Below are 54,451 nucleotides of genomic sequence, written 5' to 3' on the forward strand. Positions count from 1 at the left end.
TCGGGGCGGTAGCCGTCCGGCACGGCCACGATCATGCCGCGCGCCGTGCCGTCCAGTGCCACATGGTCGGGCACCGTTGCCGGGGCCGGCGTTCCGCAGCCGCGCGATAATTGCTGCGGCGCCACATTATTAACCAATTCCGCCGATAAGCCCTGAAAGGCCCACAGAATCAGCATGGTCGCAGCGCAAAATGCGCAAAATTGTTTCGCCATTCACAGCCCAGACGATCGCCTTCCTCCATAAACAGCCTGCTGCGAAGGACGTTGCACTTTCGGACAGGCTTCGCGTTAACCATCACGCAAGCATTTCCCGGCACCCTCCTTCCCAGAGCAAGGAGGTTTCGATGCCGGTTCGCGCGACTGCACGCATGATGGTTCTGGGGCTGCTGCTGGCCGTCGGCTCGTCTGGGGCTGCGACCGCCGACAGCCTGTCGGTGAACCGTCCGAACCCGGTGCCGCCCCCTGTCGCCTCCGACTTTCCCGACGCCACGCTGGTCCGCGTCGATCAGGTGGACTCAACCACGCTGCGGCTGGACGGCATCATCACCCCGGCCGTGGAGCAGCGCTTCTCCGACGCGCTGCGCAGCGTTCCAGCCGGCCAGCCGGTGGTGGTCGAACTGTCGAGCCCCGGCGGCTTCACCACCGCGGGCTACCGCATGATCGATCTGATGCTGGCGGAACGGCAGGCGGGGCGTGCCGTCGCCACCCGCGTGGCCGGCGGGCAGTCCTGCGAGAGCATGTGCGTCGGCCTCTATCTGGCCGGCTACCCGCGCTACGCCGCGCCAACCGCCGAGTTCATGGTGCACGCCCCGCGTCTGGCCGAGAACGGACGCATGACGCTGCGCTCCACCGACCAGATGGTGAAGCGTCTGGTCGCGCTGGGCGCCGCCCCCGCCTGGATCGAACGGGTGCGGGCCGCCGGCGGTTTCTCCGGCAGCCTCGATTACCGCGACAACGCCGATCATCTGGCGGCGGTGGGCGCCAACATCGTCACCCACCTGATCCGCTGACGTTCGTTACGCTTCACTTTCCACGAGGCGCCGGGCGATCTCCGGCATGACCGCCGCGTCGACGTTGGCGAAGGCGAAGCGCAGGTAATCGTCCTGGCCCGGACCGAACATGGAGCCGGGCAGGCACAGGATGTTGTGATCGCGGGCCAGCCCCTCGGCCACGTCGTGGGCGCGCTTGCCGGCGAAGGGATGCCGGACATAGGCGAAATAGGCCCCGATGCTGGCGATGCGGTAGCCGGTGCCGCTGGCCTCCATCGCCGACTGGAAGGCGTGGACGCGGGCCAGGATGTCGCCCCGCTTCTCCGCCACCCAGCCGTCCAGTTTCTCCAGCCCGAACAGCGCCGCCTTCTGGCCGACATGCGGGGCGCAGATGGCCAGGCAATCCATGACCTTGCGCGCCTGGGACAGCAGACCGGCGTCGGCGATCACCGCGCCGACCCGATAGCCGGCGAGGCTGTAGACCTTGGAGAAGCTGTAGAGCTGGACCAGCGTGCGCTGCCAACCGGGCCGCTGGAACAGCCCATGCGGCGTGCGCCCATCCCAATCCGGAAAGTCGCGGTAGGTCTCGTCGAGCAGCAGCTTGACGCCGCGCCGCTCGCACAGTTCGTACAGCGCCGCTATGGCGTCGGGCGAGGCGATGGCGCCGGTCGGGTTGTTGGGGGAGATCAGCACCAGCGCGCGGGTCCCGGCGTCGATCAGCCGCTCGGCCGCCGCCGGGTCGGGGATCAGCCCGTTCTCCTCGCGCAGCGCCAGCGGCCGGGCCTCGATGCCCAGCATGTCCAGCGTCATCTTGTGATTGAAGTACCAGGGGGCGGGCAGGATCACGTTGTCGCCGGCCCGCGCCAGCCCCATCACCGCCACCGCGAAGGCCTGGTTGCAGCCGGCGGTGATCAGCACCTCGTTCGCCGCGACCTCGCCGCCATAGAGCGATCCGGTGCGCCGGGCCAGCGCGGCGGTCAGCGGCGGGATGCCGTCGATGGCGGTGTAGCGCGCCGTGTCCGGGGCCCGCACCTGCTCGGCCAGATGGGCGGTCAGCGCGTCGGCGGGCGGATAGCCGGGCACCGCCTGACAGAGGTCGATCAGCGGCTTGTCCGCCGGAAAGCTGCGACCCTCGACCCAGCGCCACGCCTCGGCGATGGGCGGGGCCTCGGTGGCGGCGACGAGCGGGTTGACGTCTCTGCGGTCCATTCCCTGATGTCCAGTCTGCGGGGTCCGATTTTTATGGGGCGCCATGGTGGACCGGGCCGCCGGGCTCGCGCAAGGGACCAGAACAGGGGAACGCGCATGGCAGGCCAAGCGGAGACAAAGCAGGCGTCAGGCGCCGCCCAGCACCGCGTCCGGCTTACGGCCCACCAGGGACTCATAGACCTCGGGGTCGGTCGCCCCTTCCGATCCGAAGACCAGAACGCGGGCATCCGGGGCGAGGCCCAGGCTGGCGCGGGTCGCCGGGTCCGCCGCGGCGCAGAGCAGGCCGGCCAGACCGGCGACGCCGGATTCCCCGCCCACGATGGGCCGCCCGCCGTGCCGCCCCTCGGCCAACAGGCGCATGGTCGCCACCGCCGCGTCGTCGGGGATGGTCAGGAAATCGTCGGCCCCGCGCTCCAGGATCGCCCAGGCCAGCAGGGACACCTCCCCGCAGGCGAGCCCGGCCATCAGCGTTTCCAGATCGCCCTTGGACGGCGTCGGGCGGCCGTTGACGGCGCTCTGGTACAGGCAGTCGGCGGCGTGCGGCTCCACCACCACGAAGCGCGGGCGCTGGCGGCCCCAGCTTTCCCACAGATGGCCGCAGACGGCGGCGGGCAAGGCCCCCACCCCGCCCTGCACGAAGACGTGGGTCGGGCGCTCGCTGGCCGGAAGCTGGCTGATCGCCTCCTCCACCATCACGGTGTAGCCCTGCATCACGTCGCGGGGGATGTCCATGTAGCCGGTGTAGGAGGTGTCGGAAACGACGTGCCGGCCATGCTCCCGTGCGTCCGCCGCAGCCTGCCGCACCGCGTCGTCGTAGTTGCCGGCCACGCGGACGACGCGGGCGTCGAAAGATTCGATCGCCTGCTGCCGCCCCTGCGAGCAGTTGCCGGGAATGTAGATGACGCAGCCGCAGCCGAACACCTGAGCGCCCCAGGCGACGGAGCGACCGTGGTTGCCGTCGGTCGCCGTGGTCACCGTGATGCCGCGGGTCACCTTGGCGTAGCGCCCGACCACCAGATCCAGCGCGGTCACCGGCACGCCGGGCACGCGGGCCTGCACCTCGCGCACCAGCAGGCGCAGCACGGCGTAGGCGCCGCCCAGCGCCTTGAAGCTGTGCAGGTTGAAGCGGCTGCTCTCGTCCTTGTACCAGATGCGGTCGATGCCGGCGGCGCGGGCCAGCCCGCCCAGCGAGCGCAGCGGGGTCGGGGCGTAGCCGGGCCAGGCGCCGATCTCGGTCATCGCGTCCTGGAAGGCGGCGCGGCTCAGGATCGCCCGTTCGGCGGGCCCGTAGGGCTGGTCCGTGTCGGCGCGCGGATTCGAGAAGAGACGCGGGGTGCCAAGCGGCGGCAGGTCGGACATCGTGTTCGCTCTCCAGCGCCGCAAGGACGGCCGCAGCCACGAAAGCATTGCCGGCCACGCCGCGTCAAGCCACGCGCGTTGTCCCCGGACAAAGCGCCGCGAGCTGTGCTAACAGCGCCTCCCCCCGCGGTCCGGCCGGCGCGCCGAAGGCGGCGGGGTCCCCGTTCCTCAAGGAGATGGTTCCGTCGTGACGACCGGTTTCAACACCACCGCCGCCGACCAATTGAAGCAGTTCGCCGACCGCATGGAGCGGTTGATGGACGAGATCGACGGCCTGAAGGCCGACCTGAAGGACCTGCGCAGCGAGGTCAAATCCGCCGGCTTCAACATCAAGGCGCTCGACAAGCTGGTCGCCATCCGCCGCAAGGACGCCGGCGAGCAGGAGGCCGAGCTGCTGAACGACCTGATGCTCTACGCCCACGCCACCGGCACGCCGTTGGACATCGTGGTCCCCGAGCCGGCCGAGTGACGATTTAAATAAAGGATCGTTGCGAAGCCGCATCATGATTGTTCCGGGGGCGCAACATGACGTTTCGCTTCCGGAACATGTCGTTGCGTAAGCGCATCAAAGCGCTGATAGCTTAGCGCTTCCACTCGCGGCTGGATTTCACGAAGTCGGTCAGGGTGACGCCGATCTTGTCATCCACGATGACCACCTCGCCGCGGGCAACGAGGACGCCCTCCACATAGACGTCGGTCGGGTCCTTCAAGTGCCGGTCCAGTTCCACGACGGCGCCGCGGCCGAGCTTCAGAAGGTCGCGGACGCGCAGCATGGCGGTGCCGATGACCACCTTGATCTCGACCGGCGCGTCGCCGATGGCGAAGGCGTCGCTGCTCATGTCGTCGGACGAGCCGGCGCCCAGCAGATCGTCGATGTTGGCCATGCCGCACTCCTTCACCCCGGGTCACCGGACCCTTCCAACCGACTAGAGTTACCGCACCAGGGGCGCCGGAGCAACGGCGACCGTCGCAACAGCCTGCGACAAGGATGGGAAACAACAGCGCAGATTTGGTTTTCCTGCGCCAGCTTGTGTTGATACCCTGCCCGTCCGACGTGAAACCAGCCGCGAAGGCAGAGCCATGACGACCGATTCTCAACGCCCGCTGGTGGACAGCGCCTGGCTGAAGGGCGCCCTCGACCTTCCCGACCTCGTGGTTCTGGACGTGCGCACGCCGCCGGCGGGCGGCTTCATCCCCGGTTCGATCCATTCCGACTACGCCAAGGCCGGCTGGCGGGCGACGGTGGACGGCGTTCCGGGCCTGCTGCCCGACACCGCCGTTCTGGAAAGGCTGATCGGCGGATTGGGGATTCGGAACGGCGACCAAGTCGTTCTGGTTGCCAGCGGCCTGAGCGCCGCCGACATGGGGAACGCGACACGCGTCTATTGGACGTTCAAGACGCTGGGCCATGACCGCGTGTCGGTGCTGGACGGCGGCTTCGCCGCCTGGAGCGACGCCGGCCATCCCGTTGCCACGACCGCCACCACCCGCCCCGCCGCCACCTTCACTGCGGCCCCCCGCGAGGACTTGCGCGCCCCCCTGCCCGTGGTCGCGGCGGCGGTGGCCGGCGGCTCCGTCCCGCTGTTGGACGCCCGCTCCGCCGAGCAGTTCGAAGGCAAGGCCAAGAGCCCGCAGGCCCGTGTTCCGGGCACGCTGCCGGGGGCGGTGCTGATCGAGAACGGCGCCTTCTACTCCGCCGCCGAGAAGCGCTTCCTCCACGCCGACGCGGTGAAGGCTCTGGCGGATCAGGCCGGGACGGGCGAGTCGACGATCACCTTCTGCAACACCGGCCACCTCGCCTCGGTGTCCTGGTTCGCGCTGAGCGAGGTGGCAGGAGTCGACGGGGTCCGCCTCTATGACGGGTCGATGTCGGAATGGACCGCCGACCCGTCTCGTCCCGTCAAGAACGGGCCGGCGGCTTAAGCGTTAAACGCTCTTGCGGCGCCGGCGGAACCGCCCGAGGTCCGACCGGCGCAGCAGGCCCAGCGCGACCGCCAGCACCGCGTAGACCAGCAGGCCGGCAAGGCCCAGCAGCACCAGCCCGCCCAACCGCTCGAACAGGCTGTGGGCGGTCAGCCAGGACGACAGCTGGGTCTGCACCAGCCACAGCGTGCCGCCCATGGCGAGCGCCGCGATGGCCATGCGCGGCAGGTTGCGCAGCAGCCGGGCATCGGCCTTGAACAGCCCGCGCTGGGTCAGCAGCCACGCCAGCAGCCCGGCGTTGACCCAGGCGGCGACGGAAGTCGCCACCGCCAGGCCGACCTGGGCCAGCGGCCCCATCAGCGCCAGCTTCAACGCCACGTTGACCGCCGTCGCGGCCAGCGCCACCCGCACCGGGGTCGCCGTGTCGTGCCGGGCGTAGAAGCCGTTGACCAGGCTGCGGATCACCACGAAGGCCGGCAGACCCAGCGCGTAGGCCTGCAGGGTCGCGGCGGACTGCGCGGCGTCGGTCGGGCCGAAGGCGCCGTGCTGGAACAGCACCGACACGATGGGCAGGCCGGCGACCAGGAAGGCGGCGGCGGCCGGCAGGGTCAGCACCAGCGACAGCTCCACCGCCCGGTTCTGGCTCTCCACCGCGCCGGGCTCGTCCCCGCCCTTGATGCGCCGGGCCATTTCCGGAAGCAGAACGGTGCCCACCGCGATCCCGATGACGCCCAGCGGCAACTGGTTCAGCCGGTCCGCATAATAGAGGTAGGACACCGCCCCGGTGGGCAGCAGCGAGGCGATCAGCGTGTCGACGAACAGGTTGATCTGCGTCAGGCCAGACCCCAGCGCCGCCGGTCCCAGCACGGTCAGGAACCGCTTCACGTCGGGCGTCAGGCGCGGCAGGGCCAGACGCAGCCCCATCCCGGCCCGGCTGGCCTCCCAATACAGGTAGAGGAACTGCGCCAGCCCGGCGGCGAAGACACCCCAGGACAGGGCGTGGCCGACGGTGGGCAACAGCGGCGCGGCCAGCACCATCGCTGCGATCAGGCAGAGGTTGAGCAGGATCGGCGCCGCCGCCGCCGCCCCGAACCGCCCCATGCTGTTGAGCACGCCGGCGAGCAGCGATTCCAGCGAGATGAACAGCAGGTACGGGAAGGTGATGCTGGTGAACAGAACGGCCAGCCGGAACTTCTCCGGCTCGTCCGAGAAGCCCGGCGCGAAGACCGTCATGAACTGCGGCATGATCGCCAGGATGCCGGCCAGGAACAGAAGCTGCACCGCCAGCAGCAGGCTCATCACCTCCTCGGCGAAGCGCTTGGCGGCGGCCTGCCCGTCCTGCACCAGCTTGGCGGAGAACAGCGGCACGAAGGCGGAGTTGAAGGCCCCCTCGGCGAACAGGGCGCGGAAATGGTTGGGCAGCCGGAACGCCACGAAGAAGGCGTCGGCCACCGGCCCGGCGCCGAGCAGCGCTGCGGTCAGAACGTCGCGCAGGAAGCCAAGGACGCGGCTGACCAGCGTCAGCCCGCCGACGGACAGGATGTTGCGGAGCACAGTGGTACGGGTCCTCTGATGGGCGGCGCCATCCTAGCGTTTTCCCCGCCCGCGTCACGCCTTTCGGCATGCCGGCCCGTGTGGAATTTGAAGGCGGTGGGCGGAAATGGTCTGCTAGGATCGGCGCCCACCCATTGCCCCATCCTCCATCTTCAGACAAGCGGAACGTCCATGGCCCAGGGTCTTCCCCTCACCTATCTGGAAGCCGGCGAAGCGAACGGCGGCACCCCCCTGCTGGTCCTGCACGGCCTGTTCGGGTCGGCGCGCAACTGGCAGACCCTGGCGAAGCGCTTCGCGGAGCGGCACCGGGTCTACGCGCTGGACCTGCGCAACCACGGCGGCGCCCCCTGGTCGGACGAGATGACCTACCCGGCGATGGCCGCGGACGTGCTGCGCTTCCTCGACGACCGCGGCTTCGCGCGGGCGTCGGTGGTCGGCCACTCCATGGGCGGCAAGGTGGCGATGACGCTGGCGCTGACCCATCCCGACCGGGTGGAGCGTCTCGCCGTGGCCGACATCGCGCCGGTCGCCTACACCCACACCCACGCCCCCTTCGTGGCGGCCATGAAACAGGCGAAGCTGGAAGGCTGCACCCGCCGCTCGGAGGTCGAGGCGCAGCTAGCGGACGCGGTGCCAGAAGCCCCCCTGCGTTCCTTCCTGCTGCAGAATCTCGTTCTGGAGCAGGGGTCGTTTCACTGGCGGATCAACCTCGACGCCATCGGCGCCCGCATGAGCGACCTGATCGGCTTCCCGGATCTGGGCGACGCCCGGTACGACGGCCCCACCCTGTTCATCGGCGGCACACGGTCCGACTACATCGTGCCGGAAAACCACGCCGCCATCCGCCGCCACTTCCCCAAGGCCGCCATCGAGATGATCGAGGGCGCCGGCCACTGGCTGCACGCCGAACGCCCGCAGGAGTTCGCCGCGCTGGTCGAAGCCTTCGCGTAACGTCTTCAGCCGCGAAAAAAGAAACGGGGGCCGCGAAGGCCCCCGTTTCCACATGCTGGCGATGCGCAGTCCTGTCAGAGCGCGCCCTGACGGCGATTCTCTTAGAGAGCGCCCTGACGGGCGCCGGTCTTGGCGGCCGGGCCGGCGGACTGGTTGAAGGCGTCGCGCAGGTATGGCGACAGCGCCTGCCGCATCGTGCGCAGCCACTCGTGGATGATGATCAGCGAGCGGGAGGCGACCGGCGGGGTCATGCCCAGCTTCACCAGATCCTCGCGGGTCATCTGCGCCACCTCGTCGATGCGGTGGCCGGTCAGGCGCGCCCAGGCCGGGGCCGTGCAGGGCGCCATGGAGATGACCTCCACGCCTTCGCGCTCGACCATCTCCGCCTTGCGGCGGGCGTACTGGCTGTCGTCGAGCTGCGAGAAGGGACCGGAGAAGCCGTTCTCGACCAGGACGCGCTTGGCCTTCGGGGCGATGGTGGCGATGCGCTCCAGCGTGTTCATGCCGGTGGACAGCGAGGCCAGATCGACGGTGACCGGCACCATGAAGGTCAGCCGCTCGCCCTCGCCGACATAGTAGTCGAAGCCCGACACCTCGGCCCAGTTGAAGAACCACTGGGAGATGTTGCCGCCGAAGTCGAAGAGGCGGCCGCCGCGCTGCAGTTCCGGACCGATCTGGTCCCAGAACTCGTAGAAGCCGTCGCCCGAGCCCATCATGTTCATGAAGTCCTGGGTGATGCGGCGGTGCTCCACCACCTCCGGACCAAACAGGCGGTTCAGCCGCTCGTTGACCTCATATTCGACGACCTTGAGCTGAAGGCCTTCAAGCATGGCGGTCGCCATCAGGTGATGGGACAGCAGCGTCTTGCCGACGCCACCGCGGTCGTTGAGAACGAAGATGGTGCCCAGCATGCGATCGCCTTTCCAGGGTCTGTTCGATGTCGAATCTTGAGGTGTTGAAACGTGAGCGGCCGGGGCCTTGAGAGTCGGCGCCGGGGAAAGCGGAGCCTGGGTGGGAGAGGCCTCCGGAACCGGGGCCGGAGTCGATTCCTCCGGAGGATCGGCAGGCACCACGGCGGCCGGTTCCGGAACGGGGGCCGGCTCCGGAGCGGGTTCCGGTTCCGGCACGGCGGCTTCCGGCGGACCATCGGTCGCGCCATCTGCCATGTCCGGCATGTCCGGCTCAGCCGTTTCCGGTTCGGGCATCTCCGGTTCAGACATCTCCGGTTCGGGCGCCGCATCCTCGGCATCGTCCGGCTGTCCCGCGGCGAGGGCGGCGCGGTGCACCGCATCCAGCGTTTCGCGCGGAGTCGTGCCGCCCTCCTCCTCCCCATCCGCGCCGCCGTCACGTTCCTCGTTCCCCACGAGGAAGAAGGCTGAGCGCAGGGTGACGGGTGAGATCGGCTGGTTGTCGCGGGCGGTGACGCCCAGCTTCGCCAGCACATCGGAGATTTCCGCCCAGGACAGGCCGCGCTCGCGCATCAGGCCGATGTCGGCGTAGCTTTCGCGGACGGCCTGCATGGCCGAGCGGTTTCCAGTCGGACGATCGGCAAGGAGCCGTTCCAGTTCCGCGCGATCAATCGACACCGTGAGTACCCGGCATGCGTGGTTCTGGGGAGGGGTGGGTAGGATTTGTGATACCGCAGGATTCCGTTCCCCCCGGTGCGGAAAAAATAGTACAAGCGATTGGGGTGCGCAAACGGTTTCCAACCATGTTCAACCGCATTAAACCTGTGACACGGCAACCTTCCTTGGTCTCCATCAGGATTGCAGGATAGGGCCCGGCGTTTGGCGAAGATGCCCTATGATTTTCGATCGCAGGATCAGCGGACCGCCGACTCCGGGCGGACGCCGGGGACTCCCATCGGCTTCCACGAGTTGCGCCAAGCCTGCGAGATCTCGGCCCTTCGGGAGGATCTGGAGCGCGTCCTCCAGGACACCGGCGCCCTGCGCGACAGCATCGAGGACGCGGTTGAGCAGGTGCGCCAGCGCTTCGCCGCCCTGACGGCGGAGGAGCTGGCGAACTCCGAAACGATGGCGCCGCTGCTCCAGTTCGCCGTCTCCACCCTGCTGACCATCCGCGACGAGGCCCGGCGCATCAACACGCAGACCGGCCCGGTCGACGACGACGACCGCCCCACGCGGACCGTCGCCGATCCGCGCCCCCTGCCCTCCGCCGGGACTCCGGCAGCACCGCCGTCCGTCCCGCCGCCCCCCGCCCCCCAGACCGCGCCGCAAACCTACGCGCCGCCGCCGTCCGACGAGCCGGCCCCGTCCTTCGCCTCGGAACCGGAACGCGAGGAGACGCCCCCGCCGCCGACTCCGGCGCCCGTTCTGTCGCCGTTCGTGCCGCGCGCCCCGGCGCCGGCGCCGCAGCGTCCGGCGGCACCGGACCCCGCTCCCGACGCGCCTCCGGCTCCCTCCTGGCTCTCGCCCCTGTCCGGGCGCAAGGGCAGCCCCGGAGTCAACGGCAGCGCTCCGCGCAACGGCAACGTGGACTGGCTGAGCCGTCCCAAACGCTGACCTCCGCCGTTGCCCCCCTTTCGTCCCGTTGTTGCGGGAAGGTCGCACCTCGTCCGAACGCACCCACGTCACACCGATTTTCCTTGAACTCCGAAATGGGTGCGGCTACCACTTTATTTGGTAAATGAATCTTTACCAACAACACCTGCGGCGACGCATGGGGGTGGTCATGGCACGGGATGATGTGGACACGCTGGCACGACCGTCGCCCCGCCTGGAATGGCGGCACCGCTGTGGCCCGGCCGCCCAGGCTGACCGGAGAGATTCCCACCGGCACGACACTCCGGCAGCGATCCGGCCCCTGCGGCTGCTGATCGTGGAGGACGAATCCCTGGCCGCAGAGGCGGTGGGGATGGCCGCCATGGACCTTGGCCATATCGTCTGCGGCACCGCCCGCACCGAAGAGGAGGCGGTGGCCATCGCCGGGCGCGAGCGGCCCGATGTGGCGCTGATGGACGTGCGGCTGGCCGGCGGCGACGGGATCGAGGCGGCGCGGCGCCTGCGCGCCAACTATGGCATCCGCTCCATTTTCCTGTCCGGCTACGCCAACCACGCCATCATGGCCCGCATCACCGAGACCTACCCGCTGGGCGTGGTCAACAAGCCCTATTCGCTGGCCCAGTTGAAGCTGGCCCTCGACCTCGCGGCGCGGCGCCTGCACGGCCCGCGCGGCTGACAACGTTCCGCTTCGCCAAACAAGAAAGGGCGGCTTCCCCCGTGGGAAGCCGCCCTTTTCTTTCAACCGTCGTGGAGCGTGATGCTCCCTATCCCTGCCCTCACTCCTGGATGAAGGCCTTCACGTAGGAGTGCGACAGCGGCTGCACCAGATAGTCGAGCGGGGTGCGGGCGGAAAGCAGGATGCGCGCCTCCACCGGCATGCCCGGCTTGATCGTCAGGTTGTGGACCTGATGGGAGTCGCTGTCCTTCAGCTTGATCCGCGCGATGTAGGATTCCTGGCGGGTGATCGGGTCCATCACGCGGTCGGCCGAGACGTAGGTCACCGTGCCGTCCAGCGAGCCGACGACGCGGCTGTCATAGGCGGTCAGCTGAACCTTCACCGGCAGATCGACGGTCAGCGACTTGATGTCCTTCGGCTGGACCTTCACCTCGGCCAGCAGGGCGCGGCCGTCTGGGATGATGTCCAGGATCGGCTCGTTCGCGGTGATCGTACCGCCGGCCGCCCAATGGCTGTGCATCACGACGGTCCCGGCGTCCGGAGCCTTGATCGCGCGGGTCTCCAGCCGGTTGGCGGCGTCGCGCATCTGCTCGGCGAGGCGGATGACGTCGCCGCGGGACTTCTCCAGATCGACCAGCACCTTTTCGCGGAAGTCGTTGCGGCGGCGCAGAAGGTCGCCCTCGGCGTCCACGGCGGCCTGGTTGGCCTGGGCGATGCGGGCCTCAAGCTCGCGGTCACGGCCCTTGAGCTGCGCCTCCTCCTTCTGCTGCTCGACCAGCTTGGTCCGGGTGGCGTTGCCGCGGGACAGCAGGCCCTGGGTGATGCGCAGATCGTCCTCGATCAGCTGGATCTCGCGGGCCAGGAACCTGCGCTGCTCCTGAAGGCTCTTGCCTTCCTCGCGCAGCGTGATGACGCGCTCCTTGGTCAGCTTGGCCTCGGTGTCGAGCTGGTTGCGGCGGACCTGGAACAGGGTCTCCTGGTTGCCCATCAGCTTCTCGACCGTGCGGTCGCTGCCGCGGCGGCGCAGCAGTTCCTCCGGCCACTCGATGGCGGGCTGCTCGAACAGCTCGGCGGTCAGCCGCGCTTCCAGCGCCTGGGTTTCCAGCCAGGAGGTGCTGAGCACCTGGAGCCGGGTCGCCGCCTCCGTGCTGTCCAGCCGCATCAGGACCTGACCGGCCTTCACCGTGTCGCCTTCCTTGACGAGGATCTCTTCGATCTGGGCGGTCTCGGTGTGCTTCACGATCTTGCGGCCGGTCTCCGGGGCCAGCGCGCCGGAGGCCATGACGGCGCTGTGAAGCGGGGCGAGCGCGGCCCAGGCGGTCATCCCGCCGAAGCCCACCGCCAGCACCATGAAGCCGCCGGCCAGAAGCCCGCTGACCCGGGTGTCGGGAACCAGCGCGCGCAGCGCGCCGATCGACGTCATGGTCTTCGTCTTGTAGGTGTTCATGGTGGTGTCGGTCATAACAATCGGTCCTTAATCGCCGGAAGGGCTGGGTGCTGGTCTGGAGTTTCCGGCGTCAGCCGGCGGCGCTCTGCACCGGCGCCGGGCCGATGTTGCGCAGGCGGCTCCAGTTCGGACCCTGCTGCTCCTGCTGGCGTTGCGGCAGTTCCACCGCCATGCCGTTCTTCAGAACGAAGGTCTTGTCGGAGATGTCGACGAAGGCCGGGGAATGGGTCAGCACGATGGTGGTGACGCCGCTGTTCTTGGCCTCGACGATGAACTCGCGCACCGCTTTGTGGCCGATCTCGTCCATGCCGGCCGACGGCTCGTCGAGAACCAGCAGCGAGGGACGGCCGTAGCCGGCGCGGGCAAGGGCGATCAGACGGGCCGAGGCGCCGGTGATCGGGAACAGCGGGTCGGTCACCTCGGTCTCATAACCGCCGGGCAGGCTCTCGACCCAGGCATGGATGCCGGCGCGCTTGGCGGCGTCCTCGACCTTCTCCCGCGTCGTCTCGGTGAAGCGGGCGATGTTCTCGGCGATGGTGCCGGGCAGCAGGTCGGCGCCCTGGGCCATGTAGCCGATGCCCTGCTCCGGGGTTTCCGGGTTCAGCGAGGCGACGGCCAGGCCGCCCAGCCGCACCGTGCCCGCCGACGGCATCGCCACACCGGCCAGCAGACGGGCCAGGACCGACTTGCCGGAGCGGTTGGGACCGGCGATGCACACCGTCTGGCCCGGCTCCACGGCCAGCGTGACGCTGCGCAGGATCGGCTTCTGGTCGCGGGGAGAGACGAACAGCAGGTTCTCGACGGTCAGGCGCTCGCGCTCCACCGGGATGATCGGACGCTCCGGCTCGAGGGACAGGCGCTTCAGCAGCGGGAACAGGCGGCGGAAGGCCTGGTAGGACTTCTGGATCTGGCCCCAGGCGCCGGCGGTCTGCTCGACCGGGGCGAGGGCGCGGCCGACCAGCATGGAGGTGGCGATCATGCCGCCGAAGGACAGGTGCTGCTCGATCACCAGCAGGGCGCCGACGCCGGTCACCGCGATCTGGATGACCATGCGCACCCACTTGGTGAAGGCGCCGATGGCGGCGGCGCGCTCGGTCGAGCGGCCCTGCAGGGCGGAGGTGGTCATGGCGTCGCGGGCCACGGCGTCCAGCGCGCTCGGCCCCATGCGCAGGCCGCGCACCGTCTCCGACCGCGACAGCAGGGAGTCGAACAGGCGCTGCGAGCGGCTGGCCGGGGCCTTGCTGTCCTCGGCGAAGTGACGGACCGCCCAGTTGCTCAGATAGCCCAGCGCCGTCATGATGACCATCGCGGCCACCAGGATCACGGCGAGCAGCGGGTGGATCAGGTAGATGCCGATGACGTACAGGGGCACCCAGGGCAGGTCCATCAGAGCCGGCAGCGACGGGCGGCTCATCGCGCCCTTGACCTCCATGAGGTCGCTGACCGGGGCGGTGTCCGGACGGCCGCGGCCCGAGGCGTCCAGCACGTCGGCGGTCAGCCGGCGGCGCCAGGTGACCTCCAGCGCGTTGCCCGCGCGGGCCAGGATGCGCGCCCGCACCGTTTCCATGGCGGCGCTCAGCGTCAGGGCCAGGACGACGATGACGGTCAGCATGACCAGCGTATCGATGTTGCCGGACGGAATGGCCCGGCTGAAGACTTGAAGGGAATAAAGTGGCATCGCCAACATCAGGAGATTGATGGTGGCGCTGAAGACAAATGCACCAACGAGTACCCGGGTGAAATAACGTCCCCCGTGAGCCATGTCTTTATTGGTCTTTTCAGACCCGCGAGAAAACAGGCGAGGCATTTACAGCCCTCCAATTGTCACCGTTTGCGGCAGTGCCCACTGGATGCAGGCGAGGTCAGTTGGCGCGTTTTTGGTAAATGAAATCTGAAGATTGAGGGACATCACAGGAATGCCACTGAAAACCACCCCCTTTGCGCAGACGACAACGACGCCTCATGTGAAGGACTGCCCTGTCCGCCCCGTTTCAAGGAACGCCGCATGACCGACACGCTGACCTTCGACCCCGGCCATCTCGCCCTGCCCGACCTGCGCCGCATCCTGCGCGACCCGCCCGTTCTGGCCCTGGCGCCCGGCTGCCGCGCCGCCATCGAGGCCTCGGCCCGCACGGTGGCGGAGGCGGCGGGCGGGGAGCGCGCGGTCTATGGTGTGAACACCGGCTTCGGCCTGCTGGCGAAGAAGCGCATCCCCCCGGATCAGGTGCGCGAGTTGCAGCGGCGGCTGGTCCTGTCGCACAGCGCCGGCACCGGGCCGGACCTGCCGCCGGGTGTGGTGCGGCTGATCCTGGCGCTGAAGGTCAACGCGCTGGCGCGCGGCCATTCGGGCGTGCGCATGGCGGTGATCGAGGCGCTGCTGGCGCTCTACAACCGCGGCGTCCTGCCGGTGGTGCCGGCCAAGGGTTCGGTGGGGGCGTCCGGCGACCTGGCGCCGCTGGCCCACCTGACCGGCGTCCTGATCGGCGAGGGCGAAGCCGATGTGGACGGCGAGCGGCTGCCCGCTGCCGAAGCGCTGGCCCGCGCCGGGCTGGTGCCGCTGGCGCTGGAGGCCAAGGAGGGGCTGGCCCTGCTGAACGGCACGCAGGTGTCCACCGCGCTGGGTCTGGCCGGGCTGGTCGCTGCGGAGGACGGCTTCGCCGCCGCCCTGGTCGCCGGCGCGCTCAGCGTCGATGCCGCTCTCGGCAGCGACGGCCCCTTCGACGCGCGCATCCACGACCTGCGCGGCCAGCCCGGCCAGCGCGACGTGGCCGCCGTCTACCGTTCCCTCCTCCAGGGCAGCGGCATCCGCGACTCCCACCGGGAGGGGCACGAGACGGTGCAGGACCCCTACAGCCTGCGCTGCCAGCCGCAGGTGATGGGCGCGGTGCTCGACCATCTGCGCTTCGCCGCGGGCGTGCTGGAACGCGAGGCCAACGCCGTCTCCGACAACCCGCTGGTCTTCCCGGACAGCGGCGACATTCTGTCGGGCGGCAACTTCCACGCCGAGCCGGTGGCGATGGCCGCCGACGTGCTGGCCCTGTCCATCGCCGAGACGGGGGCGCTGTCGGAGCGGCGGATCGCGCTTCTGATGGACACCCACCTGTCGGGTCTGCCGCCCTTCCTGGTGGCCGACGGCGGGCTGAACAGCGGCTTCATGATCGCCCAGGTCACCGCGGCGGCGCTGGCCAGCGAGAACAAGCAGATGGCCCACCCGGCCAGCGTGGACAGCCTGCCCACCTCCGCCAACCAGGAGGATCATGTGAGCATGGCGACCCACGCCGCCCGCCGCCTGTCGGACATGGCCGACAATCTGGCGGGCATTGTCGCGGTGGAGTTGCTGGCCGCGACCCAGGGGATCGACCTGCGGGCTCCGCTGGCCTCCTCCTCCGCGCTGGAGCGCGCGCGAGGGCTGCTGCGCGCCCGCGTGGCGGTGTGGACGGAGGATCGCGCGATGGCCCCGGACATCGCGGCGGCGAAGCGGTTGGTCACGGAGGGAGTCTTCCGCCCCTTCGCAGAGGATCTCCTGCCCTGATGCTGAGACAAGACCGCGCAGGCGGCTCCGGCCGGTTTTCGTCAATCCGTTGAAGGGCTAAGGTTCGGATCACCCTACATCAACCGCTTCACTTCGATCCGGAGACCATCATGGAAGGACGCAAAGTCCCCTCGGTCGTGTTCAAGACCCGCGTGCGCGACGAGAGCGTCGGCGGCCCCAACCCGTTCCGCTGGCAGGACGTCAGCAGCGACGATCTGTTCGCCGGCAAGCGCGTCGTCGTCTTTTCCCTGCCCGGCGCCTTCACCCCGACCTGCTCCAACCAGCAGGTGCCGACCTACGACGCGCTCTATCCCGAGTTCCGCGATATGGGCGTCGACGAGGTCTATTGTCTCAGCGTCAACGACGCCTTTGTGATGTTCCAGTGGGGCAAGCATCTCGGCGTGAAGAACGTCAAGCTGATCCCCGACGGCTCGGGCCATTTCACCCGCCGCATGGGCATGCTGATCAACAAGGACCATGTCGGCTTCGGCATGCGCAGCTGGCGCTACGCCATGGTGGTGACCGACGGCGTGGTCGAAAAGCTGTTCGAGGAGCCGGGCATCAACGACGCCGGCGAGGGCGGCGATCCCTACGGCGAATCCGCTCCGGAAGCGGTGCTGACCTACCTGCGGTCGCGCTGAACCAGTATTTCGTTTCTTTAAAGCGAACTTCCGTCCGCTTTAGACTCTTATCGCCTCATTCGCCGGCGGGCTCCGGTCGCATGTGCGACCGGGACCGCAGTCGCGGTCCAAAGCGGATTGCAATCCGCTTTAGCCCTCTCCCCTCTGGGGAGAGGGTGGCCCGGAGGGCCGGTGAGGTGGTTGCGCTTTTGCCGGACACACGGTCAAGCGCATCCCCCTCACCCTAACCCTCTCCCCGGAGGGGAGAGGCGATTATGACCACCGATCCCTTCAAGCCGGAACGGCGGTTCCTTCCGTCGGCTCCGCCTCGGCCGCCCGTACCTTGCGGCGTTCATGGGCCGCCCAAGCCCGCTCGTGCAGATGATAGGCCACCGTGTTGCACAGCGGCTCCACCAGCGCCAACGCGCCGCCCACCGCGATGCTGCCGGTCATCAGATAGCCGACCGTGAAGGCCACCGTGAAGTGGATGCAGGCAAAGCTGAAGGTCTTGGTCATCGCTGAACTCCCGAACGCCGCCGTTTCTGTTCAGCCTCAGCATGCGCGTCGGACGGCGACAGGTCCAATCGAACGATCCAAACAGATCAATAGACAGTCCCTATTCATCAACGAAAGGGACGGCGGCGGTCGCCCGCTTCCGGCACGCTGCCGCGACGCAACCGGGTGCCCGGCGGAACGACTTCGAAGGCGCGGCTGTGCGCCGGCTCCAGCAACCGCACCTCGGGCCGCTTGAAGAAGGGAATCAGCGCAGCCCCCATGACGAACCCGCCGACATGCGCCCAGAAGGCCACTCCGCCGCTGTCGTCAGAGGTCGGGGTGGTGACCCCGCTCAGGATTTGCCCAAGGAACCAGAAGCCCAGCACCAGCACCGCCGGGACGCTGATGACACGCACGATGATGATGAACCAGAAGAAGACGCCGACATTGGCCCGCGGGTGCAGCACCAGATAGGCGCCAAGCACCCCGCCGATGGCACCGCTCGCCCCCACCATCGGGACTTCGGACGTTGGAGCGGCGAAGCTCTGGGCGAGCGCCGCCGCCGTCCCGCAGAGCAGGTAAAAGACCACGAAGCGGCCCCGCCCCATGCTGTCCTCGACGTTGTTGCCGAAGATCCAGAGGTACAGCATGTTGCCGGCGAGGTGCAGGAAGCCGCCATGCATGAACATGGAGGTGATGATGGACATCCAGGGCGGAACGACCCGCAACGGCTCCGGCAGCTCGGCGTGGCCGAACAGCACCGCCGGAACGAGGCCGAAGGAATAGACCGCGAGGTTTCCGGCCCGCGCCCCCAGCGAGAGCTGCCACAGGAACACCATCACGCACAGCGCGATCAGCGCCATGGTGACGACCGGCGTCCGCCGTGTCGGGTTGTCGTCGTAGATGGGCAGGAACAGCATCGGCGGCGCTTTCGGTTGGGGCGGCCCTGTTCAACACGATGGTCCCGCCTAACAGTTCCGCCAAGACGTACGGGACACACGTACAGGCGGAAGTCGGCAAAGAAAAACCGGCGCCCCTTGCGGAGCGCCGGTTTCGCTGACTAAAGCCGCGGTGCGGATCAGGTGCCCGCTATCAGGTGCCCTGGGGCTCCGGGTCCATCCCGCCGCTTTCCTTGGTGGTCGGCACCGACGGGCGACGGCCCGAAGTCGGGGTCGGCTGCTTCGGCGGGGCCGGGGAGAAGCCCTCCCGCTCGTCGTTGCGGATCAGCGGTTCGCCGCGCAGCAGGCGGGCGATGTCCTCACCGCTCAGGGTCTCGTACTCCAGGAGGCCCTTGGCGATGGTGTGCAGTTGGTCGATGTTCTCCGTCAGGATGCGGCGGGCCTCGCCGTACGCCTCGTCGACGATCCGGCGGATTTCCTCGTCCACCGTGCGGGCCGTGGCGTCGGACATGTTCTTGTGCTGGGTGACGGAGTGGCCGAGGAAGACCTCCTGCGTCGGCTCGCCGTAGAGCAGCGGGCCCAGCTTGTCGCTCATGCCCCACTCGGTGACCATGCGGCGCGACATGTCGGTCGCCATCTTGATGTCGCCCGACGCACCGGTGGTCACGCGGTCCTTGCCGAAGATCAGCTCTTCCGCGATGCGGCCGCCCATGGCGACGCGCAGGTCGGCGTGCAGCTTGGCCTGGGACAGCGAGATGCGGTCGCCTTCCGGCAGGCGCATCACCATGCCGAGCGCGCGACCGCGCGGGATGATGGTGGCCTTGTGCACCGGATCGCTGTCCGGCTGATGGATGGCGACGATGGCGTGACCGGCCTCGTGATAGGCGGTCAGCTTCTTCTCGTCCTCGGTCATGACCATGGAGCGGCGTTCCGCGCCCATCATGACCTTGTCCTTGGCGGCCTCGAACTCGGCCATGCCGACGACGCGCTTGCCGATGCGGGCGGCGAGCAGCGCGGCCTCGTTCACGAGGTTGGCGAGGTCGGCGCCCGAGAAGCCCGGGGTGCCGCGCGCGATGACCTTGGCGTCGACGTCCGGGGACAGCGGCACCTTGCGCATGTGGACCTTGAGGATCTTCTCGCGGCCCAGCACGTCGGGGTTCGGCACGACGACCTGACGGTCGAAGCGGCCCGGACGCAGCAGCGCGGGGTCGAGAACGTCGGGACGGTTGGTCGCGGCGATGAGGATGACGCCCTCGTTCGCCTCGAAGCCGTCCATCTCGACCAGCAGCTGGTTCAGGGTCTGCTCGCGCTCGTCGTTGCCACCGCCCAGGCCGGCGCCACGATGGCGGCCGACGGCGTCGATTTCGTCGATGAAGATGATGCAGGGGGCGTTCTTCTTGCCCTGCTCGAACATGTCGCGGACGCGGCTGGCGCCGACACCCACGAACATCTCGACGAAGTCGGAGCCGGAGATGGTGAAGAAGGGCACGTTGGCCTCACCCGCCACGGCGCGCGCGGTCAGGGTCTTACCGGTGCCCGGCGGGCCGACGAGCAGCACGCCCTTCGGGATCTTGCCGCCCAGACGCTGGAACTTCTGCGGGTCCTTCAGGAACTCGACGATTTCCGCCAGCTCCTGCTTGGCCTCGTCGATGCCGGCGACGTCGTCGAAGGTGACCCGGCCGACCTTCTCCGTCAGCAGGCGCGCGCGGGACTTGCCAAAGCCCATGGCCTTGCCGCCGCCCGACTGCATCTGACGCATGAAGAAGATCCAGACGCCGATCAGCAGCAGCATCGGGAACCAGGACAGCAGGACGGAGAACAGCGACGGCACGTTGCTGTCGTCCGGAACGGCGCTGATGCGCACGTTCTTCTGCGTCAGCCGCTCGACCAGCCCGGCTTCGGGCGGGACGTAGGTGCTGAAGGACCGGCCGTCGGTGAAGTGGCCGGAGACCTGGTTTCCTTTGATGGTGACGTCGGCCACTTGGCCGCGGTCCACTTCGGCGAGAAGCTCGCTGAACGGAACCGTCGTCTGCGGGCTGCGCGTGGAAGAGCTCTGGAACAGGTTGAACAGGGCCACCAGCAGCAGCCCGATGATGATCCAGAGCGCGAGATTCTTGCCGAAATTGTTCACGTCAAAAGCCTTTCTGCGAACCCTGCGCGGAAAGGTAGGCTGATGCGGAGCCACCCCTCCCGGGCTTACGGGCACGTTCCCAGATTAAATAATGCCGACACGGTCCGAAACAACCGGAAAAGCTGGACCGGCCAACACCACCCCGGGCGCGTGCAAAGCGACCGCCGAAAGGGGGAATCCGGGCCGCGAAAAGCCCAGATGCGGCACTGCCGCCAGCCCGTTTCCGTCCCACAGCGCCGGCAACGTCTCGCGGACCGGTTCGGGCAGGCCGATGCGGCCCGAATCCGGGCCTGCGGACCGCACCCTTTGCCACCCTTCCCGCCCCAATGTTGCCACGGTCACCGCCCCACCCGCCCCCGCCGCCAGCCGAACGGCGAATCGGCGATCCCACCACACCTCTCCGCCGGGGGTAAGGCTCAGCCGTTCGGTGACCCCAACCGGCTCCCGCGCGATCACCAAATGCCCCTTCCGCGGCAGGATGCGGCAACCGCCCAGCGTGCGTCCCCGGAAGCGTTCCCCCGCGATCTCGGCGAACAGGCGCTCCGCCGCCTCGTCCTTCGGCGGGTAGGCGGCGCCCCCCGTCGCGGCGATGCAGCGGACCAGCGCGCGCAGGCCAAGCTCCTCCGGCGCTTCCAGCAGAGGCTTCGGATCCAGCCGCAGCCAGCCCTCCGGATGGACCTCCACGGCTTCGGCCAGCAGGGCGGCGGTTCCCGTCTCCAGGGCGTTGCGGGCCCGGGCGGCCCGGCGGGCGAGGTCGGCCAGACGCGGCGCGTCCAACCCCTCGGCGGCCAGCGCCTCTCCCGCCGCGCGCAGACGGGCGCGGGCGAAGCGTGGGTTGCGGTTGGACGGATCCTCGATCCACTCCTGACCGAAGGCGCGGCAGGTCGCCACCAGCCGTTTATGGGGCAGGTCCAGCAGCGGCCGGATCACCCGCACCGCACCGGCCGCGCGCACCGGCGCCATGCCGGCCAGCCCGTCGATTCCGGAGCCGCGGGAGAAGCGCAGCAGCACCGTCTCAGCCTGATCGTCGCGGTGATGGGCGAGCGCCAGATGAAGAACGCCCTCCTTGCGGCAGCGCTCGGCCAACAGGTGGTGGCGCGCGGCGCGGGCCGCCTCCTGGATGCCGCTCGCCGGTTTCTCGCCGTCCCAGCGCAGAATGGCGTGGGCGACGCCGCGGGCCTGGAGCCAGCCGCCCACCCGGGCGGCCTCCGCCGCGGATTCCGCGCGCAGGCCATGATCGACGATCAGCGCGAGGACATCCCCGCCCCGCTCCGCCGCCCATCGCTGGGCGAGCAGAACCAGCCCGAGGCTGTCCGCCCCACCGGATACGCCCACGGCCACGCGCGGCCGCGTCTCGAAGCCGCCCAGCCGGTCCATGCGGGCGGCGAATTCACTCGCGGAGATCGGCCCCGCGGTAATCGGCCCGGCCGGCTCGGACGCGTTCACCGCGCCCGTCAGGCGCAGTTCAGACGGCGGCGCTCGGTGTCGGCGCGGCGCTTCACACTGGCCGAGGCTTCGGGGAACTTGGTGATCAGCTGGTTGAAGGCCGTGCAGGCGTCCTTCTTCTGGTTCAGCTGCTGCAGCGACATGCCGAGCTTCAGCAGGTTGTCGGCCGCCTTGTTGTTCTTCGGATACTTTTGCACGCCCTCGGCGAAGGCGACGGCGGCGTCCTGGAACTTGTTGCGGACGTAGTAGGTCTCACCCAGCCAATACTGGGCGTTGCCGGCGAGCTGGTGACCCTTGTTCTTCGCCAGGAAGTCGCTAAAGGCCTTTTCCGCCTTGTCGTAGTCGGACTGGCGCAGCAGTTCGAAGGCGTGCTCGTACTGCTTCTCCGGGGTCGAGTTGGCGGGAAGCGGCGCCACGGCGGCAGTCTGCGCCGGCTTGTCGGCCGCCTTCTCCGGCGCCTTGGCGGCGCTGGGCGCCGCGGCCGGAGCCGCCGCGCTGGGCTTGGCCGGGGCGCCGAACGGGTCGCTGGCCGCCCCGCCGCCCTTGCTCTCCAGCTCCTTCAGGCGGAAATCGATGTCGCTGTTGACCCGCTCCAGCCGGTCCTTCATCTGCGAGATCTGATAGGTCGCCTCTTCGTAGCGCCCGGTCAGCTCCGACAGCGCGCGCTCCAGCTTCTGCAGGCGCACCTCGAAGTCCGCGGCCAGGGACGGCTGGATCTCGGCCGTCTGCCCCCGCGCGTAGGCGTTGCCCGGATAGGCCTGCGCCACCTCGACGTGCCCGCCCAGCGCCTCCACCCCCGACTCCAGCCGGTCCAGACGGTCCTGCAGCGAAGCCGTCTGCGCGAAGACGGAACCGCTGCACAGCAGGCCGCCAAGCAGCAGGGCGGCGAAAGAAGTGGTCTTGGTCATGCGTCGAGGGTCCTGTCCGGGCGGGGAATGCCGTCGTGGGAGGGTGGCGGCCCAAGCGGGCGAAACTATGGCGGCTGTTTACCAGAAGCGCGTACGCCTTGCACGGTGGTGATTTGGAAATCTCCCGCGCGACGGGCGCAACCCCGAAAGAGACGACAGAAAAAAGCCCCTTCCCGGTGTCCCGGGAAGGGGCTTTTCCCTCAGAAGGTCCTTAAGAGCGTCTTACGCCTTGAGGATGCCGCGGCCGGCGAAGCGGGCGGCGGTGCCGAGCATCTCCTCGATGCGGATCAGCTGGTTGTACTTGGCCAGACGGTCGGAGCGCGACAGCGAGCCGGTCTTGATCTGGCCGCAGTTGGTGGCGACCGCCAGATCGGCGATGGTGCTGTCCTCGGTCTCGCCCGAACGGTGCGACAGGACCGCCGTGTAGCCGGCCTTGTGCGCCATGTCCACGGCCTCCAGCGTCTCCGACAGCGTGCCGATCTGGTTGACCTTGACCAGGATCGAGTTGCCCACGCCCTTCCGGATGCCGTCCGCCAGACGCGCCGGGTTGGTGACGAACAGGTCGTCGCCGACCAGCTGCACCTTGCTGCCGATGGCGTCGGTCAGCGCCTTCCAGCCCTCCCAGTCGTCCTCGGCCATGCCGTCCTCGATCGAGATGATCGGGTAGCGGCCGACCAGATCGGCCCAGTAGGAGACCATCTGCTCGGGCGCCAGCGACTTGCCCTCGCCGGCCAGCTCGTACTTGCCGTTCTTGAAGAACTCGGTCGAGGCGGCGTCGATGGCCAGCATGACGTCGTCGCCCGGCTTGTAGCCGGCGGCCTCGATGGCCTTCATCACGAAGCCCAGCGCATCCTCGGTCGAGGCGAGGTTGGGGGCGAAACCGCCCTCGTCACCGACGTTGGTGTTGTGGCCGGCGTCCTTGAGCTTCTTCTTGAGCGCCTGGAAGATCTCCGAGCCCATGCGGATGGCCTCGGCGCCGGTCTCGGCGCCGACCGGCATGACCATGAACTCCTGGATGTCGATCGGGTTGTCGGCGTGGGCGCCGCCGTTGATGATGTTCATCATCGGCACCGGCAGCAGATTGGCAAACGCGCCGCCGACGTAGCGGAACAGCGGCAGCGCGGCTTCTTCCGCGGACGCCTTGGCGACGGCGAGCGAGACGCCGAGGATGGCGTTGGCGCCGAGGCGGCCCTTGTTGGGGGTGCCGTCCAGCTCGATCATGGCGAGGTCGAGGGCGCGCTGGTTGGAGCCGTCGAGGCCGGCGATGGCGTCGAAGATCTCGCCGTTGACCGACTCCACGGCCTTCAGCACGCCCTTGCCGCCGTAACGGCCCTTGTCGCCGTCGCGCAGCTCCACCGCCTCGTGCGCGCCGGTCGAGGCGCCCGACGGGACGGCGGCGCGGCCGAAGGCGCCGGATTCGAGCAGGACGTCCACCTCGACGGTCGGGTTCCCACGGCTGTCGAGGATCTCGCGGGCGTGGATTTCGGTAATGGCGCTCATGTTTGTCCTTCCTCCGCGTTGCGCGCGTCCACTGGATGATCTTTCCAGGTGGATGATCTTTCCAGGCGAAAAAGAAGCGCGCGGGCTTGATAGCCCTGCGTGCGGGGGGATGCAAGGCCGCTGGGGCGCAACAACGCGCGGAAGGACGCCCGGACGGTGGAGCACCCCTATCCGGTTGTGCAGCGCACCTGCTTCCAAAGTCGCATAGACCACCTTGTCCCGTACCCGTAGCGTTCTAACGTTCGCTAGCGGGGCCGCCCGCGGCGGGCGGCAACAGCCCCTGGGAATCATCCCAAGACCAATCCAAGCGCGGAGGACCCACCCATGAAGACCTGGCGCAAGCCCCAGATCGTCGAAATCGCCGTCGGCACCGAAATCAACGCCTACGCCTGCGCCCGCCTCTGAGCGCCGGCCGGTTCCCATGCGTGACGACCGCCGCCTGATTCGGGCCGCCTGATTAGGGAAGGCACCCCATGCTGACGATCCTCGTCCTTGGCTCCGCCGCGGGCGGCGGTTTTCCCCAGTGGAACTGCAACTGCGCGGGCTGCCGCCGCGCCCGCTCCGGCGACCCGGCGGCCCGGCCGCGCACCCAGTCGTCGCTCGCCGTCAGCGGCGGCGACGGGCGCTGGCTGCTGCTGAACGCCTCGCCGGACATCGGCCAGCAGATCCTCGCCAACCCGGCGCTGCACCCGCAGACCGCCGTGCGCCACAGCCCCATCGCCGCGGCGGTGCTGACCAACGCCGACATCGACCATGTGGCGGGCCTGCTGACGCTGCGCGAATCCCAGCCGCTCGCCGTCTACGCCACCGACCGGGTGCATGGCGTGCTGGAAGCGAACGCCGTCTTCCGCGTGGTCAACCCGGATCTGGCGCCGCGCCGCGCCATGGCGCTCGACCGGCCCTGGGTTCCCGCCGACGCCGCCGGAACCCCCTTCCCCTTCGAGATCGAGGCCTTCGCCGTGCCCGGCAAGGTCGCGCTCTACCTGGAGGACCCATCCGCCGCCGGCTTCGGCTCGGTGGCGGAAGACACGGTGGCTTTGCGCATCCGCGACCGCAACGGCGACGGGGAGTTCTTCTACATCCCCGGCTGCTCGGCCATGCCGGGCTGGCTGGCCGACCGGCTGCGCGCGGCGCCGCTGGTGCTGTTCGACGGTACGACCTGGACCGACGACGAGATGATCCGCGCCGGCACCGGCAGCAAGACCGGCCAGCGCATGGGCCACATGGCGATGTCCGGCCCGGACGGCTCCATCGCCGCCTTCGCGGGGCTGGGCGTGCGGCGCAAGGTCTTCGTCCACATCAACAACACCAACCCGGCGCTGCTGGACGACTCGCCCGAACGGGCCGCCGCCATCGCCGAAGGTTGGGAGATCGCCCACGACGGGATGGAGTTCACGCTATGACGTCACTGCTGTCGCGCGAAGGTCTGGAACGCGAACTGCGCGCCATCGGCGAGCGCCAGTACCATGACCTCCACCCCTTCCACAAACTGCTGCACGGCGGAAAGCTGAAGCGCGGGCAGGTCCAGGCCTGGGCGCTGAACCGATTCTACTATCAGGTCTGCATCCCCAAGAAGGATCTGGCCCTGATGGCGCGGATGGACGATCCGGCGCTGCGCCGCATCTGGATTCAGCGCGTGCTCGACCATGACGGCTTCGGCGAGAGCCGGGAGCGCGAGGAGGGCAAGGTCGGCGGAATCGAGCGCTGGCTGCGCCTGACCGACGGGCTGGGGCTGGACCGCGACTATGTCACCTCGCTGAGGGGCATCCTGCCGGCGACCCGCTACGCCGTCGATTCCTACGTCAATTTCGTGTCGGGCAAATCGACGCTGGAGGCCGTCGCCTCGTCCCTGACCGAGCTGTTCGCCCCGGCCATCCACCGCGAGCGCATCGCCGGGTTCGAGGCCTATTACGCCTTCGCCAACGACGCCACCCTGTCCTACTTCCGCAAGCGGCTGGACGAGGCGCCGCGCGACGTCGAGTTCGGGCTCGAATACGTGCTCGACAACGCCCGGACACCGGAGCAGCAGCAGCAGGTGATCGCCGCGCTGCGCCACAAGGCGGAACTGTTGTGGGCGCAGTTGGACGCGCTGCACCACGCCTATGTGTCGCCCGGCCTGATCCCGCCCGGCACCTTCGTGCCGGACGACATGGAACCGCCGGTCTACGCGCGATGACGGACGGCGTGAGCGAGGAGGACCGGGTCCGGCTGGCCCCCGGCGTCATGCTCCGCCAGGACCGGGTGCGCGGCCACTGGCAGCTTCTGGGGCCGGAGCGCGTGCTGATTCTGGACGAGGTGGCGCTGGAGGTGGTGCGGGCCGTCACCGCGCAGCCTCCGGCAACGGTGGGCACGGCCATCACCGCGCTGGCCGCGCAATTCGACGCGCCGCGGGAGGAGATCGCCGCGGATGTGTTGGAAGTGTTGGGCGACATGATCACGAAGGGGTTCCTGACCCGATGACCTTCTGTGGCGCCACGACCGGACTCGAACCGCCGCTGGCCCTGCTGGCGGAACTGACGCACCGCTGCCCGCTGCGCTGCGCCTACTGCTCCAATCCGCTGGCGCTCGAGCCGGCCAGCCGCGAGCTGGACACCGCCGCCTGGTGCCGCGTGCTCGACGAGGCGGCGGAACTCGGCATCATCCAGGTGCATTTCTCTGGCGGCGAGCCGACGGCGCGCAAGGACCTGGAGGCGCTGATCGCCCACGCCACCGCGGCCGGGCTCTACGCCAACCTCATCACTTCGGCGGTGCTGCTCGACCGGGCGCGGCTGGAGCGGCTGCGCGACGCCGGGCTCCAGCATGTGCAGATCGGCTTCCAGGACACGGTGCCGGCCAAGGCCGAACTGATCAGCGGCTTCCCCGGCGGTCAGCCGAAGAAGCTGGAGGTGGCGCGCGCGGTCACCGACGTTGGCATGGCGCTGACCGTCAACGCCATCGTGCAGCGCCACAACATCGACCGGGTGGACGATTTCATCGACATGGCGCTGGAGCTGAAGGCCGGCCGGATCGAGATCGCCAACGTCCAGTATTACGGCTGGGCGCTGAAGAACCGGGCCGCCCTGATGCCGACCCGCGAGCAGCTGGTCCGCATGGACGAGCGGGTGCGCGCCCGCCTGCCGGAGCTGAAGGGCCGGCTGGTCGTCGATTACGTGGTGCCCGACTATTACGCCAAGCGCCCCAAGGCCTGCATGGGCGGCTGGGGTCGCAAGTTCCTGAACGTGACGCCCAGCGGCTCGGTTCTGCCCTGCCACGCCGCCGAAACGATTCCCGGCATGACGTTCGACCGGGTGACGGAGCGCCCGCTGGCCGACATCTGGGCCAACTCCGCCGCTTTCCAGCGCTACCGCGGCACCGACTGGATGCCGCAGCCTTGCCGGAGTTGCGACCAGAAGGAGATCGACTGGGGCGGCTGCCGCTGTCAGGCGCTGGCGCTGACCGGAAGCGCCGACAACACCGACCCGGTGTGCGACCTGTCGGAGCATCACGGCCTGTTGGGCGACATCGCCGCGACGGGCGGCGGCACAACCGAGGCGCCGATCACCTACCGGAGCTTCAGCCTGTAAGGGCGGGCCTCGAAGCCATAGCTCTCCCCCCTGGGCAGGGGGTGCCCGGAGGGGAGAGGGGATTGGCTCACTTCTTCGGGGCGGTCGCCGCCGAAGCGTTGGTCTTGGAGCCGCCGACCGCGGCAATGCGGCCCTTGATGTCGTCGTAGACGTTCTGCGGCACGATCTTCTTGCTGACCAGCTCGTCCTTGGAACGGTAAGGGCGGTTCTTCACGATGGCCTCGGACCGCGCCTCGCCGATTCCCGGCAAGGTCTGAAGCTCGTCCTTGCCGGCGGTGTTGAGGTCGATGACCTTGGCCTTCGCCGTCGACGATGACGACCCGCTGCCCATTGGCGGCGCCGTGGTCGTGCCGCTGTGACCCGGCGGCATGGCCGGCTTGGCCTGCGGCATGGGTGTGGTCGAAGGCGTTGCGGACGGCGCGGTCGATTGCGCGAGGGCGGGAACGGCGATCATCGCGCCAACACTGGCGATGGCGGCGATGGCGCACAGGCGGATCGGCTTCATGGCGTTGCTCCATGGCTCAATCCGCGGGCGCTCCAGCGGAAGCGCGGCGCCCGCGGTGTCTGGGCAACGCCGGGAACGGCACGCCGTTCCGAAACCTGTCCTTTCGTCAGCTCTTCGCCAGACGGTCGAAGGCCTGGAGGCGCGCCAGCAGGGCCGGCATCTCCTTCAGCGGAACCATGTTCGGCCCGTCGCTGGGCGCGCAGTCCGGATTCTCGTGGGTCTCCATGAAGACCGCGGCGACGCCCACGGCGATGGCGGCGCGCGCCAGCACCGGAACGAACTCGCGCTGGCCGCCTGAGGTGGTGCCCTGCCCGCCCGGCTGCTGCACGGAATGGGTGGCGTCGAAGACCACCGGGAAGCCGGTCTCCGCCATGATCGGCAGGGACCGCATGTCCGACACCAGCGTGTTGTAGCCGAAGCTGGCGCCGCGCTCGCACAGCAGCACCTTGTCGTTGCCCGACGCCACCAGCTTCGCCGCGACATTCTTCATGTCCCAGGGGGCGAGGAACTGGCCCTTCTTGACGTTGACCACCCGGCCCGTCTTGGCGGCGGCGATCAGCAGGTCGGTCTGACGGCACAGGAAGGCGGGGATCTGCAGGACGTCCATCACCTCGGCCACCGCGGCGCACTGGTCCGCCTCGTGCACGTCGGTGATCACCGGGCAGCCGAACCGCTCCTTGATCTCGGCGAAGATCGGCAGCGCCTTGTCCATGCCGAGGCCGCGCGCCGTACTGATGGAGGTCCGGTTGGCCTTGTCAAAAGAGGACTTGTAGATCAGCCCGATGCCCAGCGCGCCGGTCATCTCCACCAGAGCCGCCGCCGTCTCCAGCGCGTGGTCGCGGCTTTCCATCTGGCACGGGCCGGCGATCAGGGTGAAGGGCCGGTCGTTGGCGATGGTCAGGTTGCCGATCTGGACGGTCTTGGCGGTGGTCATCCCGTGCTCTCCAAAAAGCAATGCGAGGGGACGCATGCCGAAGGCCCCCTCGCGCTGCCCATTCCTTCCCAGATATTGGCAATCCCGGTCAACCGGAATGGCGTCAACCCAGATGCTGCTTGAAGAAGGCTGCCGTGCGTCCGTTGGCGAGTTCCGCCGCCTCGGCGTCGAAATGGGCGCCGCCGGCGCGGGCGAAGGCGTGGTCCACGCCGGGATAGACATGGGCGGTGACGTTCGGGTTGCCCTTCACCGCGGCCAGGATGGTCTCCCGCGCTTCTGGCGGAACGAACTGGTCCTTCTCGGCGATGTGCATCAGCAGCGGCTTGGTGATGCTCGCCGCCTCGCCGGCCAGACCGTCGAGACCCACGCCGTAATAGCTGACGTTGGCGTCGGAATCGGAACGCGCCGCCATCATGAAGGCGAGCCGTCCACCCAGGCAGTAGCCGACCGCCCCCGCCTTGCCCGTGCAATCCGGATTCTGGCGCAGCCACGCGAGCGTGGCCTTGAGGTCGTCCACCGCCTTGTCCTGATCCATGCCGTTCATCAGGGCGAAGGCGCGGTTCCACTCCTCCTGGGTCTTGTCGGTGATCTGCACGCCCGGCTCCTGCCGCCAGAACAGGTCCGGGCAGACGGCGAGCCAGCCCTGGGCGGCGAAGCCGTCGCACAGGTCGCGCATAACCTGATTGACCCCGAAGATTTCCTGGATGACGACGAGTCCCGGCACCGGCCCGCCGCCCGCCGGCTTGGCCACATAGGCGGAAAAGCTGCCGCCGTCGCCGGCGGGAATGCTGATGTCGGTCATGGTTGTGTCCCTTCCCTTGGTTTTTTCCCTGGCCCGTAACGCAAAAGCGGCGGCCGTTGGCTCGGCCGCCGCTGTCACTATACCCACCGGAAACCCGGAACCGGAACACGCGGGGGAGAAATGCCCTCCCCCGTTCGGTCACATCACACCAGCCGGCTCTGCTCGATCGCCGCCTTGATGAAGGAGGTGAAGAGCGGGTGCGGGTCGAAGGGCTTGGACTTCAGCTCCGGGTGAAACTGCACGCCGATGAACCAGGGGTGGTCCGGGATCTCGACGATCTCGGGCAGCTCGCCGTCCGGCGACAGGCCGGAGAACAGCAGGCCGACCTTCTCCAGACGGTCCTTGTAATAGACGTTCACCTCGTAGCGGTGGCGGTGCCGCTCGGTGATGTCGGTGGTGCCGTAGACCTCCGCGACCTTGCTGCCGGGGACCAGCTTCGCCGGATAGGTGCCGAGACGCATGGTGCCGCCGAGATCGGTGCCCTCCGTGCGCTTCTCCAGGCTGTTGCCGCGCATCCACTCGGTCATCAGGCCGACCACCGGGTTGCCGGGCTTGCCCAGCTCGGTCGAGCCGGCGTCGACGATCCCGGCCATGTTGCGGGCCGATTCGATCACCGCCATCTGCATGCCGAAGCAGATGCCGAAATACGGCACCTTGCGCTCGCGGGCGAACTGGGCGGCGCGGATCTTGCCCTCCGTGCCGCGCGAGCCGAAGCCGCCCGGCACCAGGATGCCGTGGACGTTCTCCAGCCGCTGGACGGCGGTGTCGTCCTCGAAGATCTCCGAGTCGATCCAGTCGAGCTTGACCTTCACGTTGTTGGCGATGCCGCCATGGGTCAGCGCCTCGGCCAGCGACTTGTAGCTGTCGAGCAGGCTGGTGTACTTGCCGACGACGGCGATGGTCACCTCGCCCTGCGGCTTGCGCACGCGCTCGACGATGCTGGTCCAGCGCGAGAGGTCCGGCTTGCCCTCGGTCGGCAGGCCGAAATAGGCCAGAACCTGGGTGTCGAAGCCTTCCTCGTGATAGCTGACCGGGACCTGATAGATCGAATCAACGTCCAGGGCAGCGATGACGCGCTCCGGACGGATGTTGCAGAACAGCGCGATCTTCTTGCGCTCGTTCTCCGGAATCGGACGGTCGGCGCGGCAGAGCAGGATGTTGGCCTGAATGCCCATGCCCAGCAGCTCCTTCACGGAATGCTGCGTCGGCTTGGTCTTCAGCTCGCCCGCCGTCGGGATGTAGGGCAGCAGGGTCAGGTGGATGAACAGGGCGTTCTCCGGACCGACCTCATTGCCAAACTGGCGGATGGCCTCCAGGAAGGGGGTCGACTCGATGTCGCCCACCGTGCCGCCGATTTCGCAGAGGATGAAGTCCTCGTCGGTCGTCTCGGCGCCGATGAAATCCTTGATCTGGTCGGTGACGTGCGGAATCACCTGCACGGTCGCGCCCAGATAGTCGCCGCGGCGCTCCTTGGCGATCACGTTCGAATAGATGCGGCCCGTGGTGATGTTGTCGCCACGGCGCGCGGCCACGCCGGTGAAGCGCTCGTAATGGCCGAGGTCGAGGTCGGTCTCAGCGCCGTCGTCGGTCACATAGACCTCGCCGTGCTGGTACGGGCTCATCGTGCCGGGGTCCACGTTCAGGTACGGGTCCAGCTTGCGAAGCCGCACCTTGTAGCCGCGCGCCTGGAGAAGCGCCCCAAGCGCCGCCGACGCCAGACCTTTGCCCAGCGAGGAAACGACGCCACCGGTGATGAAGATGTAGCGAGTCATGTCCGTCCGAAGACCTTCAGAGCCTGATCCGTTCCCCGAATTCGGACCGTCCCCCGGGCGCTGCCCAGATCGACGATCCTCAAAAGAAAGAGGCGGCTTCGGGGGAGGCCGCCTCGCATCGGACCCGGCCGGAGCCGCGTCGCGTTTTGCCGGGCCGCGTTTACTGGGCGACCGGCGGGGCGGGCTGCGCCGGCGCGGCCGGCTGGGCGGGGGCCGCCGGGGCCACGGGCTGGGCCGGCATCGTGTCGATGATCGAGGTCGGCGCCCTGTGCGCGCCCGCCAGGATCGCCAGGACCAGGCTGGTCGCCATGAAGCAGCCCGCCAGGATGCCGGTGGTCCGCGTCAGCAGATTGGCGGTGCCGCGGGTGGACATCATGCCCCCCATATTGCCGCCGCCGATGCCGAGACCGCCGCCTTCCGATCGCTGGATCAGGATGACCCCGACCAGCGCCAGGGCGATCAGCAGGTGAATGACCAGAAGCACCGATTCCATGCAGCCCGTTCCCTTGATCCCTTCCCGGAGCGGTCCGCAGGGACCGCCCAAACCAACAGCGCGCCACGGACCTTGGCAAGGGCCCGTGGCGCGCGCCCACTGTTTTTAACGCGGTCCTGCGCGATATGCTAGCGGCAACTGGTGGCGATCGCCCAGAAATCGTCCGCCTTCAGCGCGGCCCCACCGACCAGCGCGCCGTCCACATTCTCCACCGCCATCAGTTCCGCCGCGTTGCCCGGCTTCACCGAACCGCCGTAGAGGACCCGCACCGCGTCGGGATCGGCGGTCTTGCCGGCCAGCTCCGCCCGGATGTGGGCGTGCATCGCCTTGACGTCGTCGGGCGTGGCGGTCTTGCCGGTGCCGATGGCCCAGACCGGCTCGTAGGCGATGACGGTGTTCGCCGCGGTGGCGCCCTCCGGGATCGAACCCTTGAGCTGGCTGGCGACCACGCTGTTGGCCTGCCCGGCGTCGCGCTGGGCCTCCGTCTCGCCGACGCAGATGATGGCGATCAGGCCCGCCTTGTGGGCGGCGGCGGCCTTGGCGGCGACCTGCGCGTCGGATTCGGCGTGGTCGGCGCGGCGCTCCGAATGGCCGAGGATGACGTAGCGGCAGCCGGCGTCGGTCAGCATGGCCGGGCTGACGTCGCCGGTGTGCGCGCCGGAGGTCTTGGCGTGGCAATCCTGCGCGCCCAGCGCCAGCGGGCTGCCGGAAATGGCGTCGCCCACCGGGAACAGCAGCGGGAAGGGCGGGCACACCAGCATGTCGAAGGCGACCGTTCCGGCCCCCGTCAGGCGCCCGGCGAGATCCGAGGCCAGATCCAGCCCATCGGCCTTCAGCCCGTTCATCTTCCAGTTCCCGGCAATCAGTTTGCGGCGTGCGGCCATGGCGTTTTCGTCCTCCGGCTCTCGTTTGTTGGGTGCGGGTGTTCGTTGGCAAAGTGCGCCCCCTGTCTAGCAAGGAGTGCGGGGCATTTCCACCCGTCCAACGGGTTCTTTCCGATGGGGAATCGCGGGGGAAATGGGGTGTTGCCGGGCTTTCGCGGGGTGCCTATGATGCCGCCCCGGCCGCAGGGCCGCCCTTTGCGCACTCACTTCGGGTCCCATGCTTCAGTTCATCCGCACTTACGCCGGTTCGTGGGTCGTCAAGATCCTGTTCGTGCTCCTCATCGTCAGCTTCGCGGCCTGGGGCATCGGCGACATGATCCGCACAGGCGGGATCTCCAGCACCGTCGCGTCCGTCGGCAAGGTGGACATCGACCGGGCGGAGCTGGACCAGGAGTTCCGCCGCCAGATGGAGCGGCTGCGCCCCATGCTGGGCGGCAACCTGACGACGGAGCAGGCGCGCCAGTTCGGCCTGCTCGACCAGTCGCTGTCGGCGCTGGTGCAGCGCGCGCTCTACGATCAGGCGGCGCGCGACGCCGGGATCTCGGTCGGTCCGGACGTGGTGCGCCAGCGCATCGCCGAGGAGCCGGCCTTCCGCAACGCGCAGAACCAGTTCGACGCGGCCCAGTTCCGCAGCGTGCTGCGCAACAACCAGCTCACCGAGGACGGCTACGTCGCCCTGCTGCGCCGTGAGACCGCGCGCGAGCTGGTCGCCGGAGCGGTCGGCGCCGGGGTGACTCCGCCGAAGCCGCTGGTCCAGGACCTCTACCGCTTCCGCGGGGAGCGCCGCGTGGCCGAGGTGGTCACCCTGCCCAACGCCGCCATCGGCGACGTCGGGGTGCCCGACGAGGCGGAGCTGACCCGCTATTACGAGGACCATCAGGTCCGCTTCACCGCGCCGGAATACCGCGCGCTGAGCATCGCCCAGCTCTCCGCCGACGAGATCGCCAAGGACATCCGGATCTCCGACAACGAACTCCGCGCCGCCTATGACGAGCGTGCCGACGAGTTGGGCACGCCGGAGCGCCGCACGGTGGAGATGGTCCTGGCCGATGACGAGGCGAAGGCGAAGCAGATCGCCGAGGCCGCCAAGACCAAGGGCCTGACCGCCGCCGCCAAGGACGCCGGGACCGACGTCATCACGCTCGACAACGTCACCCGCAACGAGCTGCCGGAGATCGGCGACGCCGCCTTCGCGCTGGCCCAGGGTGCCGTCAGCGACGCGGTGCGCAGCGGGCTGGGCTGGCACGTCCTGACGGTCACCGCCATCCAGCCGGGCGCCACCAAGAGCTTCGAGGAGGCCCGCGACCAGCTCCTGGCCGAGCTGCGCAAGGAGAAGGCGATGGATTCGCTCTACTCCATCGCCAACCGGGTCGAGGACCAGCTCGCCAGCGGCGCCCCGCTGGAGGAGGTCGCCCAGGCCCAGTCGCTGCCCATCGCCAAGATCGCCGCGGTCGACAGCAGCGGCAAGGCGCCGGACGGCAAGGACGCCGCCCCGGGCCGCGCGAACTTCGCCGCCATGGTGCAGACCGCCTTCCAGCTCGCCTCCGGCGCCACCTCGAACCTGACCGAAGCGCCCAACAACGTCTTCTACACCGTGCGCGTCGACGGCGTGACCCCCGCCGCCGCCAAGCCGCTGGCCGAGGTGCGCGATCAGGCCATCGCAGGCTGGCAGGACGACAAGCGCGCCAAGCTGGCCGCCGAGAAGGCCCAGGACATCGCCGCCAAGCTGAAGCAGGGTTCGGAAGCCGCGGCGCAGGACGTCGCCAGCCAGTCCGGCGCCAGCTTCGCCATGACCACGCCCTTCACCCGCGACGCCCGTTCGGTCGAGGGGCTGCCGGGCGAGCTGGTGCGCAAGCTGTTCGAGGTGAAGCCCGGCGAGACGGTGACCGGCGCCACCGCCGACAGCCAGGTCGTCGCCCGCCTGAAGGAGATCATCCCGGCGGACCCGGCGGCGGCCGACGCCACGCTGGCGACCGTGGAGAGCACCGTCGCCCAGGGGCTGGAAAGCGACATCATGGCCCAGTTCGGCAACGCGCTGCGCAACAGCTACCCGGTCGAGGTTCACCGCAACCGCATCGACCAGTTCTTCGCCAGCGGTAACTAACCACACTCAATCGAGGCCCGTCCCGTGAAGGTTCAGCCGGAATTCGCCGCCTTCCACACCGCTTATGAGGCCGGCAAGCCGCAGGTGGTGTGGACCACGCTGGTCAGCGATCTGGAGACCCCCGTCTCCGCCTACATGAAGCTGGCCGACGGGCGCCCCTTCGGCTTCCTCTTCGAATCGGCGGAGCGCGGGGCGGGGTCGCGGCGCGACCGCTACTCGGTGATCGGCTTCAAGCCCGATCTGGTGTGGCGCTGCCGCCGCGACCGGGCGGAGGTGAACCGCAACGCCCTGCACGACCGCGACGCCTATGAGCCCATCGACGCCGCCCCGCTGGAGTCGCTGCGCGCCCTCATCAACGAGAGCCGCATCGACCTGCCGGACGCCCTGCCGCCGATGGCTGCCGGGCTGTTCGGCTACCTGACCTACGACATGGTCCGGCTGATGGAGCGGCTTCCGGACGACAACCCGGACGAGCTGGGCATCCCCGACGCCATCCTGTCCCGCCCCAGCATCGTCGCCATCTTCGACAGCCACACCGATTCGGTGACTCTGGTCACCCCGGTCTGGCCGAAGCCGGGGGTTGACGGCGCCGCCGCCTACGGCGACGCCCGCGAGCGTCTGATGGACGCGGTGGCCGATCTGGAGCGCCCCCTGCCCTACCGGCGGGAGCCGCGGACCAAGGACGGGCTGCCGCTCGCCTGGACCTCCAACACGACGCGCGAGGAGTATCACGCGATCGTCGAGCGGGCGAAGGAGTACATCCGGGCCGGCGACATCTTCCAGGTCGTGCCGTCCCAGCGCATCCGCTTTCCCTTCAAGCCGTCGCCGCTGGCGCTGTACCGCACGCTGCGCCGCCTGAACCCGTCGCCCTTCCTCTTCCACTGCGACTTCGGCGAGCTGTCGGTCGTCGGCTCCAGCCCGGAGATCCTGGTGCGCGTGCGCGACGGCAATGTGACCGTCCGCCCCATCGCCGGCACCCGCAAGCGCGGCGCCACGGCGGCGGAGGACCAGGCGCTGGCCGAGGACCTGCTGAGCGACCCCAAGGAGCTGGCCGAGCATCTGATGCTGCTCGACCTCGGCCGCAACGACGTGGGCCGCGTGGCGCGCACCGGCACCGTCAAGGTGACGCAGAAGATGATCGTGGAGCTGTACAGCCACGTCATGCACATCGTCTCCAACGTCGAAGGCGACCTCGACCCGAAGCACGACGCGCTGGACGCGCTGATCGCCGGCTTCCCGGCCGGCACCGTCTCGGGCGCGCCGAAGGTCCGCGCCATGCAGATCATCGACGAACTGGAGAAGGCCCGCCGCGGCGTCTACGCCGGCTGCGTGGGTTATTTCGGCGCGTCGGGCGCCATGGACACCTGCATCGCGCTGCGCACCGCCGTTCTAAAGGACGGCATGATGTATGTGCAGGCCGGCGGCGGCGTGGTCGCCGACAGCGATCCGGAGGCCGAGTATCAGGAGACCGTCAACAAGTCGATGGCCCTGATCCGCGCCGCGGAGGAAACCGTCCGCGAGACCTCCGCCCAGTAAGGACCGCATGCCCCTCGATGCGCTGCTGCTGCCGCTGATCGTCAAGATCGTGGCGGCGGCCCTGGTCGTCGTCGCCGCCTCGCTGGCGGCGGAGAAGGCCGGCCCCTTCTACGGCGGCATGATCACCGCCCTGCCCGTCTCGACCGGCCCGGCCTTCGTGATGCTCGCGATGGAGCATGACGACGGCTTCGTCGCCGACGCCGCCCTGTCGGGAATGGTCGGGAACGCCACGATCGTCCTCTATCTGGCGCTTCTGGTGCGGATCGCCCCGCTCTGGAGCATGCCGGCGACGGTCATCGCCAGTTCCGTCTTCTGGATCGCCACAGCGGCCACTCTGCGCTCCGCCGTCGAATGGACGCTGCCGCTGGCCCTGCTGCTGACGCTGGGCTGCTACGGGATCGCCGCCTGGGCGGTGTCGGCGCCGATCCCGGCGGACAAGGTAGTCCGGACGGCACGATCGCGCTGGTACGACATCCCGGCCCGCGCCGGTCTCGTCGGCCTTCTGGTCGCGACGGTGACCACGCTCAGCCACAGCATCGGCCCGGCGGCCACCGGAATCGCCGCGGTGTTCCCCATCGCCCTGACCAGCCTGACGGTGATCCTGCACGGCCGCATGGGCGGCGGCGTGGTCGCCGCGGCGATGCGCAGCGCGCTGCTGACCAACCCCGGCCTCGCCCTGGCGCTGACCACCGCCCATCTGCTGGCCGAACCCGCCGGACGCACCGTGGCGCTGAGCGTCGCCCTGGCGGTGTCGCTGTCCTGGGCCGGCATCCTGCTTCTCTGGCGGTTGCGCCGTCCACAGGCGGCCTGATCGCCGACATCGAAAGCGGTTCCTTCCACAGCCCTCCTCACCGCCGCCGACGCGGACCCGCCTCGGTGACCGCGGGGCGCCCGCGTGATGGCGCGCACCATTCCCCCCGCACCTTTGATCCGCGGAACCTGGCCACCGATGATGCTCAAGCCATCGGCGCATGGCATTTCACGACGATCCGCGCCGGGCCGTCCTGGAGGCAGAGTTCGAGTCGACAAAGGACCAGCCCGATGCCCAACATCGCCTTCAATTTCGCGCAACCCGGCGGAAGCAATGCTTGCGGCGCCTATGCACTGACGGCCGCGCTGACCGCCCTCCCGTCCGTGGCGAGCGCCAACTATCCCATTACGCTGTGCCACAGCACGCCCAGAACGAGAATGCTGACGCCCCCGGTCACCATCAATGGAAGCGAGGCCGGTCATGCCCTTGCGGGCAAAATCTACAAGATCACAGGCGATCTCGACATCGCCGGCTCTTTGGGGTCGATGAGCGTCGCCTACGAGGACGGCCCCGATCTGCAGAATTCGCCGTCCGCTCTTGCCTACGTCGCCAAGCAATTCGGGCTGACCGTCACCGTCAACATCATCAAGGATGCCAACACGAAGGCATCCACCTGCCAGACGATGGCCAGTCTTCTTCTCCAGGATTTCGATGACGAGGTGCGCCGCTGCATGCTGAGCGCCACGGTCAACGGCGAAGGAGGCAACGGCGTACTCAACGGTGTGGACTACGCCGCTCCGGGTTCCGATGAAGTGCACCTGCTCTGCGTGGCCCAGGGCAAAAGCATGCATTGGCTGACGCGAGGAACGAACGGCTTCTACGATCCCGGCGACGCGACCATCAACGCCTGGACCATCGCCGCCGATGGGACGATGACCGGCGGAGGCTACACCTTCACCGGAATCTGGATCGTCCTGAAGTAGGTTTTTTCCAGCCCGGCTGAATGCGCCTGACGCCTCCTCAGGCTTGGCCGCCGAAATCGAAGCCGGCGCCCTCCACGGCCTTCTTCACCGTCTCAGGGGCGACTCCTCCCTCCACGGCCACGGTGCCGGCGTCGAGGTCCACCGTCACGGCGGCGCCCGGCGCCAGTTTGCCGATGGCGTTGGTGACGGAACGGGCGCAGCCGCCGCAGGTCATGCCGCCGACCTTGTAGGTATCAGCCATGGAACTCTCCTCAAGCGGGACCGGCGGTCACCCGCCGGTGTGGTGGGCGCGCACGACGGCGCTGACCGGAACCAGGACGAAGCCGCGTTTCTGCACCTCCGGCATCCAGGAGGCCAGTGCGTCGATTGTCGCATCGTGCGGGTGGCCGATGGCGATGGCGTAGCCCTGCTTGCGCGCCACCTGCTCCGTCTTGGCGAGCTGGCTGCGCACCGCCGGCACGGTCATCTCGTTGTCCAGGAAGATGTCGCGTCCGGCGAAGGGCATCTGAAACTCCCGCGCGAGGGTCAGGCCGGCGCTCTTCGCGGTGGTCCGGCTGTCCAGCCACAACAGGCCGCGGCGCGCGATCTCCCCCAGCACGGGCGCCATGGCCGCGGAATCGGCGGTGAAGCGGCTGCCCATGTGGTTGTTCACCCCGACATAGCCGTCGAAGCTGTCCAGCGCCGCCTTGGTCCGGCGCAGGATTTCGCCCTTGTCGAGCGACACGCGCAGCGCCTGCGGTCCCGGATCGGCGGAGCCGCTGGGTTCCATGGGCAGGTGCAGCATCAGCTCGTGCCCGGCGGCGCGGGCGGCGCGGGCCTGGGCCGGCAATTCGTGGGCGTAGGGCAGCCACGCCAGCGTCAGCGGCGCCGGCAGCGACACCGTGCGGTTCGAGCGCTTGCGGTCCACCCCCATGTCGTCGATGACGATGGCGATGGCCGGCTTGCCCGGCGGAGCGCGGAAGGGCAGCGCGTTCTTCTTCCACAGCGGCGAGCCGGGGCCCACCTTCGGTGGTTCCAGCGGGGCGACGGGAGGCGGCAGCATCGCCACCACCGGCTTCGGCGTCAGGGCCGGCGGCGGGGGCGGCGCGGGAACCGGAACGGGGGCCGGGGCCTCGGTCACCTGGGGAGGCGGCGCGGGAACCGGCGCCGGAGCGGGTTCGACCTCGCGAACCGGCGGAGGCGGAGGCGGCGCTTCGGCGACCTTGGGCGGCGGCGCCTTGATCGGCGAAGCGGGGGCGATGACCGGCGCCTCCCGCTCCACCACGGTCTCCATCTTCGGCGCGTCGCGCCCGATGATGAATCGCGCGCCGAGCGCCACCGCGAAGACCGCGATCACCCCGGCCAGCGCCAGCAGGACCGGCGAGACGGCGCGCCCCGATGCCATCCGTCCGGATGCGGAGGCGGGCGTTTTCGGCGATGGCTTCCGTACCGCGGCTTTCTGGGGCTTGCGCGGCGTTTTTTTGGCCATGGGAAAGAATCTCGAACCCTGGTTTCCGGTTTGCGCGCAAGGTGGCACCCCCGCTCCGTCCCTGCAACAGCGGAGCGGGGTGGAGGCCTCCACCGGCTGGGACTATGCTGTGACCCGCCATGCCCCGCACTCTGATCCTCCTGACGCTCCTCGTCACCGCCACCGTCGGCCCCGTCCTCGCGAACGAGGTCCGCTGCCCGGCCAGCCTGACCGTGCAGGCCCAGCCGGAGGCGCCGGGCGGCTGGTCGCCCTACGCGGCGAAGGACCAGCACGCCTTTGCCGGCGTCGCGCTGGTGGAGGGCGACCGGGCGGCGCAGATGACGTCTCCCGCCCTGGCCCCCGCACCGGCGGCGCTGGAGCCGGACCGCAGCCTGCGGCGGGGCCGCTCGGAAATCCGGCAATGGGACTTCCCCGCCGCGCGGCGCGACAACGTCTTCCTGATCTGCCGCTACGCCGGGACGCAGGCCACGCTGGCCATCGAACTGCCGCGCACGGTGCGGCGCTGCCAGATCACCGAGGAGACCGACGCGCGCGGCATCGTCCTGGACAAGCCGGCGACGGCGCCGCAGTTCCTCTGCCGCTGATTCTCCGCCGAGTCGAGGTTCGGACGGGCTGGAAATCCACCGCTCCAGCCGCTAGGGTACCCGCCTTGGAACAAGGCCGGAACGCTATTCCGGGACGATCGGGCCGGGAACAATGGACCCGAGACCGACGGACCGGAAACGACAGGCCGGAAGGATGCCGGGGCGCCCCATGCTGCTGCTCATCGATAATTACGACAGCTTCACCTACAACCTCGTCCATTACCTGGGCGAACTGGGCGCCGAACTGGACGTCCGCCGCAACGACAGCCTGACGGTGGAGGAGGCCATGGCGCTCCGCCCCGAGGGAATCGTGCTGTCGCCCGGCCCCTGCGATCCGGACAAGGCGGGCATCTGCCTGCCGCTGATCGACGCCGCCGCCAAGGCCGGCGTTCCGCTGATGGGTGTGTGCCTGGGCCATCAGGCCATCGGGCAGGCCTTCGGCGGCACGGTGCTGCGCGCGCCGGTGCCGATGCACGGCAAGGTCGACCGCATGTTCCACCAGGGGCGCGGCGTCCTGAAGGACCTGCCCTCGCCCTTCCGGGCCACCCGCTACCACTCGCTGATCGTCGAGCGCGCCACCCTGCCCGCCTGCCTGGAGGTGACCGGCGAGACGGAGGACGGGCTGATCATGGCGCTGTCCCACTGCGAGTTGCCGATCCACGGCGTGCAGTTCCACCCGGAAAGCATCGAGAGCGAGCACGGGCACAAGATCCTGGAAAACTTCCTGAACACGACCCGCCGGCTGGAGACCGCCGCATGAGCACGCCGTCCGCGCCGCACGGCGACCTGACCGACATGAAGGCCATCCTCGCCAAGGTCGCCGCCGGCAATGCCCTGAACGAGCCGGAGGCCGCGCTGGCCTTCGACATCATCATGTCGGGCAACGCCACCCCGTCGCAGATGGGCGGATTCCTGATGGCGCTGCGGGTGCGCGGCGAGACGGTGGACGAGATCACCGGCGCCGCCCGCGTCATGCGTGCCAAGGCGATCCCGGTGGAGGCCCCGGACGGCACCATCGACACCTGCGGCACCGGCGGCGACGGCTCGGGCACCTACAACATCTCGACCGCCGCGGCGGTCGTCATCGCGGCCTGCGGCGTGCCGGTGGCCAAGCACGGCAACCGCGCCATGTCGTCCAAGTCGGGCGCCGCCGACGTGCTGGGTGCGCTGGGAGTCAACCTGGACTGCGACATGGGTCTGGTGCGCAAGGCCCTGTGGGACGCGCGCATCGGCTTCCTGATGGCGCCGCGCCATCACCTCGCCATGCGCAACGTCGGCCCGACCCGCGTCGAGCTGGGCACCCGCACCATCTTCAACCTGCTGGGTCCGCTGTCCAACCCGGCCAGCGCCAAGCGCCAGCTTCTCGGCGTCTACGCCAAGCAGTGGGTGGAGCCGCTGGCCCATGTGCTGAAGCGCCTGGGGTCGGAGGCCGCCTGGATCGTCCATGGCTCCGACGGGCTGGATGAGATCACCACCACCGGCCCGACAACCGTCGCCCAGCTCAAGGACGGCGAGGTCACGGTGTTCGAGATCGAGCCGGAGCAGGCCGGCATCTTCCGTGCCCGGCCGGAGCTTCTGAAGGGCGGTGACGCCCATGTGAACGCCGAGGCCATCCGCGCGCTGTTCGACGGCGTCCAGGGCGCCTACCGCGACATCGTTCTGCTGAACGCCGCCGCCGCGCTGCATGTGGCGGGCAAGGCCGGCGACCTGAAGGAGGGCGTCGAGCAGGCCCGCCACGCCATCGACAGCGGTGCCGCCCGCGCCGTGCTCCAGCACCTCGTGTCCATCACCAATTCGTCCATCTCCAACGAACCGGTTGCCGCGCCATGAGCGACGTCCTGACCCGCATCTGCGACGACAAGCGCGCGCTGGTCCAAGCCCGCAAGTCCGCCCGTCCGCTGTCCGCGGTGGAGGATGCCGCCCGCGCCGCCGACCCGGCGCGCGGCTTCATCCGCGCCCTGCGCCGCACGGTGGACGGGGGCCGCTACGGCCTGATCGCCGAGATCAAGAAGGCCAGCCCGTCGAAGGGCCTGATCCGCCCGGACTTCGACCCGCCGTCGCTGGCGCGCGCCTACCGCGAGGGCGGCGCCACCTGCCTGTCGGTGCTGACGGACGAGCCTTACTTCCAGGGCTGCGACGACTATCTGCTGGCCGCCCGCGCCGCGGTGGACCTGCCGGTGCTGCGCAAGGACTTCATGGTCGATCCCTACCAGATCGCCGAATCCCGCGCGCTCGGCGCCGACTGCATCCTGATCATCATGGCAGCGCTGAGCGACGCGCAGGCCGCGGAGATCGAGGGCGCCGCCATCGCCTGGGGCCTGGACGTGCTGGTCGAGGTGCACAACCGCGAGGAGTTGGACCGGGCCTTGGCGCTGAAGACCCCGCTTCTCGGCGTGAACAACCGGAACCTGAAGACTCTGGCGGTGGACATCGCCACGACCGAGGAACTGGCGGCCCACGTGCCAGCCGATCGGATGCTGGTGGCCGAAAGCGGTCTCTACAGCCCGGCGGACCTGTCGCGCATGGCGGCTGTGGGCGCGCGTTGTTTCCTGGTCGGTGAATCGCTGATGCGGCAGGAGGATGTGACCGCGGCCACCCGCGCCCTGCTCGCCTGACACCAAATAAAAAAGCAATGGGGAGGAGCGACGCCGTGCCGAACGTGACCATTGCCCGTGAAAGCCCGCTCCAGGACGAGGTGGTCCGGCTCATCGAGGAACTGGACCGCTATCTGGGCGACTTATACCCGGCCGAGAGCAACCATCTGCTCGACCTGCAATCGCTGGCGAAGCCGGACATCCGTTTCCTGGTCGCCCGGCGGTCGGGAACCGTGGTCGGCTGCGGCGCCATGCGCATCGACACCGACGGCGGCTATGGCGAGGTCAAGCGGATGTTCGTCCAGCCAACCGCGCGTGGCGGCCAGATCGGGCGCCGCCTTCTGGAGCGCATCGAGGACGAGGCGCGCGCCGCCGGCCTGTCGGCGTTGTTGCTGGAAACCGGCGTCTATCAGGACGAGGCCATCGCCCTCTACCGCAAGCAGGGCTTCACCGACCGCGGCCCGTTCGGCCCCTATGGCCCGGACCCGCTGAGCCTGTTCATGGAGAAACCCCTATGACCGACCAGCCCGCAAGCGGCTTCACCCATTTCGACGCCGAAGGCCGCGCGGTCATGGTGGACGTGTCCGACAAAGCGGATACGGAACGCACGGCGACCGCCCGCGGCTCCGTCCTGATGCAGCCGGAAACGCTGGCGCTCATTCTCCAGGGCGGCGTCAAGAAGGGCGACGTGCTGTCGGTGGCCCGGCTGGCCGGCATCATGGGGGCCAAGCGCACGCCGGACCTGATCCCGCTGTGCCACCCGCTGATGCTGACCTCGGTCAAGGTGGACCTGACCTGCGACCCCGAGCGCAACGCCGTGGACATCACCGCCACCTGCAAGCTGAGGGGCCAGACCGGGGTGGAGATGGAGGCGCTGACCGCCGTGTCGGTCGCCGCGCTCACCGTCTACGACATGTGCAAGGCGGTGGACCGCGGCATGACCATCACCGAGGTGAAGCTGCTGCACAAGGCCGGCGGCAAGAGCGGCGAATGGGGGAGCGCGGACTGATGCTGCAGGTCGGTGAAGCCCGCGCCCGCATTCTCGCCGCCTTCACCGCCCTGCCGGCGGAGACGGTGCCGCTGCCCGACGCGCTGGGGCGCGTCCTGGCGGAGCCCGCCGTCGCCCGGCTGACCCAGCCGCCCTTCGCCGCCGCGGCCATGGACGGCTGGGCCGTCCGCTCCGCCGACATCGTCCCGGCTTCGGCGGACGCGCCGGTCACCCTGCGCCGCATCGGCGAGTCCGCCGCCGGCCACGCCTTCGCCGGATCGGTTGGAGCCGGCGAGGCCGTGCGCATCTTCACCGGCGCGCCCCTGCCCGCCGGCGCCGACGCCGTGGTGATGCAGGAGGATTGCGAGGACGCCGGGGATCGCGTGCGCGTCGGGCGCGCCGTGCCCGCGGGGCGCTTCATCCGTCCCGCCGGACTGGACTTCACCGCGGGAGAGGAGTTGCTTCCCAAGGGACGGCTGCTCACCGCCCGCGACGTCGCCCTGGCCGCCGCGGCCAACCTGCCCTGGCTGCGCGTCCACCGCCGACCGCGGGTCGCCGTGCTCGCCACCGGGGACGAGATCGCCCTGCCCGGCGATCCGCTGGGACCGAGCCAGATCGTCAGTTCCAACGCGCTCGGCCTGTGCGCGCTGGTCGCCAGCCAGGGCGGGCTCGCCCACAATCTCGGCGTGGCCAAGGACGATCCGGAGCATCTCGCCGCCATGGCCGCCGGGGCGGCCGGCTGCGACCTGCTGGTGACCACGGGCGGCGCCTCGCAAGGCGAGCACGACCATGTGCGCGATGTGCTGGGCGGGCTGTCGTTGGATTTCTACCGCGTCGCCATGAAGCCCGGTAAGCCGTTGATTTTCGGGACGGCGAGCGGCGTGCCGCTGCTCGGCCTGCCCGGCAATCCGGTGTCCACCGGGGTGGCCGCCCTGCTGTTCCTGGTGCCCGTCCTTCGCCGTCTCCAGGGGTTGCCCGCCGAGAACGCCACGCTCACGGCGCGGCTTGGCGCGCCGCTGAAGGCCAACGACGACCGCACGGATTTCCTGCGCGCCACCCTGTCCACCGGGGCGGACGGCGAGCCCGTCGCCACCCCCTTCCCGCGCCAGGACAGCGCGATGATGTCCCGGCTGGCCCGGGCCGACGCCCTGATCGTCCGCGAGCCGCAGGCAACCGCCGCCGCCGTGGGCGACCGCGTGACGGTGATCCCGCTGAGCGGCGGTGTCCTGTCGCTTTAATCCGTTCCGCACGGGAAATCCATTTGGGAGTCCTGTCCGTCGATTTGCGATTGATTTCATCCGTAGGGCTTGACGGGGGTTAAGAACCAAACTAGAACAAGATGGAACGTTTTGCTTTTGTTCCATATCTAGTGCGGAACCGGCCGGGAGGCACAAATGCTCACGCGCAAGCAGCATGAATTGCTGCTTTTCATCAACGAGCGGCTCGGACAGGGCGGTGTGTCCCCTTCCTTCGACGAAATGAAGGACGCTCTCAACCTGAAGTCCAAGTCGGGCATCCACCGCCTCATCACGGGGCTGGAGGAGCGCGGCTTCATCCGCCGCCTGCCCCACCGCGCCCGCGCGCTGGAGGTGCTGCGCCTGCCGGAGGGGCTTGAGACCGCCCGCACCCGGCCGCCGCGCGCCAAGTTCCAGCCCAACGTCATCAAGGGCGACTTCAGCTTCGCGGGACGCGAGGCGAACCCGGCGTCCGAATCCGTGCAGTTGCCGCTCTACGGCCGAATCGCCGCGGGCACGCCCATCGAGGCGTTGCGCGACGGTTCCGCCTTCGTGGACATTCCCGCCGCCATGCTCGGCATGGGCGACCACTACGCGCTGGAAGTCGCCGGCGATTCCATGGTGGAGGCCGGCATCCTCGACCATGACACGGTGGTCATCCAGCGCTGCGACAGCGCGGAGAACGGCTCCATCGTCGTCGCCCTGGTCGACGACGCCGAGGTCACGCTGAAGCGCCTGCGCCGCAAGGGCAACACCGTGGCGCTCGAACCGGCCAACGCCGCCTACGAGACCCGCATCTTCGGCGCCGACCGCGTTCGGGTGCAGGGTCGCCTCGTCGGTCTGGTGCGGAAGTACTGACGGCAGGACGCGCCGGGGCGGCGGTTCAGCGCCCCCCGGTCTTTCCATCGGACAGCGTTCCGCCCATCGTCCTTCCTCCCATCGTCCACGGGCGGTCGCCGCGTTGCCCCCGGACGGTTTCCACCCGGATGCCCTTGTCCGACAGGGTGAGCGTGTGCGCGCCCTCCCGCCGCAGTTGCCAACGGTCGATGACCAGCGGCGCCCGGCACCCGCGCGACGGGGTCGCGATCACCACCGCGTCGGCCACCGCGCAATCCTCAGTCAAGGCGTCCGGCTGGCGCAGCAGCGCCACTGTCTTCCCCTGCGCGCGGTAAAGGCATCCCAGAGCGTCGCAGCGCAGCCGCCCGTCCAGGCTGACCCCGACGAGTGGCCAGACATCCTGACCGGCTTTCTCCTCCGGCTTCTCCATGCCGTCGCGCCGCCTCCACGTGTTGGCGGCCCGCCCGTCGCTGGCGGTGGACAGGCTGAGAATCCCCTCCGCGCCGCGCACGGCCATCAGTTTTCCGTCCTCCGACACCAGAATGTCGGGCCGCAGCGCGGCGGCCGGGGCGACCAGCCCGCCGGCCAGGGCCACCAGCCCCAGCCAGCGCCAGCGTCCCGTCCAGATGGCCAGCCACAGCCCGCCCAGCGTGACCGCCGCGATGGCGGCGTCCGGCATGGCCGGCAGGAACGCCGTCGCTCCGGGCAGTGCCGCGGTCCGCTCCGCCGTTTCAATGACCAGCCGAACGCCCCAACTCATCGCCGTGACCGCCGGCCCCTCCAGCCCGAAGGGCAGCAGCAGGTAGGAGAGCAGGCTGAAGGGCATGATCCACACCGTCGTAATGGGGATCGCCACCATGTTGGAGAGCACGCCGTAAAAGGCGACCTGCTGGAAATGGTAGAGCCCGTAGGGCGTCGTCGCGACCGTCGCCACCACGCTGGAAAAGGCGATGCCGCCCAGCGCCATGACGCCCTTGCCGAGCCAGCCCATCTCGCGCCGCCGACTCACCGCCCAGGGCGTGAACCGTTCGAAGGCGGCGATCAGGGCGACGACCGCCGCGAAGGACATCTGGAAGCTGGGCCCCAGCATCCCCTCCGGGTCGTAGAGGACGGTGACGATGCCCGCGAAGGCGACCAGCCGCATGCTGATCGGCGACCGGTCGGCGACGACCGCGCCCATGACGAGGCCGGTCATCAGCACGGACCGAAGCGTCGGCAGGGGCGCCCCCACCAGAAGCGTGTAGAGGATGGCCGACAGGATGCCGGCCAGCGCCGCGATCTTCTTGATCGGCCAGCGCAGCGCCACCCAGGGAACCAGGGCCAGAAGCGCCCGCACCACCCAGAAGACGATGCCCGCGGCGATGCCCACGTGGAGGCCGGAGATGGACAGAAGGTGGGCCAGACCGCTGTCGCGGAAGGCGTCCATCATCGGTTCGGGAATCGCCGCCGCGTCGCCGTTCAGCAAGGCGGCGGTGACGCTGGCCTCCGCGGAATCGCTCACGACGGCGCGCACCCGCTCGGCGATGGCGGCGCGCGCCCGCTCGAAGGCCACGGTCACCCGGCGCCAGCCACTGGGCGGCGGCGCCTCCTGCGCGACGGGGGCGCCGATGACGAAGCCGACCGCGCCGAAGCCTTCGAAATAGGCCCGCCGCTGCAGGTCGAAGGCTCCCGGCTCCGCCGGGGCGGCCGGCGGGTGGAGCATGGCGCGCAGCCGGACCACCGTCCCGGCCTCCGGCGGTGCCACCTTGGCCGGCAGATGCAGGCGGACCCGCTCCGGCGTCGCCTCCGGGGCCAGCCGCTCCACCGTCGGTTCACCGATCATCAGCCGCGTGCCGGTGGGCTGCCGCTCAACCGCCAGCACCCGCCCGGTGACCTGCACCGGCCCAAGCTCGCGCGTCAGCATCGGCGCCATCGCCGCCACGCTGTGCAGTTGCGCCGCGGCGAAGCCCAGAGCGACGCTCAACAGCCCCAGCAGCAGAACGACCGGCGCCAGACGCCGCCGCGCCAGCCACAGCAGCGCCAGACATCCGGCCGCGGCGCCCGGCCCCAGCCAGAGCGGCGGCTCGGCATGCAGGCCGAAATACAGGGCCACACCCGCCCCGGTCCCCACGGGCAGCCACAGCGCCCAGCGCTCCCGCTCCGCGGCGAGGCACTCCTGTGCCGCCGTGGAAAGGCGCGTGCCGACGCCGCGACGGACAGGGCCGGAATCGCCCTCCTCTGCCGCCAAACCTCCGGCCATGCCCTCTTCAACCCCGTGGGCCATACTGTCGCCTATGCGCGCAAGGCAAATGCCTCCGGCGCCGTTAATGTGTTACACCACCGCACCACCGCAGTCGCACCGCAGCCGCCGCATCTCGGCCGCCGCAGCACTGTAGCAGCGCCGAACCTGGAATTGAGCCTCCCATGACCGTCGTCACCCGTTTCGCCCCGTCGCCCACCGGCTTTCTCCACATCGGCGGTGCCCGAACCGCATTGTTCAACTGGCTGTACGCCCGACGCAACGGCGGCACGTACCTGCTGCGCATCGAGGACACCGACCGCCAGCGCTCGACGGACGCGGCGGTGGACGCCATCCTCGACGGCCTGTCCTGGCTCGGCCTCGACTGGGACGGCGACGCGGTCAGCCAGTTCGCCCGCAAGGACCGCCACGCCGAAGTGGCGCAGCAGATGCTGGCGGCCGGCCGCGCCTATTACTGCTACGCGAGCCCCGAGGAACTGGAGGAGATGCGCGCCGCCCAGAAGGCCGCGGGCCAGCCGGTGCGCTACGACGGGCGCTGGCGCGACCGCGACCCGTCCGAGGCTCCGGCCGGCGTGAAGCCGGTGATCCGCCTGAAGGCGCCGCAGGAGGGCGAGACGGTCCTGAAGGACCGCGTCCAGGGCGAGGTGACGGTGCAGAACGCCCAGCTCGACGATCTGATCCTGCTGCGCGCCGACGGCACCCCGACTTATCTGCTGGCGGTGGTGGTGGACGACCACGACATGGGCGTGACCCACGTCATCCGCGGCGACGACCATCTGACCAACACCTTCCGCCAGATCCAGATCTACAACGCCATGGGCTGGGACCTGCCGGAATTCGGCCACATTCCGCTGATCCACGGTCCGGACGGCGCCAAGCTGTCGAAGCGCCATGGCGCGCTCGGCGTCGACGCCTACCGCGACATGGGCTACCTGCCGGAGGCGATCCGCAACTACCTGCTGCGGCTCGGCTGGGGACACGGCGACGACGAGATCATCTCGACCGAACAGGCCGTGGAATGGTTCAACCTGGAGGGCATCGGGCGCTCCCCCTCGCGCTTCGACTTCGCCAAGCTGGAGAACCTGAACGCCCATTACATGCGGCAGGCCGACGACGCCCGCTTGGTGGGTCTGGCCACCCCGCGGCTGGAGGCCGAGCTTGGCCGCGCGCTGACCGAGTCGGAGCGGGATCTGCTGACCCGCGCCATGAACGGGCTGAAGCAGCGCGCCCGCACCGTGGTCGATCTCGCCCAGAGCGCCCGCTTCTACCTCGCCGCCCGTCCGCTGGCGATGGACGAGAAGGCCGCCGCGTTGTTGGACGAGAAGGGCCGCGGAATCCTGACCGACCTCGCCGCCCGCTTCGAGGCCGAGGCGGACTTCACCGCCGCCGCCCTGGAAGGGCTGGTGCGTGCCTTCGCCGAGGAGCGGGGCGAGAAGCTGGGCAAGATCGCCCAGCCGCTGCGCGCCGCGCTCACCGGTTCCACCGTGTCGCCGCCCATCTTCGAAGTGGCCGAGATCCTGGGCCGCGCGGAAACGCTGGCCCGGATGAAGGATGCCGCAACTGCAGCACGGGGCTAACTTCCGTGCGTTGATATCCGCCCGGCATAGAACTATGCTGCGCGCATTCGAAAAGGGCGTTAAGCCCCAACCCTAAAGATAAGGACGTGCCGAGATGACCCAAACCGCGGACAAGGCCGATACCTTCACCCTGATCGACAACCGGACTGGCAAGCAGGTCAGCCTGCCCGTGATGAAGGGAAGCACGGGTCCGGACGTGATCGACATCCGCAAGCTCTACGCCGAGACCGGTTGTTTCACCTACGATCCGGGTTTCACTTCGACGGGCAGCTGCGAGTCCAAGATCACCTACATCGACGGTGATGAGGGTGTTCTGCTGCACCGCGGTTACGCCATCGACGACCTTGCCGAGCACGCGACCTTCCCGGAGGTCTGCTTCCTTCTCCTCAACAACCACCTGCCGAACGCCGCCGAGAAGGAAGAGTTCGAGGGCATCCTGCGCGGCCACTCGATGGTGCACGAGCAGCTGACCCGCTTCTACAGCGGCTTCCGCCGCGACGCCCACCCGATGGCGGTTCTCTGCGGCGTCGTCGGCGCGCTGTCGGCCTTCTACCACGACTCGACGGACATCGAGGACCCGGTGCAGCGCAAGATCGCCGCGCACCGCTTGATCGCCAAGATCCCGGCGATCGCCGCGATGGCCTACAAGTACTCGGTCGGCCAGCCGTTCATGTACCCGCGCAACGACCTGTCCTACGCCGAGAACTTCCTCTACATGACCTTCGGCACGCCGTGCGAGCCGTACAAGGTCAACCCGGTCCTGTCCAAGGCCATGGACAAGATCTTCATCCTGCACGCCGACCACGAGCAGAACGCCTCGACCTCGACCGTCCGTCTGGCCGGCTCGTCGGGCGCCAACCCGTTCGCCTGCATCGCCGCCGGCATCGCCTCGCTGTGGGGTCCGGCCCATGGCGGCGCCAACGAGGCCGTGCTGAAGATGCTGGAGGAGATCGGCTCCGTCGATCGCATCCCGGAGATCGTCCGCCGCGCCAAGGACAAAAACGACAACTTCCGCCTGATGGGCTTCGGCCACCGGGTCTACAAGAACTACGACCCGCGCGCCCAGGTCATGCGCAAGACCTGTCATGAGGTTCTGGCCGAGCTGGGCATCAAGGACGAGCCGCTCCTCGACATCGCGATGGAGCTGGAGAAGATCGCCCTCGAAGACCCGTACTTCGTCGAGAAGAAGCTGTACCCGAACGTCGATTTCTACTCGGGCATCATCCTGAAGGCGATGGGCTTCCCGACCAGCATGTTCACCGTGCTGTTCGCCGTGGCGCGCACCGTCGGCTGGATCTCCCAGTGGAAGGAGATGATCGAGGACCCGGTCCAGAAGATCGGCCGTCCGCGTCAGCTCTACACCGGTGCGACCAAGCGGGACTTCATCCCGCTGGCCGAGCGTGGCTAACCGGCCGACAGCACACATCGGGACGGGCGGCTCCGACGGAGCCGCCCGCAGCCCGGCTGCGTTCATCGTTCCGGCGCGGCGGGTCCGTCAGGGCCAGCCCGCCGCGAACGACAACAAGCCGCCGCTCTCGCGGCGGCTTCGCCGCATCGTCTTCTATGCGGTGATCGTGGCGATGATCGCCGCGGTGGTGCTGATCTAACCGTCTAGCCCTGGGTGATCGGGATGTGCGGCCCTTCCGCCGCCACACGCTCCATCCATGCGCGCACCGCCGGATAGCCGGACAGGTCGAACCCACCCTCCTCCGCCACATGGGTGTAGGCGTAGAGCGCGATGTCGGCGACGCTGAAGCGATCGCCCACAAAGAAGCGACGCTCTGCCAGATGCCCGTCCATGACACCCAGCGCGTCGTGGCCGAGCCGGCGCTTGGTCACCAGCCCCAGCTTGCGCTCCTCCGTCATCTCCACATGGTGCGTGATCCAGAAGCGCACGGTCGCGATGTTCGGTTCGTGGCTGTACTGCTCGAAGAACATCCATTGCAGGACCCGCGCGCGGCCTTCCCGGTTGTCCGGCAGATAGGGCGTGCCTTCCGCCAGATACCAGAGGATCGCGTTGGATTCCGGCAGGTGGCTGCCGTCCTCCAATTGCAGAGTCGGGATGCGCCCGTTCGGATTGCGGGCCAGGAACTCCGGGGTGCGCGTTTCCGCCCGGTCGATGTCCAGTTCGATCCGCTCATAGGGAATGCCGAGCTTGTGCAGCAGCAGCCGGCACTTGTAGCCGTTTCCGGAAGACAGGTTGTCGTAAAGGCGCAGCATGGGGGCGTGTCTCCGCTCCAAATCCATCCGATAGCGGATATAAACATGAAACGGAATCAGGCGCCAGCGCGGCCCTGCGGAAACGGTACGCCGAGCCGCTCCAGCCGCGCCCGATCCGCAGCGGCCTCCGCCAGCAGCCAGTGCCGAAAGGCGCGGAGCACGCCGCGCCCGCGCCCTTCGGCCGGGGCGGTCAGCACATAGCGGTCGCCGCAGTGCACCGCCGGTCCGAAGGGGCAGACGAGCCGTCCCGCTTCCAGCGCCTCCAACACCAGCGACGGGCGCCCCAGCGCAATCCCCTGCCCGGCCATGGCCGCCTGGATCACCATCACCGATTCCGAAAAGCTCAGGCTGCCCGCTCCATCCAGACTTACCCCGCTGCCGGCGCGCCACAGACTCCAGTCCGGCGACGCCTGATAATGCAGCAGTGTCTGGCGGGACAGGTCGGCCGGGCCGGACAGCCGCTCAGCCAGCGACGGCGCACAGACCGGAAACAGCGGCTCTTCCGACAGAAGCGCCCCCGCGGGACCGGGATCGCCGCCGCGCACGTAGCGGATCACCGCCCAGCCCGCCTCGGCCTCCGACGCGCGCTCGGTGTTGCCTCCCTCGATGTCCAGCCGCAGGTCCGGCCGGCCGTCCAGGAAGCGCCCCAGCCGCGGCACCAGCCACAAGGCCGCCCAGGTGCGCGGCGCGGCAACGCGCAACCGCTCCGGCCCTTGCCCGGCGATGCGGTCCCAACTCTCCTGGACCCGGCCCAGACCGGCGGTGCAGGCTTGCGCGAGGTCGCGCCCGGCGTCGGTCAGAAGAAGCCCCTGCGGGGTGCGGTCGAACAGACGGACCTTCAGCCGCTTCTCCAGATCGCCCACCTGACGGCTGACCGCTCCATGGGTCAGGCCGAGTTCGTCGGCGGCGCGGGTCATGCTGCCGTGCCGGGACGCCGCCTCGAAGGCGGCCAGTGCGGTGAAGGGAAGACGCGGCATCGACGGCGCGGTTGGGTTTTGCTGTGAGAATTCCTCACATCCATGCCCTGCGAAGTCAATTGTGAAGCGGGAGGGCGGCGGGCAGGGTTGGGGCGCGATCAGAACCATCCCGGCACCTCCCATGACGATCCCTTTGGCAATCACCGACATTCCCGCCCTCAACGACCACCGTCTCCGGGCGGAGCTGGAAGCCCTTCTGGAGGACGCCGTGAACAGCGGCGCCTCGGTCGGTTACCATGCCCCGCTGGAACCGCATTGGAAACAGGCGTTCTGGAACGGGGTGGCCGCCCAACTGTCCGGCGGCGCGCACCGGCTGCTGATCGCCCGCGGACCGGACGGAGACTTGCTGGGAAGCGTCCAGTTGGCGCTCTGCACCAAGCCGAATGGCGCGCACCGCGCCGAGGTGCAGAAGCTGCTCGTCTTCACCCGCCATCGGCGGAACGGAGTCGCGCGACGGCTGATGGCGGCGGTGGAGGACACGGCCCGTGGTCTGGGGCGGTCGCTGCTGGTGCTCGACACGTTGAAGGGCGACAGCGGCGAGCCCTTCTACGAAGCGACGGGCTGGCGTCGCGCCGGGCTGATTCCCGGCTACACGGTGGAAGCGGACGGCGCCTTTCACGACACCGTCCTCTTCTACAAAACGCTGTGAGACCGCTTACTTCGTCTCGATCAGCTCGACCTTGTAACCGTCCGGGTCCTCGATGAAGGCGATCACGGTGGTGCCGTGCTTCATCGGGCCAGGCGGACGCGGAATTTTGACGCCTTCCTTGGCGAGCTGCTCGCAGGTGGCATAGATGTCCGGCACGCCCAGCGCGATGTGGCCGTAGGCGGTGCCGATGGCGTAGGGCTCGGCCTGGTCCCAGTTGTGGGTCAGTTCCAGGACGGCGGTGTCCTTCTCGTCGCCGTAGCCGACGAAGGCCAGCGTGAAGCGACCGCCCTCATAATCGTTGCGGCGCAGCAGCTTCATGCCGAGCAGGCGGGTGTAGAAGTCCAGCGACTTCTCCAGATCATAGACCCGGAGCATCGTGTGCAGCAGGCGGAATTGGCTCATGGTCTCGTCTCCCAAGCGGGTTCTTGCGCTCTCGTCTTTTCCGACCTCGTCTTATCCAACCGGCCGGCGGCAACCTCCAGCACGACCTGGGCGGCGCGCTCACTGGGCGGCGTTCCGCCCTGCCCCAGCCAGCGCGCCACCTCCGCCACACCGTCGATCTGCGTCGCGCGGGCGGCGGGATCGTCGAGCAGGCG

Annotated in this window: 56 protein-coding genes (2 of these 56 only partly in view); 29 read left to right on the plus strand and 27 right to left on the minus strand. The window is 69.1% G+C overall.

Annotated features, from left to right (window positions below; genetic code table 11):
* On the minus strand, window positions 1-74 hold the 5' end (the start) of the coding sequence (locus Sp245p_RS09565) for a CE1 family esterase (RefSeq protein ID WP_014240223.1). 664 nt of this gene lie to the left of the window's left edge; only the first 74 of its 738 coding nucleotides appear in the window; it begins with the start codon at window positions 72-74; its stop codon lies beyond the left edge, outside the window.
* 269 nt (window positions 75-343) lie between these two features.
* Between Sp245p_RS09565 and Sp245p_RS09570 the strand changes: the two genes are divergently transcribed.
* The gene (locus Sp245p_RS09570; RefSeq protein ID WP_014240222.1) at window positions 344-1,009 is read left to right on the plus strand and encodes an ATP-dependent Clp protease proteolytic subunit; all 666 of its coding nucleotides are present in this window, start codon (window positions 344-346) and stop codon (window positions 1,007-1,009) included.
* Between the two features lie 6 nt (window positions 1,010-1,015).
* Here the strand turns inward: Sp245p_RS09570 and Sp245p_RS09575 are convergent, their stop codons facing one another.
* A complete protein-coding gene (locus Sp245p_RS09575) occupies window positions 1,016-2,197 on the minus strand; it encodes an aminotransferase (RefSeq protein WP_014240221.1) in 1,182 nt (393 codons plus the stop codon).
* Between the two features lie 126 nt (window positions 2,198-2,323).
* Window positions 2,324-3,556 carry a diaminopropionate ammonia-lyase gene (locus Sp245p_RS09580; protein ID WP_014240220.1) on the minus strand — a complete coding sequence of 411 codons (1,233 nt, stop codon included), beginning with the start codon at window positions 3,554-3,556 and terminating at the stop codon, window positions 2,324-2,326.
* A gap of 187 nt (window positions 3,557-3,743) precedes the next feature.
* Here Sp245p_RS09580 and Sp245p_RS09585 point away from each other — a divergent pair, with 187 nt between their 5' ends.
* A complete protein-coding gene (locus Sp245p_RS09585) occupies window positions 3,744-4,025 on the plus strand; it encodes a DUF2312 domain-containing protein (RefSeq protein ID WP_014240219.1) in 282 nt (93 codons plus the stop codon).
* A gap of 112 nt (window positions 4,026-4,137) precedes the next feature.
* Here Sp245p_RS09585 and fliN read toward each other — a convergent pair whose 3' ends face one another.
* Window positions 4,138-4,440 (minus strand): flagellar motor switch protein FliN, encoded by a 303-nt coding sequence (gene fliN / locus Sp245p_RS09590; protein WP_014240218.1) that lies wholly within the window; start codon window positions 4,438-4,440, stop codon window positions 4,138-4,140.
* Between the two features lie 196 nt (window positions 4,441-4,636).
* Here fliN and Sp245p_RS09595 point away from each other — a divergent pair, with 196 nt between their 5' ends.
* On the plus strand, window positions 4,637-5,479 hold the full coding sequence (locus Sp245p_RS09595) for a sulfurtransferase (protein ID WP_014240217.1): 843 nt from the start codon (window positions 4,637-4,639) through the stop codon (window positions 5,477-5,479).
* A gap of 3 nt (window positions 5,480-5,482) precedes the next feature.
* Here the strand turns inward: Sp245p_RS09595 and murJ are convergent, their stop codons facing one another.
* Window positions 5,483-7,033 carry a murein biosynthesis integral membrane protein MurJ gene (murJ, locus tag Sp245p_RS09600; RefSeq protein ID WP_109138481.1) on the minus strand — a complete coding sequence of 517 codons (1,551 nt, stop codon included), beginning with the start codon at window positions 7,031-7,033 and terminating at the stop codon, window positions 5,483-5,485.
* 171 nt (window positions 7,034-7,204) lie between these two features.
* On the opposite strand from murJ, the gene Sp245p_RS09605 reads away from it, so the two are divergent.
* On the plus strand, window positions 7,205-7,984 hold the full coding sequence (locus tag Sp245p_RS09605) for an alpha/beta fold hydrolase (protein ID WP_014240216.1): 780 nt from the start codon (window positions 7,205-7,207) through the stop codon (window positions 7,982-7,984).
* Between the two features lie 101 nt (window positions 7,985-8,085).
* On the opposite strand, the gene Sp245p_RS09610 is transcribed toward Sp245p_RS09605, so the two are convergent.
* Complete coding sequence (locus Sp245p_RS09610) at window positions 8,086-9,504, minus strand: hypothetical protein (protein ID WP_244439276.1); 1,419 nt, start codon at window positions 9,502-9,504, stop codon at window positions 8,086-8,088.
* 276 nt (window positions 9,505-9,780) lie between these two features.
* On the opposite strand from Sp245p_RS09610, the gene Sp245p_RS09615 reads away from it, so the two are divergent.
* Window positions 9,781-10,506 carry a hypothetical protein gene (locus Sp245p_RS09615; protein WP_129557163.1) on the plus strand — a complete coding sequence of 242 codons (726 nt, stop codon included), beginning with the start codon at window positions 9,781-9,783 and terminating at the stop codon, window positions 10,504-10,506.
* A 169-nt stretch (window positions 10,507-10,675) separates the two neighbouring features.
* Window positions 10,676-11,182: a response regulator gene (locus Sp245p_RS09620; protein WP_014240212.1), complete on the plus strand. Its 507-nt coding sequence runs from the start codon at window positions 10,676-10,678 to the stop codon at window positions 11,180-11,182.
* 100 nt (window positions 11,183-11,282) lie between these two features.
* Here the strand turns inward: Sp245p_RS09620 and Sp245p_RS09625 are convergent, their stop codons facing one another.
* Both Sp245p_RS09625 and Sp245p_RS09630 read right to left on the minus strand, forming a co-directional pair.
* Window positions 11,283-12,644: an HlyD family type I secretion periplasmic adaptor subunit gene (locus Sp245p_RS09625; protein WP_014240211.1), complete on the minus strand. Its 1,362-nt coding sequence runs from the start codon at window positions 12,642-12,644 to the stop codon at window positions 11,283-11,285.
* Window positions 12,645-12,699: 55 nt separating this feature from the next.
* Window positions 12,700-14,436 carry a type I secretion system permease/ATPase gene (locus tag Sp245p_RS09630; protein ID WP_342354011.1) on the minus strand — a complete coding sequence of 579 codons (1,737 nt, stop codon included), beginning with the start codon at window positions 14,434-14,436 and terminating at the stop codon, window positions 12,700-12,702.
* 198 nt (window positions 14,437-14,634) lie between these two features.
* Between Sp245p_RS09630 and hutH the strand changes: the two genes are divergently transcribed.
* Complete coding sequence (gene hutH, locus Sp245p_RS09635; RefSeq protein ID WP_014240209.1) at window positions 14,635-16,161, plus strand: histidine ammonia-lyase; 1,527 nt, start codon at window positions 14,635-14,637, stop codon at window positions 16,159-16,161.
* 110 nt (window positions 16,162-16,271) lie between these two features.
* Entirely contained in the window at window positions 16,272-16,802 is a 531-nt protein-coding gene (locus Sp245p_RS09640; RefSeq protein WP_014240208.1) for a peroxiredoxin, read from the plus strand.
* 270 nt (window positions 16,803-17,072) lie between these two features.
* Here Sp245p_RS09640 and Sp245p_RS09645 read toward each other — a convergent pair whose 3' ends face one another.
* The 6 genes from Sp245p_RS09645 to eno all read right to left on the minus strand — a co-directional run bounded on the left by Sp245p_RS09645 (window position 17,073) and on the right by eno (window position 24,160).
* Complete coding sequence (locus Sp245p_RS09645) at window positions 17,073-17,297, minus strand: DUF2061 domain-containing protein (protein WP_014240206.1); 225 nt, start codon at window positions 17,295-17,297, stop codon at window positions 17,073-17,075.
* Window positions 17,298-17,404: 107 nt separating this feature from the next.
* Window positions 17,405-18,196 carry a rhomboid family intramembrane serine protease gene (locus Sp245p_RS09650; RefSeq protein WP_103040988.1) on the minus strand — a complete coding sequence of 264 codons (792 nt, stop codon included), beginning with the start codon at window positions 18,194-18,196 and terminating at the stop codon, window positions 17,405-17,407.
* 172 nt (window positions 18,197-18,368) lie between these two features.
* Window positions 18,369-20,306, minus strand: coding sequence for an ATP-dependent zinc metalloprotease FtsH (ftsH, locus tag Sp245p_RS09655; protein ID WP_014240204.1), 1,938 nt, complete (start codon window positions 20,304-20,306; stop codon window positions 18,369-18,371).
* 84 nt (window positions 20,307-20,390) lie between these two features.
* Window positions 20,391-21,752 (minus strand): tRNA lysidine(34) synthetase TilS, encoded by a 1,362-nt coding sequence (gene tilS, locus Sp245p_RS09660; RefSeq protein WP_246119755.1) that lies wholly within the window; start codon window positions 21,750-21,752, stop codon window positions 20,391-20,393.
* Window positions 21,753-21,760: 8 nt separating this feature from the next.
* On the minus strand, window positions 21,761-22,660 hold the full coding sequence (gene ybgF / locus Sp245p_RS09665; protein WP_014240201.1) for a tol-pal system protein YbgF: 900 nt from the start codon (window positions 22,658-22,660) through the stop codon (window positions 21,761-21,763).
* A 222-nt stretch (window positions 22,661-22,882) separates the two neighbouring features.
* Window positions 22,883-24,160, minus strand: coding sequence for a phosphopyruvate hydratase (eno, locus tag Sp245p_RS09670; protein WP_014240200.1), 1,278 nt, complete (start codon window positions 24,158-24,160; stop codon window positions 22,883-22,885).
* A gap of 324 nt (window positions 24,161-24,484) precedes the next feature.
* Here eno and pqqA point away from each other — a divergent pair, with 324 nt between their 5' ends.
* The 5 genes from pqqA (at window position 24,485) to pqqE (ending at window position 27,723) form a co-directional block, all read left to right on the plus strand.
* The gene (gene pqqA / locus Sp245p_RS09675) at window positions 24,485-24,565 is read left to right on the plus strand and encodes a pyrroloquinoline quinone precursor peptide PqqA (protein ID WP_014240199.1); all 81 of its coding nucleotides are present in this window, start codon (window positions 24,485-24,487) and stop codon (window positions 24,563-24,565) included.
* Between the two features lie 68 nt (window positions 24,566-24,633).
* Window positions 24,634-25,563, plus strand: a complete 930-nt coding sequence (gene pqqB / locus Sp245p_RS09680) for a pyrroloquinoline quinone biosynthesis protein PqqB (protein ID WP_109138482.1) — start codon at window positions 24,634-24,636, stop codon at window positions 25,561-25,563.
* Window positions 25,560-26,336: a pyrroloquinoline-quinone synthase PqqC gene (gene pqqC, locus Sp245p_RS09685; RefSeq protein ID WP_014240197.1), complete on the plus strand. Its 777-nt coding sequence runs from the start codon at window positions 25,560-25,562 to the stop codon at window positions 26,334-26,336. Before pqqB ends, pqqC begins: the two co-directional genes overlap by 4 nt.
* A complete protein-coding gene (pqqD, locus tag Sp245p_RS09690) occupies window positions 26,333-26,620 on the plus strand; it encodes a pyrroloquinoline quinone biosynthesis peptide chaperone PqqD (RefSeq protein WP_014240196.1) in 288 nt (95 codons plus the stop codon). Before pqqC ends, pqqD begins: the two co-directional genes overlap by 4 nt.
* Window positions 26,617-27,723, plus strand: coding sequence for a pyrroloquinoline quinone biosynthesis protein PqqE (gene pqqE, locus Sp245p_RS09695; RefSeq protein ID WP_014240195.1), 1,107 nt, complete (start codon window positions 26,617-26,619; stop codon window positions 27,721-27,723). Before pqqD ends, pqqE begins: the two co-directional genes overlap by 4 nt.
* Before the next feature lie 67 nt (window positions 27,724-27,790).
* On the opposite strand, the gene Sp245p_RS09700 is transcribed toward pqqE, so the two are convergent.
* The 6 genes from Sp245p_RS09700 to tpiA form a co-directional block, all read right to left on the minus strand.
* The gene (locus Sp245p_RS09700) at window positions 27,791-28,228 is read right to left on the minus strand and encodes a ComEA family DNA-binding protein (protein ID WP_014240194.1); all 438 of its coding nucleotides are present in this window, start codon (window positions 28,226-28,228) and stop codon (window positions 27,791-27,793) included.
* Window positions 28,229-28,334: 106 nt separating this feature from the next.
* A complete protein-coding gene (gene kdsA, locus Sp245p_RS09705; RefSeq protein ID WP_014240193.1) occupies window positions 28,335-29,162 on the minus strand; it encodes a 3-deoxy-8-phosphooctulonate synthase in 828 nt (275 codons plus the stop codon).
* A gap of 103 nt (window positions 29,163-29,265) precedes the next feature.
* The gene (locus tag Sp245p_RS09710) at window positions 29,266-29,964 is read right to left on the minus strand and encodes a dienelactone hydrolase family protein (protein ID WP_014240192.1); all 699 of its coding nucleotides are present in this window, start codon (window positions 29,962-29,964) and stop codon (window positions 29,266-29,268) included.
* Window positions 29,965-30,107: 143 nt separating this feature from the next.
* Window positions 30,108-31,736: a CTP synthase gene (locus Sp245p_RS09715; protein WP_014240191.1), complete on the minus strand. Its 1,629-nt coding sequence runs from the start codon at window positions 31,734-31,736 to the stop codon at window positions 30,108-30,110.
* 160 nt (window positions 31,737-31,896) lie between these two features.
* Window positions 31,897-32,229: a preprotein translocase subunit SecG gene (secG, locus tag Sp245p_RS09720; protein ID WP_014240190.1), complete on the minus strand. Its 333-nt coding sequence runs from the start codon at window positions 32,227-32,229 to the stop codon at window positions 31,897-31,899.
* Between the two features lie 128 nt (window positions 32,230-32,357).
* Entirely contained in the window at window positions 32,358-33,113 is a 756-nt protein-coding gene (tpiA, locus tag Sp245p_RS09725) for a triose-phosphate isomerase (protein WP_109138483.1), read from the minus strand.
* 217 nt (window positions 33,114-33,330) lie between these two features.
* On the opposite strand from tpiA, the gene Sp245p_RS09730 reads away from it, so the two are divergent.
* The 4 genes from Sp245p_RS09730 (at window position 33,331) to Sp245p_RS09745 (ending at window position 38,487) form a co-directional block, all read left to right on the plus strand.
* Window positions 33,331-35,217, plus strand: coding sequence for a SurA N-terminal domain-containing protein (locus Sp245p_RS09730; protein WP_014240187.1), 1,887 nt, complete (start codon window positions 33,331-33,333; stop codon window positions 35,215-35,217).
* Window positions 35,218-35,241: 24 nt separating this feature from the next.
* A complete protein-coding gene (gene trpE / locus Sp245p_RS09735) occupies window positions 35,242-36,753 on the plus strand; it encodes an anthranilate synthase component I (RefSeq protein WP_014240186.1) in 1,512 nt (503 codons plus the stop codon).
* A 7-nt stretch (window positions 36,754-36,760) separates the two neighbouring features.
* Complete coding sequence (locus Sp245p_RS09740; protein WP_014240185.1) at window positions 36,761-37,564, plus strand: hypothetical protein; 804 nt, start codon at window positions 36,761-36,763, stop codon at window positions 37,562-37,564.
* Between the two features lie 230 nt (window positions 37,565-37,794).
* The gene (locus Sp245p_RS09745; RefSeq protein ID WP_014240184.1) at window positions 37,795-38,487 is read left to right on the plus strand and encodes a T3SS effector IpaJ family cysteine protease; all 693 of its coding nucleotides are present in this window, start codon (window positions 37,795-37,797) and stop codon (window positions 38,485-38,487) included.
* Window positions 38,488-38,524: 37 nt separating this feature from the next.
* Here Sp245p_RS09745 and Sp245p_RS09750 read toward each other — a convergent pair whose 3' ends face one another.
* A complete protein-coding gene (locus Sp245p_RS09750; protein WP_014240183.1) occupies window positions 38,525-38,728 on the minus strand; it encodes a heavy-metal-associated domain-containing protein in 204 nt (67 codons plus the stop codon).
* 27 nt (window positions 38,729-38,755) lie between these two features.
* Window positions 38,756-39,871 (minus strand): divergent polysaccharide deacetylase family protein, encoded by a 1,116-nt coding sequence (locus Sp245p_RS09755; RefSeq protein WP_014240182.1) that lies wholly within the window; start codon window positions 39,869-39,871, stop codon window positions 38,756-38,758.
* A 203-nt stretch (window positions 39,872-40,074) separates the two neighbouring features.
* Between Sp245p_RS09755 and Sp245p_RS09760 the strand changes: the two genes are divergently transcribed.
* The 8 genes from Sp245p_RS09760 (at window position 40,075) to lexA (ending at window position 46,214) form a co-directional block, all read left to right on the plus strand.
* Window positions 40,075-40,539 (plus strand): STY0301 family protein, encoded by a 465-nt coding sequence (locus tag Sp245p_RS09760; protein ID WP_014240181.1) that lies wholly within the window; start codon window positions 40,075-40,077, stop codon window positions 40,537-40,539.
* A gap of 169 nt (window positions 40,540-40,708) precedes the next feature.
* Entirely contained in the window at window positions 40,709-41,299 is a 591-nt protein-coding gene (locus tag Sp245p_RS09765; RefSeq protein WP_014240180.1) for an anthranilate synthase component II, read from the plus strand.
* Entirely contained in the window at window positions 41,296-42,369 is a 1,074-nt protein-coding gene (trpD, locus tag Sp245p_RS09770; RefSeq protein WP_014240179.1) for an anthranilate phosphoribosyltransferase, read from the plus strand. Before Sp245p_RS09765 ends, trpD begins: the two co-directional genes overlap by 4 nt.
* Window positions 42,366-43,154, plus strand: a complete 789-nt coding sequence (gene trpC / locus Sp245p_RS09775) for an indole-3-glycerol phosphate synthase TrpC (protein WP_014240178.1) — start codon at window positions 42,366-42,368, stop codon at window positions 43,152-43,154. Before trpD ends, trpC begins: the two co-directional genes overlap by 4 nt.
* Before the next feature lie 35 nt (window positions 43,155-43,189).
* Window positions 43,190-43,651 (plus strand): GNAT family N-acetyltransferase, encoded by a 462-nt coding sequence (locus tag Sp245p_RS09780; protein ID WP_014240177.1) that lies wholly within the window; start codon window positions 43,190-43,192, stop codon window positions 43,649-43,651.
* Complete coding sequence (moaC, locus tag Sp245p_RS09785; RefSeq protein ID WP_014240176.1) at window positions 43,648-44,142, plus strand: cyclic pyranopterin monophosphate synthase MoaC; 495 nt, start codon at window positions 43,648-43,650, stop codon at window positions 44,140-44,142. The genes Sp245p_RS09780 and moaC overlap by 4 nt, the downstream gene beginning before the upstream one ends.
* Entirely contained in the window at window positions 44,142-45,359 is a 1,218-nt protein-coding gene (locus Sp245p_RS09790; RefSeq protein ID WP_014240175.1) for a molybdopterin molybdotransferase MoeA, read from the plus strand. Before moaC ends, Sp245p_RS09790 begins: the two co-directional genes overlap by 1 nt.
* Before the next feature lie 156 nt (window positions 45,360-45,515).
* Window positions 45,516-46,214, plus strand: coding sequence for a transcriptional repressor LexA (gene lexA, locus Sp245p_RS09795; RefSeq protein WP_014240174.1), 699 nt, complete (start codon window positions 45,516-45,518; stop codon window positions 46,212-46,214).
* 25 nt (window positions 46,215-46,239) lie between these two features.
* Here the strand turns inward: lexA and Sp245p_RS09800 are convergent, their stop codons facing one another.
* Entirely contained in the window at window positions 46,240-48,432 is a 2,193-nt protein-coding gene (locus Sp245p_RS09800; protein ID WP_109138484.1) for a ComEC/Rec2 family competence protein, read from the minus strand.
* A 164-nt stretch (window positions 48,433-48,596) separates the two neighbouring features.
* Here Sp245p_RS09800 and gltX point away from each other — a divergent pair, with 164 nt between their 5' ends.
* From gltX to Sp245p_RS09815, 3 genes are all read left to right on the plus strand, one after another.
* Window positions 48,597-50,009: a glutamate--tRNA ligase gene (gltX, locus tag Sp245p_RS09805; protein ID WP_014240171.1), complete on the plus strand. Its 1,413-nt coding sequence runs from the start codon at window positions 48,597-48,599 to the stop codon at window positions 50,007-50,009.
* A gap of 94 nt (window positions 50,010-50,103) precedes the next feature.
* Window positions 50,104-51,417 carry a citrate synthase gene (gene gltA, locus Sp245p_RS09810; RefSeq protein WP_038528311.1) on the plus strand — a complete coding sequence of 438 codons (1,314 nt, stop codon included), beginning with the start codon at window positions 50,104-50,106 and terminating at the stop codon, window positions 51,415-51,417.
* Entirely contained in the window at window positions 51,410-51,616 is a 207-nt protein-coding gene (locus tag Sp245p_RS09815) for a hypothetical protein (RefSeq protein WP_014240168.1), read from the plus strand. The genes gltA and Sp245p_RS09815 overlap by 8 nt, the downstream gene beginning before the upstream one ends.
* Before the next feature lie 4 nt (window positions 51,617-51,620).
* Here the strand turns inward: Sp245p_RS09815 and Sp245p_RS09820 are convergent, their stop codons facing one another.
* Both Sp245p_RS09820 and Sp245p_RS09825 read right to left on the minus strand, forming a co-directional pair.
* Entirely contained in the window at window positions 51,621-52,229 is a 609-nt protein-coding gene (locus tag Sp245p_RS09820) for a glutathione S-transferase family protein (RefSeq protein ID WP_014240167.1), read from the minus strand.
* A gap of 56 nt (window positions 52,230-52,285) precedes the next feature.
* Entirely contained in the window at window positions 52,286-53,206 is a 921-nt protein-coding gene (locus Sp245p_RS09825; RefSeq protein WP_014240166.1) for a LysR substrate-binding domain-containing protein, read from the minus strand.
* 121 nt (window positions 53,207-53,327) lie between these two features.
* Between Sp245p_RS09825 and Sp245p_RS09830 the strand changes: the two genes are divergently transcribed.
* Window positions 53,328-53,855, plus strand: coding sequence for a GNAT family N-acetyltransferase (locus tag Sp245p_RS09830; RefSeq protein ID WP_014240165.1), 528 nt, complete (start codon window positions 53,328-53,330; stop codon window positions 53,853-53,855).
* Between the two features lie 6 nt (window positions 53,856-53,861).
* On the opposite strand, the gene gloA is transcribed toward Sp245p_RS09830, so the two are convergent.
* On the minus strand, window positions 53,862-54,257 hold the full coding sequence (gene gloA, locus Sp245p_RS09835; protein WP_014240164.1) for a lactoylglutathione lyase: 396 nt from the start codon (window positions 54,255-54,257) through the stop codon (window positions 53,862-53,864).
* Window positions 54,254-54,451, minus strand: partial view of a lipid-A-disaccharide synthase gene (gene lpxB / locus Sp245p_RS09840; protein WP_014240163.1) — the 3' end only. 1,023 nt of this gene lie beyond the right edge of the window; the window shows 198 of its 1,221 coding nt (coding positions 1,024-1,221); its start codon lies off the right edge, out of view; it ends in the stop codon at window positions 54,254-54,256. Before lpxB ends, gloA begins: the two co-directional genes overlap by 4 nt.

Source organism: Azospirillum baldaniorum, assembly GCF_003119195.2.
GTDB classification, from domain to species: Bacteria; Pseudomonadota; Alphaproteobacteria; order Azospirillales; family Azospirillaceae; genus Azospirillum; species Azospirillum baldaniorum.

What these genes read in the sequence shown, in the direction of transcription:
- secG (WP_014240190.1), bottom strand. Translation starts at nt 32,229, where the DNA reads ATGGAATCGGTGCTTCTGGTCATTCACCTGCTGATCGCCCTGGCGCTG.
- Sp245p_RS09750 (WP_014240183.1), bottom strand. Translation starts at nt 38,728, where the DNA reads ATGGCTGATACCTACAAGGTCGGCGGCATGACCTGCGGCGGCTGCGCC.
- eno (WP_014240200.1), bottom strand. Translation starts at nt 24,160, where the DNA reads ATGAGCGCCATTACCGAAATCCACGCCCGCGAGATCCTCGACAGCCGT.
- gltA (WP_038528311.1), top strand. Translation starts at nt 50,104, where the DNA reads ATGACCCAAACCGCGGACAAGGCCGATACCTTCACCCTGATCGACAAC.
- hutH (WP_014240209.1), top strand. Translation starts at nt 14,635, where the DNA reads ATGACCGACACGCTGACCTTCGACCCCGGCCATCTCGCCCTGCCCGAC.
- Sp245p_RS09825 (WP_014240166.1), bottom strand. Translation starts at nt 53,206, where the DNA reads ATGCCGCGTCTTCCCTTCACCGCACTGGCCGCCTTCGAGGCGGCGTCC.
- pqqE (WP_014240195.1), top strand. Translation starts at nt 26,617, where the DNA reads ATGACCTTCTGTGGCGCCACGACCGGACTCGAACCGCCGCTGGCCCTG.
- Sp245p_RS09790 (WP_014240175.1), top strand. Translation starts at nt 44,142, where the DNA reads ATGCTGCAGGTCGGTGAAGCCCGCGCCCGCATTCTCGCCGCCTTCACC.
- pqqA (WP_014240199.1), top strand. Translation starts at nt 24,485, where the DNA reads ATGAAGACCTGGCGCAAGCCCCAGATCGTCGAAATCGCCGTCGGCACC.
- ybgF (WP_014240201.1), bottom strand. Translation starts at nt 22,660, where the DNA reads ATGACCAAGACCACTTCTTTCGCCGCCCTGCTGCTTGGCGGCCTGCTG.
- Sp245p_RS09820 (WP_014240167.1), bottom strand. Translation starts at nt 52,229, where the DNA reads ATGCTGCGCCTTTACGACAACCTGTCTTCCGGAAACGGCTACAAGTGC.
- Sp245p_RS09745 (WP_014240184.1), top strand. Translation starts at nt 37,795, where the DNA reads ATGCCCAACATCGCCTTCAATTTCGCGCAACCCGGCGGAAGCAATGCT.
- moaC (WP_014240176.1), top strand. Translation starts at nt 43,648, where the DNA reads ATGACCGACCAGCCCGCAAGCGGCTTCACCCATTTCGACGCCGAAGGC.
- Sp245p_RS09615 (WP_129557163.1), top strand. Translation starts at nt 9,781, where the DNA reads ATGCCCTATGATTTTCGATCGCAGGATCAGCGGACCGCCGACTCCGGG.
- trpD (WP_014240179.1), top strand. Translation starts at nt 41,296, where the DNA reads ATGAGCACGCCGTCCGCGCCGCACGGCGACCTGACCGACATGAAGGCC.
- Sp245p_RS09700 (WP_014240194.1), bottom strand. Translation starts at nt 28,228, where the DNA reads ATGAAGCCGATCCGCCTGTGCGCCATCGCCGCCATCGCCAGTGTTGGC.
- Sp245p_RS09800 (WP_109138484.1), bottom strand. Translation starts at nt 48,432, where the DNA reads ATGGCCGGAGGTTTGGCGGCAGAGGAGGGCGATTCCGGCCCTGTCCGT.
- Sp245p_RS09730 (WP_014240187.1), top strand. Translation starts at nt 33,331, where the DNA reads ATGCTTCAGTTCATCCGCACTTACGCCGGTTCGTGGGTCGTCAAGATC.
- Sp245p_RS09645 (WP_014240206.1), bottom strand. Translation starts at nt 17,297, where the DNA reads ATGACCAAGACCTTCAGCTTTGCCTGCATCCACTTCACGGTGGCCTTC.
- Sp245p_RS09650 (WP_103040988.1), bottom strand. Translation starts at nt 18,196, where the DNA reads ATGCTGTTCCTGCCCATCTACGACGACAACCCGACACGGCGGACGCCG.
- trpC (WP_014240178.1), top strand. Translation starts at nt 42,366, where the DNA reads ATGAGCGACGTCCTGACCCGCATCTGCGACGACAAGCGCGCGCTGGTC.
- tpiA (WP_109138483.1), bottom strand. Translation starts at nt 33,113, where the DNA reads ATGGCCGCACGCCGCAAACTGATTGCCGGGAACTGGAAGATGAACGGG.
- pqqC (WP_014240197.1), top strand. Translation starts at nt 25,560, where the DNA reads ATGACGTCACTGCTGTCGCGCGAAGGTCTGGAACGCGAACTGCGCGCC.
- Sp245p_RS09575 (WP_014240221.1), bottom strand. Translation starts at nt 2,197, where the DNA reads ATGGACCGCAGAGACGTCAACCCGCTCGTCGCCGCCACCGAGGCCCCG.
- Sp245p_RS09630 (WP_342354011.1), bottom strand. Translation starts at nt 14,436, where the DNA reads ATGCCTCGCCTGTTTTCTCGCGGGTCTGAAAAGACCAATAAAGACATG.
- Sp245p_RS09595 (WP_014240217.1), top strand. Translation starts at nt 4,637, where the DNA reads ATGACGACCGATTCTCAACGCCCGCTGGTGGACAGCGCCTGGCTGAAG.
- Sp245p_RS09765 (WP_014240180.1), top strand. Translation starts at nt 40,709, where the DNA reads ATGCTGCTGCTCATCGATAATTACGACAGCTTCACCTACAACCTCGTC.
- kdsA (WP_014240193.1), bottom strand. Translation starts at nt 29,162, where the DNA reads ATGACCACCGCCAAGACCGTCCAGATCGGCAACCTGACCATCGCCAAC.
- Sp245p_RS09620 (WP_014240212.1), top strand. Translation starts at nt 10,676, where the DNA reads ATGGCACGGGATGATGTGGACACGCTGGCACGACCGTCGCCCCGCCTG.
- Sp245p_RS09760 (WP_014240181.1), top strand. Translation starts at nt 40,075, where the DNA reads ATGCCCCGCACTCTGATCCTCCTGACGCTCCTCGTCACCGCCACCGTC.
- lexA (WP_014240174.1), top strand. Translation starts at nt 45,516, where the DNA reads ATGCTCACGCGCAAGCAGCATGAATTGCTGCTTTTCATCAACGAGCGG.
- Sp245p_RS09570 (WP_014240222.1), top strand. Translation starts at nt 344, where the DNA reads ATGCCGGTTCGCGCGACTGCACGCATGATGGTTCTGGGGCTGCTGCTG.
- gltX (WP_014240171.1), top strand. Translation starts at nt 48,597, where the DNA reads ATGACCGTCGTCACCCGTTTCGCCCCGTCGCCCACCGGCTTTCTCCAC.
- Sp245p_RS09625 (WP_014240211.1), bottom strand. Translation starts at nt 12,644, where the DNA reads ATGACCGACACCACCATGAACACCTACAAGACGAAGACCATGACGTCG.
- Sp245p_RS09710 (WP_014240192.1), bottom strand. Translation starts at nt 29,964, where the DNA reads ATGACCGACATCAGCATTCCCGCCGGCGACGGCGGCAGCTTTTCCGCC.
- Sp245p_RS09740 (WP_014240185.1), top strand. Translation starts at nt 36,761, where the DNA reads ATGCCCCTCGATGCGCTGCTGCTGCCGCTGATCGTCAAGATCGTGGCG.
- Sp245p_RS09755 (WP_014240182.1), bottom strand. Translation starts at nt 39,871, where the DNA reads ATGGCATCGGGGCGCGCCGTCTCGCCGGTCCTGCTGGCGCTGGCCGGG.
- pqqB (WP_109138482.1), top strand. Translation starts at nt 24,634, where the DNA reads ATGCTGACGATCCTCGTCCTTGGCTCCGCCGCGGGCGGCGGTTTTCCC.
- pqqD (WP_014240196.1), top strand. Translation starts at nt 26,333, where the DNA reads ATGACGGACGGCGTGAGCGAGGAGGACCGGGTCCGGCTGGCCCCCGGC.
- fliN (WP_014240218.1), bottom strand. Translation starts at nt 4,440, where the DNA reads ATGGCCAACATCGACGATCTGCTGGGCGCCGGCTCGTCCGACGACATG.
- Sp245p_RS09610 (WP_244439276.1), bottom strand. Translation starts at nt 9,504, where the DNA reads ATGCAGGCCGTCCGCGAAAGCTACGCCGACATCGGCCTGATGCGCGAG.
- Sp245p_RS09640 (WP_014240208.1), top strand. Translation starts at nt 16,272, where the DNA reads ATGGAAGGACGCAAAGTCCCCTCGGTCGTGTTCAAGACCCGCGTGCGC.
- gloA (WP_014240164.1), bottom strand. Translation starts at nt 54,257, where the DNA reads ATGAGCCAATTCCGCCTGCTGCACACGATGCTCCGGGTCTATGATCTG.
- Sp245p_RS09715 (WP_014240191.1), bottom strand. Translation starts at nt 31,736, where the DNA reads ATGACTCGCTACATCTTCATCACCGGTGGCGTCGTTTCCTCGCTGGGC.
- Sp245p_RS09830 (WP_014240165.1), top strand. Translation starts at nt 53,328, where the DNA reads ATGACGATCCCTTTGGCAATCACCGACATTCCCGCCCTCAACGACCAC.
- Sp245p_RS09605 (WP_014240216.1), top strand. Translation starts at nt 7,205, where the DNA reads ATGGCCCAGGGTCTTCCCCTCACCTATCTGGAAGCCGGCGAAGCGAAC.
- Sp245p_RS09580 (WP_014240220.1), bottom strand. Translation starts at nt 3,556, where the DNA reads ATGTCCGACCTGCCGCCGCTTGGCACCCCGCGTCTCTTCTCGAATCCG.